Genomic DNA, 57,671 nt, shown 5'->3' with positions numbered 1-57,671 from the left:
TCAGAGACCTGAATGATTACGGTTATATAAATTATCTTCCAAAGAGAAATAGAAATCAGAAGAGCATAATTTATTTCACCGTTTAAGAGTTCACTAAAATTCTCAGTAAAAGATAGCAAAGCTGTTTTTATGAGGAACTTGAGTTTTTTATCTTATACAACAGAGACGAGCTTCATTAAAACTAATGCTAATACAAAACCAATTCCAAACCACAATAATCTTGCAACTCGATTATGTCTAATTATTTCTTCTCTGTCAAAATCTGTCATAACTTTTTTATTTTTTTTATTTATAAAATATAGGAAAATATCTGTACAAATATTAATAAAGAAGTCGAATCATGAAATTTATTGTAAGAATTAATTCATTCTAAGAGTAGCTTTAAAAAAATATCTAGAATTTTTTGTGGCTCTTACGGAAACCCGTAATCAGGTGAGGATATTTTTTACTTACCTTTGCAATCTCAATCCTAAGAAAATATGTTAATATTTTTTTAGGATTGGCGAAATTGGTAGACGCGATCGTCTTGAAAACGATTATCGAAAGATGTGTGGGTTCGAATCCCATATCCAGCACATAATACCTAAGGGGGCCTTAATCGGCCCTCTTTTCATTTAATTTAAACCAACAGAGGTGAGTCTTAACAAATACCTATTTCTGATGAAAACCCGTTAGCGCAGATTTGCAATCTGTGCCCATATTGACGATACAGTGAAACTTATTGAAAAAAACAGGGGATTGCGCATCAATATCCGCGATACATCATTATCAAAAAACGAGCAGTCAGCCAACAAGTTTCTGGAAGAAGGAAAGACAATAGGATGCTTTTATATTGAAAGCCAGGCTATGCATGGACTGCTTCGACGTTTGACTGCTGGGGTTCCATTGATGGGAATTTCTTATCTATGGCTAAGGTACTAATATTAGGCCGGAATCTCAAAATCTTCGGAACACCGAAATTACATCGCGTATTGAAAAAAACCTGCGAGCATAATAATTCAAATACTATTTATAGCAGAAAAAGTCTGAATTTAAATCTCCTTCACAAATACGGCAATCAAAGCAATCTTCTTACTTCTAATGCCAATAAGTAATCATTTAACAAAACCTGAAAGTCCCCTGCCAGTGCAATATCCTTTAAATAGACACCGAGTGTTTTATAACAATGATCTTCCAGAATTGAAATATCTGTGAGTACTAATTGATATTTTCTGCTCAAATGAATAAAATCATCACTATTAAAAAAGTGATAATTAATTGTATTGCTTAATACATAATTCCAGTTTGTATCTTTAAACTCATTATTAAACCTGTCATTGTATTTATGCTGCAAATTATAACTATCTTTTACTATTTTCTGGGGCAGTTTGCCAGTTCTGGCTCGTAATCGGGTTAATAGAAATGCGAATTTTTCATTCAGTAGGCGATCCTTTATCAACATAGTATTGTAATTTTCCTGACATATTTCAATGGCGAGCTGATATTCTCCATTATATTCATGATTTTGAGCTTTTAAAAAACAAAGCTGATAGTACGTCATTACAAAATTTTGACTGCTATTTCGTAAGTCATCTTTCACTTTGATAAATCGCTCTATTAAATCGTTCGATTGTGAAATCTTGTTTAACCGCTGTTTTAATAAAACATCATAAATTAAGAAATCGGGATCAATTATTTGCATATCATAATCTCGACTACTTATTTCTTGATCAAGCTTTTTCAAAAAGTCCAAGTTTGAATTTAATCCTTCCTTCATTTGAGGAATAAAATAATTTGACCAATTATAATCTTTTGAGTTATTTACTATATTGGTTTCTGCTTGCGAGCCCAAAAGAGTTCGAAGGTACAATTTCGAAGCATCTGGCAATTCAACCAAAGCAGATTCTAATTTTGTGCGTAGTCGCAGATAATCTGGTTTTGTAAGTCTTTCAATATCTTCTTCCTCTTTTAAAATATGAAAATAGAATTCCGCTTCGTATTTCTCACCCTCTTCTTTCATACGATCATAATACGCTATGGCGTTACGAATTATATGTTGTGATGCCGTTGGATAGCTTGATTTGACAGTATCTTCACATGCCATACGTAAATCCTGACGAAAAATAATTTCATCAGCCTCAGAAGATCTGGAAATAAGGGCAACTTCTTTTTTGAGTTCATCAAATAATTCAGTGGCTCTCTCTATGGAAATATTACCCAAACGACATGGCGGTGCCAAAACATGTTTTATCACATCGAGAGTGATTCTTCTAACGAGTAATCCGGGAACTGCCATTTCGCGTACTTCCGGATCATGAATATGTTCCAAAATACGATTTACAAGGTATTTCTCCTTCTTCTCTGTTATTTTACTTAAGTTCTCCAGTGCTGAGGGATCTTTTTCAACTAAATCAGCAGCAAGTGAAAGCAGCAATGGATTTCCTCCAAAATCATTAAAAATTTTAATTCTATCGGCTTTATTTGTAATCTTATACTTCTCCAGTAATGACAAAGCTGAATCCTCATCAAATTCTGCCAAAACAATTTTATCAAATTTAAAATCTGCCAAACTTTCATCAATTTCAGATCTGCCCACAAATACTATTCGAATGCGGGGCAGTTTTTCAGAAATTTCCCGTATGAAACTAAAAAAATTAGAGAGTTCTGTTCGGGATGCCTTATACTGAATTTCCTCAAAAGAATCAAACACCACCAAGATCGGGTCTTTGATTTGATTTAATACAAGCTCATATTGGTACAATAAATTATCTATAGAATTATATATATTTCCTCTATGGGATTGTGTTGAATGATTCGCTTCATATTCAAAAGATGTTTTACTTGAAATCTCCCTGGCAACTTTTGAAAAAATATCTTTATTTTTAGGAAATTGAAATGACAATTGACGAATTGCCTCGAGCAATAAACCCATCGGCTCTACAAGTGAAAATCCTGGCACATCAAAATCGATATAAACAAAAGGCAGTTTCCCCACTTTTCTCAACTCATTATTATCTATAATTATTTTTGATATTAATGATGACTTGCCGATTCCTCCGATTCCCTGAATTAAAATGGGCAATTTATCATGCCAGTTAATGGCATTTCTAACAAATCCCAAGGTTTTATTAACCAGACCTTGTTTTGGGAGCCAATCTATATAGTCATTTATAGCTGCAAGTTCCTTTTTTCTTCCTGCAAAATTTTTGGTAATTTCTCTAAAAGGAACAAAATAATTCCTCCTTAAAAGGTCATTTTTGAGCACTTCCAAATCTAGTTTATCAGGGAAGAGGTCAGCTAATTTTAAAAGATAATATATTTCATCATCCCTAAAATTATCGTATTGAATTTTTTTACTATTCAAAAGTAAAATTAGCAATCGGGCATAATCTCCCCCAATATTATATTTTTCTATCTCCTTTTGTATGTTTCCAATACCTATTGTTTCGGTGAGAATTTTAGCTCTGATTGGGTCCTTTAAAAAATACCTGCCATCCTTTTTTAAACAGGATTCAATTTTCAATAATTCGAGATCATCTTTGTTGCAATTCGGAAAATCGGATTCAATACTAAACTCAAACAATAAAGAGGCTCTGATAAAAACTTCCTTATTGAAGTCTTTGGCTTCTTTTTGTTCAAGGTTGCTGAACAACTTATCAAAATTAAATGCTGACTGCTGCATATCTTTCAAAATTTAATTGTTTAATTGCATTAAATGATCTGAAATCATATAGCCAACACTGGCAAGATTGATATTGTTTTCATCTGGAATTAGGCGACTAATCATTCCGTTAACATATTCCGTCTTAGTTATAGAACTATCTCCTAAGGCCAGTATTTTTGGCTGATAATAATCAAAAATCCCGTCTAGACATACTTCCACATTTACCCTGTCAATAGTTTCAATGTGGTAAACCGAGCAATGCATTCTCAAACTCGACTCCCAATTTGGTAACTTTTCATAGTCCATCCCGGCAATTAGAAAAATCACTTTGGGAAAATCCTGGCGGAACACATCTGCAAGTTTTAAAATAAATTTAGCGATGTCCGGAGTGGCTTGCAGGTGATGAAAATCGTGAATAAATATCAATGGAATTGTATCATTTGCAAGCAATTTTTCTTTTAATTTAATACCAAATCTAGTAAACTTAAATTGATCTAGTTCATCAGTGTCCAGATTTAAATCGAGTCCCAATTCTATACCAAGCAATTTGGCCAGACTGACTCCTTTAAATGGTTCAGGTCCATTTAAATCAACAGCAGCATTAATTCGCACTACTGAAAACAAACTGTTGAGAGTACTCAAATGGATCAAATAATTCTCCAGATAAGACATCCCTGATTTTGATGGCCCATTAATGAAAATCATTTTGGCTCCATTTCCATGAATCTGCCTCTTCAGAAATTCCCTGAATTGGATACGATCTATAAAGGGATAACATTTATTATTTAAAAGATGATCGGCTGAGGTTGCTACAACTTGACCTGATACAGTAGGAAAGCCCATTAGTGTTTGGGTTAATCCCAGAGTCGCGTATCTTATTCTATCGCGTTCTAGTGGATCAGATACGTTACTAACTTTATCATTGTTATCTTTTGATAGCCTGCCATTAAGTTGCATCGTTTGAATATGAAATCCAGATGAAAATTTTGGCGATTCTAAGATCAACAATTTCAATGCATCTTCCAACTTATCCTGCGTTAAAAGATGTTGTATCGTTTCAAGAGGGGTCATAATTCCTTTTTTTATTGGTGAAAATGTGTTTGAATTAACCTTTGTGCGAAATGTTTCAAAATTAAAGCCAGATAGCACCGGGATAGAATTGGCGAAATTCCGCCAACTAGAACAAAACTTACCTTGTTAAACTATCATATGTCCAGGTCTGCAATATATTCACTTGTGTCGCCCAGCTTTTTTTTAAGACTATCTCTTCCTGTGGCAAACTGCGCCTCATTAAGTATGGCTTTTATATCACAATACTTAAATTCGACATTTTCTTTCTCTGTACTAAAAAATAAAATTCTGGAAAACTTTTTGCTCGCTTTGACAACAAAGGCGGTGGAAGAAATAGACAAAACATTATTCTGCTCTGTAGCAATTCCTATCTGAAAATTACCCTTATTGAGCGAGTGTGTATTCTTTTCAAAGGCAACAAAGCGTTTATCCTCGCTGCTCAGTGATTTCAGAGCCTGTATCGATTTGACTATTATTGCCAATTGATTTCCGGTCAGGACAGTTCCCAGCACTTCGAGTAAATTTTTTTCAATTCCAAATAAATTGCTTTGACTCTCATAGGAGTCAAATCCGGTATTTGCAAATACCCATCCGAGTCTTTCTAAAACTTCAAAGTACCTCTTATGCCAATCCATCAATTGCTCATCGTCTGGAAAAGCTTTTGTTGCTACTCTTTGGGCCAGTAAAAGTGAATTTAAAACATCTTCCTGGCGTTCAGCAGATACTCCTGCCTCAAAAGACTGTACACTCTTAAAATTAATAGTTGCACTTTCCTCTTCGGTACCTTCATAAAGATCATCTGTAACTTTTCGTACCGTGAATGGTAGTTTATTTTCTGAATCGTACAGTTCAAGTCCCGTTATATAAGCTTCTAATTCGTTCATATTTATAAATTTTAGCAGTTATATCTTAAGTATAAAATCTAATGGCGCAGTACTGATCATTCTATCACTATAGTCCGTTAATTGATCCAAAAATTCACCTTGTGTATTCAGAAGATCTCCTGCAGGTAAAACCACCCAATAATCAGTTCCAAACATTACTTTGCTCTGAATCTCAGCATTGGCATCAAGTTCTTTTTTAAAAGTTTCAAAAAGCTCACTTTCTACTAAATTAAAGGAAAAATCTGTGTACACATTCCAATTAGGATTCTTTAGCATTGCAATTATTTTTTTCACTCTTACATCTCCCAAATTAGTTTTACTGTGATTTAACCAAAAATCATCTCCGCCAAAATGTGCCAGATTTAATTTTAGTTTTGGATATTTCTCAAGCACTGGTATCCAGGCTTCGGGATTATTTAAATACCGCGCTCTTTCAGGTCTTGAATTACCGGGAATCACGAAGTTATGCACCCCGGTCTGATCTTCTACCACAATACTTTTCTCAAATGTAGATACCGACTCGCCCCCACAATGCGAAACAACAGGTATGTTTTTCTCAGCACAAATTTTAAAAATTGGATCCAACCTTACATCAGTTGGCAAATAGCCCATCGACGGGTAGCATTTTACACCAAAAAAAGGTGCCTGACGATCGTTAAATGCTTTTATAAATAGATCATAAATGTTTTCTTCTTTGTCATTTAATGATACTCTTCTGGGATCGATGGCCAAAAAAGGTAAGATCGGTCGATCGGCCATGATGGCTTTAATTTCGTCAATCTGTGCGCTTAAACATTTACGTGGTTTCATATCCCACCCTGTTGCTAAATCCATCATTAAAACCCCTGTTAAAAAAGGCCTGTTCTTATACGATGGTAGCTGTACAACCGAAAAATTATCAACGTAATGATCCAGAACTTCTCTCATACTTCCTTTTTTCAATACTCTTAAGGCTTCCCTTATATCAAGTCCTAAAAACTCTATTTCAGATGTAAGCTCAGCAACTGTTTCCAGGTCGGATTCTAATTTCTCCCAGTCTGCTTCCGAGTTTAAATCATTGGCTTTAATTTCCTCATAAATTTCCTCTTCTGTTTTAATGAGAAGACTATCTACCTCAAAAGATTCTAAACCAAGTAAATCTTTTAATTTGCTCTTAAGCATTCGAAGCAAAACATAACCGGTACTCAAGCATCTTCTGTCAAAAATATGAGTATGAATATCAATTATACACTCTTTATCAGTAATGGCCTGCTTTGCCTTTGCAGAGAGTCGTGTTTTAGGATCATCACTAATGACCTGTCGGGCTGTGGTTATAAATTCATTTACTGTCATATTTTTATAATTTAGTTGGTAGAAAATATTTGATGAAAATTAAATCAATCGTTAAGATGGAATATTGGGCCAGAGCATCTCAGCAATATATTTAATCAAGATCCCTTCATTTGCTCCCCGACTTTCGCCAGTTTGTGAATTAATTAGTAATCCCCCTTCATCTTCTGTTTTTCCGGCATGGTGCAAGGCAATCACTTTCCAATCATTATTAAAAACCGGAGACCCACTCGATCCTTTTTCGGTATCTGTTTCATAGAAAATCTTTCTTCCATCAACATTGATTATTGAATTTGCGGTAAGGGCAATTTGCTTGGTTTGACCTAAAGGATGCTGTATTATCGTAACAGGAGAACCATTTTGTGGTTCTGTAAATGTGTCTAATTCAAGAAATCCCCACTTTGCAATCGGATTAGAAGGGTTGTCAATTATCTTAACATAGGCGTAATCCATTTCCTGAATTGGACTGCCTTTCCAATTGGTGGCGTCCAAAAGGAATTCTGAGGTACTTCTAGCATTTCCCAAAAAATCTTCTTCATAGTCAAATACTATTTTAGCATTCTTTATTTTTTCTTCAGAGGGAAGTATATGAAAATTAGTCATCAAATAGCCGCCTTCCAGTACGAATCCTGTTCCTTTTACACCATCGGTCCGCACTACCTGGCAAACACTCTTAGCACATTCAATAGCTTGCTGAAGCCACTTTATTTTTACCAGATTATTATATGGGCCAATAATCTTTTCTAAATGTGTCTCTTCACTTGCAACATAAATGCTTTTCATCTTTCCTAACAACTGCACTGTATGAATTTCAGATGGAACGTTATTATTAATTCTTAGAAGATTACTGGCAATACTCGCCCTTTCAACATCGGCATTTTCATTAGAAATGGTAGCTGCGATAATTTTATTCTCGAGTCTTTTTAATCTAGCTTTATTCATTATTATCGAGTTCTTTACATCCAGCGAGATATTTGAAAATTTCTCATCCATAAGCTCCAGGGCCTCTACAAGCTTATCCTCTTGAACTATTTGATTTACAACATTTAAAAGTGTTTCAATTGCCGGAATTAAATTTTCCTGAGTCATAAAAAATCAAAGTTTAATTTTTAACAAATTTTCGTGGATGAAGTAATCTAAAAGATTTTGTCTACAAAATTTAAATAGCCATAAATGTAAACAAATTACAAGAAAGCTATATAGGTATTTCCACCTGTATTTTACTGATTATCAAACTTAGAGAGCAATAATTGAAGTTTATCAAAAAGTAAAATTGTTGCGAAGTATTAAAAGTCTAATTAAACAGTTTATGAAGTGATGATTTCAACTCATTGTAACCGACAAAAACTCACCTGAAAACGATATTGTAAGTTCTGTGGTAAAATCGTGGCGTATGGTATTAAAAAAATGAGTATTGATTAGAAATACAACATTTTGCGCTCATATGCAGTTCTCCTAAACAAAACACGTCTCTCTGGCAGCCCTAGCCCCGATAGCAGTGAAAATCCTATGCGCCGGGGGTTCCGGCACATAGATTGAAACGGATAGCGGGAAAAGCTCCTGAAAAAATAACAAATCAAACCTAAAAACCCACTGATCAGCATGGTCATTGTATATAATACTGCACCTCCCCCCCCCCCGATAACCTGACCGCTGTTCTATGCAGGCTATGTTAATCCTATTAAAGCATATAGGCATGAAATTATGAAGATTGCTAAAATAAGCGGCCCTGTTACCTACCATAGATGTATCAGAGACCTGAATGATTACGGTTATATAAATTATCTTCCAAAGAGAAATAGAAATCAGAAGAGCATAATTTATTTCACCGTTTAAGAGTTTACTAAAAATCGCAGTATTGATTACAAGTACAACAATTGGGTTGCAATGTGCAGTTCTCCAAAACAAAAAAGGGTTCTCCGGTAGCCCTAGCCCCGATAGAAGTGAAAATCCTTTTGTGCCGGTGTTCACAAAAGATTACTTCACTATACTTTTATTTTATTGGAGTTCAGTGAACTTCGTTTGCAGCGTATAGCAGGAAGGGCTCCTAAAAAATAATATTAAATACACTCCGCTAATCAATCCAATTTTCAATATAGGCAAGTTTATAAAGGTCTCTTATGAGCTAAAAAAAACCGCATGGGTGGAGATTTTTGGCAAGACCTGAAAGGCCCGACCTTGCTTTGGCTTATGGACACGGACTACCTTTGCTCCTGAAATAAGACAAAAGCATACAGGGTCTTAGGTAAAAAGGAAGAAGGGAAGCAATTGGGATTCTATGGATAAAGAGCATTAAGGAAAAAAGCAGACAGCTTGAGGGTGAATTACAAAAGTTGGACACTGAACCTACGAAGTATTGTGAAGGATACGAGTCAAAAAAATACTTAGTGACAACTATTGTTTGACAACTAAAAAGATTTGGTATTTATTCTTATATTCGTTTAAAAATCTTACTAATGGCATAAAGCCAACTATAAAAGCCGTATTGGAGTCATTTCATGGCCGGTATAGATTAGCTGGCAGTAGCTTTAGAGAAAATCGTAGAAAAAGAAAATTGAAATAGAAAATGGCAAAATTTATTACCGGAGAAAATCTTGAAAATGCAGTTTATGAAATAATTTGGGAAGCAGAAAGCAGTCTTTTAATTGTTTCTCCATTTATTAAACTTGATGATTATTTCAAAAGACTTTTTGACAAGCATATGAATAATCCAAAACTACATATTTTAATTGTTTTTGGTAAAAACGAAAGAGAAGTAAGTAGAAGTTTAAGCAAAAATGATTTTGACTATTTCAAAAAATTTCTCAACATAAGCATAGTTTATATTCCAAATCTTCACGCAAAATATTATGGAAATGAAAAGAAAGGAGTAATTACTTCAATAAATTTATATGATTATTCATTTAAAAACAATGTTGAATTTGGTGTTTATTCTGAAATAAATATTTTATCAAAATTCACAAGAAATACAGACAATGAAGCATGGCAAACTTGTTATGAACTTGCAGAAAAAAGTGAAGCTATTTTCATAAAAAGACCTGTTTTTGAAAAGAAAATATTGAGTTCATTGCTTGGTAAAAATTATATAAAATCTGATACTTTACAAGACACAACTGAAAAGTTTTATTCTTCATCGATTAGAAATCGAGATAATCAAATAAAAACATTAGAGGATTTTCCTTTCGAACTGGAATTGGGTTCAGAACAAAATAGTAGACCAAACAGAGCGGAAATAGAAAATCCAATAAATGGTTTCTGCATAAGAACTGGAGAAAAAATAGAGTTTAATTTAAAAAAGCCATTTTCATATCAAGCATATAGAAGTTGGGCTTCTTTTAGAAACGATAACTATCCTGAAAACTTTTGTCACAAAACAGGAAATCCATCGAATGGAAAAACATCAATGCGTAAACCAATATTGTAAAAGAAAAAAAGTTACTGCCAATTGCTAGAGTTTCGTTAGGCTTGAAAAGCCTACAATGAAACTCCTGTTGAACGGAGCCGATTACATCTCTGGCAACTGTGGAGTTATCGTATAATGAGTTTTAGAATTTCAAGGGGACTTATAGTCCTCTTTTTTTTAGAGTGGTTTGGAGCTGCCCTAGCCCCGATTGCTTCGCCAGTACGCTTCGCTCGTGTGCAGTGGAAATCCTTTTGTGCCTGGGTTCGGCGCAAAAGATTGGAACGTATAGCGGGAAAAAGCTCCCAAAAAATAGTATTAAACCTAAATAATATTAAATACAATTGACTATACTAATCACTTCAATTAGATTCCACTAAAAATTCCTAATACCCGATTAATTCTACCTGCGGATCACCTGATCACTATTTTATAAATACAAATCATTATTCTGTAAAAAAAGTGCTGCCATCCTTTTTACATTTGACATAGCACAAAGAACAAAATACAAAGTACAAAGTAGAACAAACCCGGAACTACCGCCCAACCTGCCCCGCGACACCCCTTTAAAAAAAACCACAGTACTAATCTAATTTAAAAAGATAAAATACCAAATTCAGACGCGCCATAAAATTACCTTGGAGATGACCGTAATTCTCAAAACCTGGACGCAGACCCAAAAAAACACAGGTCCAAAGAGAAACCCTTATGATTCAGAGAACCTTGACCAGGAATCCGGCAGTACATCCAAAGATATAACCCAAGAGGATCTTATAGATAATGCCTCTTCTAAAGGGTTTGAAACTGCTAGGGATACTCAGGGAAGCGACAATCCTAAAGACACAGCCCTTCAAACCACCCAGCCCGAAAAGGATCATCCCGTTCATAAGGGAATTCGAAATAAGGGGACTAGGCTGTGAGGAGCTAAAGGAAGAGGAACGCACAAGGGGCGCGTCGCGTCATGGTGCAAAGCGTAATAGTTAGCGGTATTATTTATTTTTTTCCAGTAGGTAAACAAGCTTTTTGTTTTCATATACTTTCAAGTCACCCTCCTTAGTCACTTGGAATGATTTTCCTTTTTTAGGAATGCTAAAAATGGTATCATCGTTCATAATCTTTAATTCCATTTTTCTTTTGTCAACTTTTAAGTTTTCCAAATATTCATATTGAACTATCGAATTACCTTCTTTTTTAAACTCAATAATACTAAAATATCCAATCCAAGATCGTTCTTTAATTTCAAAGAAACTTTCCATATACCCTATTTGATTTGGATTTAATTTTGTTTGAATTGATGCAACTTTTTTTGTCGAATCGTCATTTAAATTATCCTTACTTTCTTTACAAGAAAATAAAAGAAGTGCTAAAAAAATAGAATCACTGTTTTGTTCATAGTAAGATTTTTTTTAAAATTCAATAAGGCAATTTTATCTAACCACATTTTTTTTGGCAATAGTACCGCTAAAGTTCTGGCCCTTGGCACGGTTGAGCAATAAAGAGGCGGGATTTTTCGGTTAAGTATAAATTTCCCAAATACAAAACCAACTTTCCATTAATACAATTGCCCAAATCCGTTGTAGTAGCTGCTGTAACTTTGTACTTCTGTGTCCTATCGTTTTCCTCTATTGAGTAATCAACTCAAACCAAAATACATTACTGTTTCCTTTCACAGCTTTTTTATCTTCTTGATCAAGACCATTTACAAAATTTTTATACTGTGCCATGTATGAAGCCGATGATTTGTCTGGACAATATGAGTTGAAAACGTTATAACTATAAGGTTTTGCCATAGTTGTTAGTTTGTTGACGCAAGGAAATACTTGATTCCAGTTAGTCATAACTTTAAATCTTACTTCATTCCAAATTGGACAGCTAATTTTTTGTCCTGCAATTAGCATTCTGTTACTTTCTGAAATTACTTGTTCGATATAAAGCTGGTTTTGTTTTTTATAGAACTCTGCTTTTTCTATATATAATTTTCTTGCATTTGCAAGTTCAGTTGTTGATTTGGACACTGACTGACTTGCATCTAATTTCTTTTGGTCATATATTTGTTTAATCTTTGCAATTTCTTGTGCCTGTTGTTTAGGTAAATTTGTATTTAATTGAAAGACTTCAGTTGTCAATTTTTTATTCTCACTCTCTAATGAGGTAATCTTATTTTTTACGTTTGTGTTGTAGTCAAGTATGTCTTTTTCAAGTGAAGTAATTTGCACAATTATTTGATTCAAGCTAGCCGTAAGTGTTGCTTTAATACTTTCAGTAATAGCCAATTTGATTAACTCTTTTTCAGTTTCATTCTTTTGCTCTTTTAATTTAATAAGATTAATTTCCAAAGGAGCTAGATAATTGGCTTGCTCAACTTGAATTTCTTTAATTTGTTGCTCATTAGTAACTATCTTGGCTTTTTTCTCATTTTGTGCTTCTAAATTTTCTTTTTTTATTTGCTCTTTTATTGCCACACTTTCCTTTTGAAATTCCTGCTCGTATCGGATTATTCTAGCTTTGAAAATTGTTATATTATCATCTGTAATAAGAATATTAGTAGCATAACCCATCAAATCGTTTACCCAATTATCATGTTTTGATTTAGCCTCTGAAAATACGTTTGTTTCATAGCTTTTACTATGGTTAGTTATTTCCTTACATAAATTCTCATTACCTTTCTCTAAATTACCAATGTCATTGAGTTTTCTGTTAACGGCATTATCACCTTTTTCCAAATTTTGAATTTGTACTTTTTTCAGTGCAATCTTTTCAGTGAACCTTTTTCTTGTTGCTTCCAGTTCTGCCGTTGTAGCAGGTATTGCATAACCTTTTACTTCTCCTAAATGTTGTTCAAAGCTTTTACCTTCTTTTTCAAATTCTGATTTGTATTTTCCACATTGACTACATTTAGCACCCACCTTCATATCAGCAATCAAATCATCTCTTTCTTTGTAAAGAGCAGATAATTCGCCTTTTAACTTCTGGACCTTATCCTTACGTAGGGCATCAAGACTTAACAGCTCTTCTTTATATTGAGCTATTTTTATTTTATTGTTTTCGTATGATAATGCTTTTGATTCAATACTTACTACATCACTAATGCCTACAGTTTGAGCATATGTATTTACAGAAGACATTACTGCTATCAACAGACAATATGTATAAAAACGTTTTATCATTTTATGTGTAATGTTTTAATTATTCTCCAAATGGATCATCTTCGGCTGAACATAAATCGCGCAGGTGTTCAAAAGCTTTTTTTAATTTATTGAAGTTGGTGGTATCGCTTCCTAAAAAATATAAAATTATAGAATCTGTGGACTCTACCTTATTATCTTTATTATCAACTATTACATAATAATTAGAATATCTATAATTCCCACCACCATCGCCGTAACCGAAACCCGCCCATTCCCTTTTTTCCCTAGTAGCATAATATTCATTCCAGTAGCTATATGTTCCGGATTTGCTTTTGAGTTTTATGGTTAACCATTTTATTGAACCAGATTCAGGAGATGTTTCTGTAACACTACTTATGAGCCTAGGATCAAAAGTATATACGCTATTGTAACTCTTATAGCTGGAATAAGTTGTAGTACTATATCCTAAATCTTCACCACTATTTTTAACTTTTCGAGTAACGGTAATTTTGCATTCAGATATACTAATGTCTATATTCTTCAATTCAAAATCTCCCCCTTTATGACCAATCCCTTCATTTAATTTTTTCTGTACATAGTTAATCGTTTCGTCTTTTGTCAATGTTGCCTTGTCTTGCGCATATGAAGATAAGGAGTACAAACCTAAAAGGTACATAAGTAATAATTTTCTCATTTTTGTTTAAGTTTTCATTCGCTTACTCTATTCAGTTTTCAGCTTCCCTGATATATCAAAGTTTTTTTTAACTGTCAATTTCAAGTCTATTCTGTCGATATTGGCGATTGCATGACACACAACTTTTTTATATATGTGTTATAAAACTACACAAACCCAAGCAAATTGGGGTAGATATATGTGATAATTAGTACACATTATTTATTTCAAATATATCTTTTTTTTTATTATAAATGATCAAAAAGATAGTATTGGGCTTATGAAATTATTATTAAAAAACTAAAAATCAAAACATTAAGAATGAATTCAACCCTTTAGCCCCGATAGCAGTGAAAATCCTTTTGTGCCGAGACTGGGCACAAAAGATTGTAACGTATAGCGGGAAAAAGCTCCTAAAAATAGCACTATATACAATTGACACGGGAATCGGTAAAAAAGATTGTAACGCATAGTGGGAAGAGCTCCTAAAAAAGAACATTAAGGAAGTAAAACATGCAGCACCGACATGAATTCCAAAAGGGGCGTCGCAAGACCAGGACCAGTAGAAAAAAGAGATTGCAAAAAGTAAAAATAAAATCGGAAAGGTAATTCTATGACTGCCAGTATCGTTGCAGAAAACAACCCCAAAACAGTAAAAATACTTAATCAGTACCCCCCCTCACCCCTTGCCCTATCTAGATTTTTTACCTAATTTTGCCCCATGACCCCAGAAGAAATAAAACGCTATTTTGAAGCCACTGCTCCGCCTCAGGAAGTGGATTGGAAACCCTGGGCAAAAATTACCGATTCTCAACTTTTTCTTAAAAGCTGTTACTCCACTATAAACAATTACAAAGGAAGCCTTGATATGTGCCCGGCATGGTGGCATCTGAAAGAGTTTTATATGCTTGTACGACGAGGTTCACAGCAAGACAAAAGCGAAAATCAATCGGAATAAACTTTAAATTTCAGCCCTGCTTTACCCATATCTTTATATCTACAAAATAGTCCCACAACAGCCCTAGCCCCGATTGCTTCGCCAGTTCGCTTTGCTCGTGTGCAGTGGAAATCCTTTTGTGTCGGGGCTGGGCACAAAGATTGCTTCGCCAGTTCGCTTGCGCTCGGGCAATGTCATTAAGTTAAGGGATTTTTATATTGCATCTTTTTGATTTTTAAGTACTAAAGGTCTTACTCTAGTTCTGTATTTACCTGCTTCACGTTTATTATTCCGATTTAATCGAATTGGAATTGTATTTTGAAGAAACAAATTTTCTAATTCTTTGAATACTTCTTCCAAAGGAGCTTCTTTAAAAAGTAATTCTAAAATTCGGTTTTTTAAAAAACCATAAGACAAATTCGTGTTTACTTTATAATCTAATTTTGTATTTTGATTTTTAGCCTTTAGTTCTTCTTCTAAATCGTTTACAATAATCGACTGCAGATTACTGATAAATACAGCACAGAAAAAATCCTGCTCAATACTCATTTTAGAATAACCGGTAAAATATTCTACTTTCAATTTGTTTTTTAATTCGTCGTAAAAGGTCTCAATTCCCCATCTTAAAAAGTATAATTCTTTAAATATACCTGATGGGTAAATTTGACTGTCCAATAAAGAAGTCATCAATATTTCAATTTCTCCGCTAGGTAAATCAACCCGTACCAAACGAACTTTTATACTGGTGGATTTGTCATAATCTTTTCCTGTAAATAAGTGCTTTTCCTGTGGAAAAACATCAACAATCAGTGTTCTTTTCTCACTTGATATAAATGAACTTACAATCTTGCTATGATTTTTCTGTACTCTTATCAAATAATTAATCCCTGCCTTAATATGCTCGTATTTAAAGTCGTAAGAAGGATATCCTCTATCATAAATTATTAAATCGCCTTCTTTCCAGTGTCCTTTATGGTTTAAGGCTAACTCTCGCTCTCCTGTTTTTATGTTTTCTAAAACTGAATCTAAAACTAATCGATTTAACACATCATATAATACCGAGGATCTTGCTTGAACTATTGATGTATTGGTCTGGTTTTTAGATTCCCCAAAAGACATTTTTAATTGCTCAGTAAATGGAAGAGTTATCTTTGAACCATCAACGGCTAAAACTCTAAAATCCTTAAATCGTTTAATATTTTGATTGCCCTGCACATAATAATTATCAGTAATGACTGATGATAAATGATTAAAAACCTCTGGTTTTATTTTTTTCCTTTTTTGCACAAAAGCACTCGATGTGAAACTCTCAATTTTCTGAAACTCTAATTTTGAATTTAAGTACTCTAGAAAATTATTAATTTCTATAGCCATACTTTTTCTTAATAGATCAACATAAACAGTAAAACCTGATCAAAAGACTGTTTTCGCTTTCTAGTAAAATCTTGTTCATTCACTTTATAATTGGATATTATATCTTTACTAAAAATCTCTTCTCTCAATTTTTTGATGATTAAAATTGAATTCTTCTGCATATTTAAAATCTGTAAAATTACAGATTAAATATAAGAAAATTAACACAAAATAACAAAATAAAAACACCTTAATTCATTTAAAATAAACAGATTAACATCTTAACTTAATGACATTGGCCGCTACCCCTCATTTGGCAAGATTGTTTTAGGCTGGATTTAAAATTGATCTTGTATTTGGAAAATCACCGTTAAAGCGAAAAATAAACCTTAATTTTGTCCAAAACCCGCTGTATTACTAGGACAAAGTAAGGAATTTTAGAAAAACCAAAATCAATCTGAATTTAATATGTTTAGCTTTTTAAAAAAGAAAAAAGATTTACCAGAATTTGACTTTATTAAATCATATTCTGATAAAGAGAAATACTTTGTGCGAATAAAAAAATGGAATTGGTTGAATCCTGAACAAATCACTTTATTGGAAAAAGGCGTTGACGGAAAAATAAAAATGACTACAATGAATTATTGGCTTCAAGAAATGTTTCTAGATGCTGACGGACAAAAAACAATTTTAGATTATTTAGACATTTTAATTAAGCAATTCAGAGATAATAAAATGGAAATCCCATCCGACTTGGATAAGTTTATGGTGGAAACACTTTTGAGTTTAAAAACTGAATTAAAAGCTATTGAGTTTAGTGATTCACCTACTGAAATTAAAAATGAATTTAGAAATCCAATAAAAGAATAAACTGCTGATTTTACAGTTTCGAAATACTAAGCTATTTATCTACCGAATTATAATATCGATAACTTCATTAGGCATCTTTGAAATTATAAAAAAGAAAAGAATTAAAGGTCAAATTTTTCTCAACGGCTTATTAATTATTATCTATATTATAATTAAAATTAAACCGATAAGTTATTATACTTTGATGACAGCAGAACAAAATATGGTCCTACCCTAGCCCCGATAGCAGTGGAAATCCTTTTGTGCCGGGGTTCGGCGCAAAAGATTGCAACGTATAGCGGGAAGAGCTCCTAAAAAAAATATTAAAATTAATGATGCTGATCACTCAAAAAAGAAAGAATAGAAAGAAAAAAGTTTATATAGAGATAGAAAATAAGCACTTAACGAATCATTAAAATAAATAAAACTAATGTTTTTCATGGAAACATATATAGCTTAAAATAAATAAGTTACATTTATTGTTGAAATACAAATTCCAGCGCTATTTGCCTCCAATTTGAAAATACATTTTTTTACGAGTATTAAAAAATTAAGCCCTATTCTTTAGTTCCAGCACCTCTCTTTTTATCTCAAGGATTAAATCTTTCATACTTTGGGTTTCTGATAACTCCTGCTTTTTATCGGTACGTCCGATATTGCACTCATATTCCCAGATTTCCAGAATATCCGAAGCCTTTACTTCGTAATTAGGATAGAAAGGATTATCAGATGCTAAAACAAGTGCATTTTTTTTGTTTTTATTCAGGCGTTTATACACCATGCCCTCGTTTTTAGTAATCAGAATATACGTTTTACCATCGAGCACCTCTCCCAGCCTTTCCACATAACGGCCAATGATAATTGAACCATCCTCATGCGGTGGCATTGAATCTCCTTCCACTGGAAAACCCCGGTGTTTCCCAGGTCCCAAAAAAGGCAACGCCATTTGTTGCAGACTCTCGATATATTCAGGATCGCCGTATCCATTCAAGTAGCCTGCTTTTGCTTTTTGGGTCACGATTTCAACAAAATCATTTCCTGCTGCATCAACGGTAATAGGTAACAATAGTCTGTTGTTTTCTAATTTTAGTAAATCATCCATCGGGATTTTTCGAACATCTACAGAGAGTAACAGATCAATACTGATTTGATAATAATGTGCTATTTTCTTTAGAATTTCATACGGCGCTTCAGAGGTACCCTCTTCGTATTTGGCATACCTCCCCCGTGTGATTAGAAGACTTTCAGCCACTTTTTCCTGAGAAATCTTCCTTTTTGCCCTAAGGCTTCTGATGTTGTCGGAAAATAAAGACATGTTGATTTTGTTACAATTTGTAGCAACAAAGGTAATTAATTTTGTTATAATCTGTACTAATTTTGTTCCGTATAAAAGGAAGAAGCTTATGGGAAGGTCAATTGTACATATCGATATGAATACGTTTTTTGTATCCTGCGAAAGGTTAACCAATTCTGAGTTAAACGGAGTGCCTCTTATTATTGGAGGTGGAGACCGTGGTGTCGTTGCTTCTTGCTCCTATGAAGCGCGTACTTTTGGCGTGCGATCCGCCATGCCGATCAAGATGGCACTTCGGCTTTGCCCTCAGGCAAAAGTAATGAAAGGCGATATGGAATTATATTCCACTTTATCACATACCATTACAGAAATAATTCAGGAAAAAGCTCCAATAGTCGAAAAAGCGAGTATTGATGAATTTTATTTGGACATAACCGGTATGGATAAATTCTATGGTAGTTATAAATGGACGAGTGAACTGGCTCAAACCATTACCAAAGAAACAGGATTGCCACTGACTTTTGCTTTATCAGTGAATAAAACAGTTTCTAAAATTGGCACTGGAGAGGGCAAACAAAAACAGAATTTGGAGATTCCTGAGCATATGGTACAACCCTTTTTAAATCCATTATCCATACAGAAAATCCCGATGGTAGGAGATAAAACCTTTCAGCTGCTCTCCCGAATTGGAATTCGAACCATTCAGACGCTCTCTGAAATGCCTTCAGAAGTCTTGCAGCAAATGATTGGAAAAAACGGCACGGAACTCTGGAAGAAAGCCAACGGTATAGATCATAATCCTGTAGAACCTTACACGGAGAGAAAGTCTATATCAACCGAACATACGTTCTCCCAGGATACCATTGACATTATAAAACTCAAACGCATCTTGGTTGGTATGGTCGAAAAATTGGCCTTTCAACTGCGTTCTGAACAGTGGCTTACCTCAACTGTAGTGATCAAAATCCGCTACGCTAATTTTGATACTGAGACCAAACAATGCCGTATCGCCTATACCTCTGCCGATCATACGCTGACCAAAAACGTAACCGATCTCTTTGATAAACTCTACCAGCGCCGGATGCGTCTGCGCCTGATTGGAATTCGGTTCAGTGGACTCGTTCGTGGTACCTATCAGATTAACCTCTTTGAGGATACCGAAGAAATGCTTTCCTTATATCAGGCTATAGACAAAATGAAAAGTCGCTATGGCTTCGATGCCGTTATGCGCTGCGCCGGAGCGAGTTTTAAACCCAATACCAAAAATGAAATTTTAAAACGTAAGGTCTAAAATTCAAAATATCCCTTTTAGTAAGTACTATTTTTTAAATACACTAGCTGATGTACCTCAATTGTCATTCTTTTCATTCCCTGCGCTACGGAACCATACCACTCGAAGAGTTGGTACAACAGGCTGTGGCTTGCAATGTAAAGGCAATGGCGCTCACCGATATCAATACCGTAACAGGAATTTATGATTTTGTAAAAGCCTGTAATGAAGTTGGTATAAAACCAATTGTGGGTATGGAATTACGCTTTGATGGTCAGCTTCGTTATATTGCCTTGGCCAAGAACCGAAACGGTCTGGGACAAATGAACCGTTTTCTTACCGATCATAATTTCGATGGAACACCCCTTCCCTTTTCTGCACCCCGATGGGAAGATGTGGTAGTTATCTATCCCCTGGAGAATATACCTGATGTTTTAAAAGAAAATGAATACATCGGCATACGTCCCGAGCAGCTTCCCAAACTTTTCCATGCCCAGTGGAAAGCCCTGTTGCATAAAATGGTCATCCTGCAACCTGTAGTTTTTCGAACCAAAAGAGAATTTAATTTACACCGTATCCTTCGGGCTATTGACATTAATGCCTTACTATCTAAACTTACCCAGGAGGATGTGTGTAAAACTTCAGATGTGATGATTCCCTTGGAGCAATTACTATTACCTTTTACAGAGTACCCCGAGATTATAGCCAACACTCAAAAAGTAATCGAAGACTGTAATTTTGAATTTGATTTCAAAACACCCAAAAATAAAAAATTTTATACCCAGAGTAGAGAAACCGATATTGCCTTGCTCACTCAATTGGCCTTTGAGGGGCTAGAGTGGCGTTATGGAGCCGATAACCTGGTGGCTAAGGCACGCGTGGAAAAAGAGCTAAAAGTCATCGATGAATTGCAGTTCAGTGGCTATTTTCTAATTACTTGGGACATCATCCAGTACAGCAATAGCTGCGGTTTTATGCATATCGGTAGAGGGAGCGGTGCCAACAGTATCGTAAGTTATTGTTTGGGCATAACCGACATCTGCCCAATTGAACTTGATTTGTATTTTGAACGTTTTCTGAACCTCAACCGTAAAACGCCTCCCGATTTTGATATCGACTGGTCGTGGAAAGAGCGCAATACCATCCTGGAATATATCTTCAAACGCTATGGCGCGGATCACGTTGCTTTTTGCGGCACCAATGTAGAATTCAAATACCGCTCGATATTTCGCGAAGTGGGTAAAGTATTTGGACTCCCAAAAGAAGAACTCGATATGCTGGCCAAGAATCCCATGGCACTACACGAGACCAATACTATCGTTAAATATGTTCAGCAGTATGGAATGTTACTCGAAAAATATCCCAACCAGCGCAGCATGCACTCCTGTGGAATCATCATCTCTGAAGAGCCTATCACCAATTATACCCCGCTGGAGATGCCGCCAAAAGGATTCCCTATTGTGCTCTTTGATATGCACATCGCCGAGGATATAGGTTTTGAAAAATTTGATATCCTGAGCCAGCGTGGCATTGGCCATATCGATGATAGTGTGAAACTCATCCAAAAGAACCGCGGGATTACGGTAGATATTCGCAATACAGCGCTTTCTAAAGACGAAGCCTTATGCAATACCTACTTGGCCACTGGCAAGACCATTGGGTGCTTTTATATCGAAAGTCCCGCCATGCGTGGGCTACTGCGCCGTTTGAATTGTGATAATTATAAAATACTCGTGGCGGCCTCTTCCATTATCCGCCCCGGAGTAGCACAGTCTGGTATGATGAAAGAATACATTTTTCGTCACAACCATCCCGATAAATTCGAATATTTTCACGAGGTTTTTAAAGAGCAACTCGGAGAAACCTATGGCATTATGGTCTATCAGGAAGATGTGATTAAAATTGCCTTGCATTATGGAGGATTACCCGCTGCCGATGGAGATATATTGCGTCGTGCCATGAGTGGTAAAGGCCGATCCAAAGCAGCCTTGCAAAAAGTAAAAGATAATTTCTTTGCTTCCTGTCTGCAGAAAGGGCATCCTGAGCTACTGAGTCAAGAAATATACCGCCAGATCGAATCCTTTGCTGGCTATTCCTTTTGCAAGGCACATTCTGCTTCCTACGCCGTGGAGAGCTATCAGAGTTTATATCTCAAGGTACATTATCCTGTGGAATTCATGGTAGCAGTAATTAATAATCAGGGAGGCTTTTATAGAACTGAAGTGTATGTGCATGAAGCGAAGATGTCAGGCGCTACCCTGCACAATCCGTGCGTCAACAAAAGCGATTATGAAACTACATTATATGGCACCGATGTCTATTTGGGCTTCATGCATCTTGAGGGTTTAGAAACCAAACTGGCGCAACTAATTATTACAGAGCGTGAAGCCCATGGTGCCTTCCTGTCTTTGGAAAACTTCATCAATCGTATTCCCATTGGTATTGAAGGCATCCAAATCTTGATTTTTATCGGTGCCTTCCGATTTACAGGACAATCCAAAAATCAATTATTGGTAATCGCCCGACTCATACTAGTGAATTTCAAACCTGAAAACAGAAATCTGATGTTACTGCAAGAGCCGGTTAAAGCTTATAAATTGCCTGTACTGGAACGCTCTGCTTTTGAAGATGCTTTCGATGAAATTGAACTGCTGAGTTTCCCCGTATCCTGTACCCCATTCGATTTGTTACAGACCAAATACAGAGGATCTGTACTAGTTAAGGATCTAATTAGTCATCATAAAAAAACAATAAAAATGCTCGCCTACCTCATCTCCAGAAAACACGTACCCACCAAAAGAGGCACCATGTATTTTGGAACCTGGATAGATAACAAAGGGGATTATTTCGATACGGTGCATTTTCCTGATAGCCTGGGGCAGTATCCGTTTTTGGGCGGTGGTTGTTACCTGCTCTTAGGTACCGTGGAAGTCGATTATCATTTTCCAACGGTGACTATAACTAAAATGGCAAAGATGCCCTTTATTGCTGATCCTCGCTATTCTAATGCTTCAGAGAAACAGTACACTGCTCATCAGCAGTTACGAGAAGATGTGAGTATGACCCATCGGGCTCCTTATCCACAGGAGCATGAGATTAATATTCCAAGGCAGAAAATGACTCCATGAAAAATCAAAATAAACCTAACTTGTTTTCTAAAGAAAAGAACATACGGTTCAGGTGTCAAAACCTGTTAGAAAGTAAATCAATAATAAAATTAGGTAATAGGGTGTTACTTGTAAGAACAAGAATCGTTTTTACGTTATAGAACTAAAGATGAAAAAAGTACAATATGCCATCGTAGATATCGAAACCACAGGCGGTAATGCCAGTGGCAGTTGCATTACGGAGATTGCCATTATCATCCATGACGGTAAAAAGGCAATCGATCGTTATCAAACACTTGTCAACCCTCAGAAGGAAATTCCACTTCCTATTTTTGCTTTAACAGGCATCAACAATGAAATGGTACGTGATGCGCCTCTATTTGATGATATAGCAAACAAGGTGCTAGAGCTGCTTACAGATCGGATCTTTGTGGCACACAATGTCAATTTTGATTACTCCTTCGTCCGTCATGAATTGGAAAAATCAGGATTCAAGTGGACAGCCAGAAAGCTATGTACTGTTCGTGCCGCAAGAAAAATTAGACCTGGACTTGGTTCTTATAGTTTAGGCAAACTCTGCTCCTCCCTTGATATACCCATAGAGAACCGCCACCGCGCTGGGGGAGATGCCGATGCTACGGCTATATTGTTTGCTAGATTACTGCAATGGGATCACGAAGGAGAAATCGTAAAGATGATTAAAAATACAGCCCAGGATCAACGCTTGCCACCCAACCTACCTCCTTGTGACTTTGAACAATTGCCAGAAAAGCCTGGAGTATACTATTTTTATGACCAGCAAAAAAAAGTAATCTATGTAGGAAAGGCCATCAATATAAAAAAAAGAGTGGCTTCCCATTTCAGTGGGCACAACATCAATCCACAACGACAAAACTTCTTGCGTGATATTTACAGAATCTCTTTTGAAATTTGTGCCACTGAACTCATGGCATTACTTTTAGAATGTAGTGAGATTCAAAAGCTCTGGCCTAAATACAACAGAGCCTTAAAGCGTTTTGAACCCAAATATGGACTCTATAGTTATGAAGCCCGAAATGGATACTGTTATCTTGCCATTGGGAAAATGGGAAAGTTTCAGACTACCATTGAATCCTTCAATAGCCTATACGAAGGAATAAATGTACTACGTAGTTTGGCCCAGCAGTTTGAAATTGACCATCGTTTCTGTAAATACGGCACAACTGAAGATACTGTACCTTTTCAAAATAATGACCATACCAATTTTCCCGATGTTTTACAACACAACCACCAAGTTGAATCTGCCATTGATTTTTTGTTAACTAGCAGGAAAAGTTTTGCTATTATCGATAAAGGCCGCGTTGCAGAGGAACACAGCTGTATCTGGGTCGAAAAAGGACACTTTCATGGTATGGGCTATATTCCTTCTGATGCTGCCCTAACACAGGTTACTGAGCTAAAAGAGCATGTCGTATCCTATAGAAGCAACCACTACCTAATGCAGTTGATAACTGCCTATGCAGCAAAATACCCCAAGAAAGTTTTTCTTTCGAAATGATTTCTACAAATTTAATCTATTATTAATTCCACTGTTACCATAATACTATTGTACCCAAAACGTTTTGAAAGACTAGTGGAATCCTAATAAAATAAATTGATCCATTAGCTTATTTTATCGGGATGGTTTTTACCTAGCCAGTCTTCCATAAGCTGCAAAACCAAGACTTCTTTTAGATCCCCTGTAGGGTCAAATAACCCTTTTATTTTCGAGCTGTTATGAAATTTTCTATTTTCAAAAGTACAGGTGAATTTTGGAAATTCATAATGGCTAACTACCCATTTATTTTCTCCTGCTTTTTTGATTCCAAATTTTTTCATGCCATCCTTTTTTCAATAACTATACCACTTTTATAGTTTTATTCCATAATACCACTCCTAATTCAGGTGATTACGCGGACTAATAGCCTCTTGAAATTGAAAAAATCAATGTAGAATTTCAGACATTTAAAACAGAATCTGACGCTCTAACTTTATAGAAGTTTTACCAATGCTTGTTCTTACCGTTTTGTTTCAAATCCCTTTCTTCAAATCCCTTTTTGCTGTTTTAATAAAAGCTTCTTTGTCTTTTTTTACCTCTTTCAGCATTAATTTTTGCTCACTTGGGATAGTAAAATACTTTTCTGCCCATAAATTTATTTCAATCATTATAGGCACCAAATCAATTCCTTTTGGAGTGAGTTTGTATAAAACTTTTGCCTTACTCTCGGGGTGGTCAGATTTGCTTATTATTCCGTTTGCTTCAAGCGTTTGTAGACGTGAAGCTAAAATGTTGGTTGCAATTTTTTCATCCGATTTCAGAAAGTCGCCGTAGGTGCACTGTTTACTGAACATTAAATCCCGTACAATTAACAAGGACCACTTGTCTCCCCAAACATCAAGAGAACAACTAACAGGGCAATCCGACCTTTTTTTAGTATCTGTCATAAAATTTTTCTTAAAATCACTTGCGAAATGAAAGTTGTTTATTAGATTTGCACTTGCAATTCGCAAGCAAATATACAAATTTTACAAACAAAGAAAAAATATGGACTTAAAGAACAAAACAATATTGATAACAGGTGGTGGTGCCGGTATTGGACTTGAAGCCGCTAAACAGTTTCTTGAAAATAATGCAAATGTTATCATTACAGGTAGAAATCAGGAAAAATTAGATGCCGCAAAAAAAAGGTATCCTAATATAATTGCTATAAAAAGTGATGTTGCCAGTGGAGAAGATGCAATTTCTCTTTTGCGTCAGGTTAAAGAATTAGGTGGAATTGATATTCTTTATAACAATGCAGGTGTGGGTGTAATGCCATTAAATTTAGGAATTGCCAATGACAAGCATTTGGAAAACGCAACATACGAAATGAATATTAATTATTTGGGGGTTGTTCGTCTGAACAATCTTTTTTTGGATATGCTGCAATCAAGAAAAGAAAGTGCCATTATTAATACTACATCTATATTGAGTTATGTGCCTTCGTTACTTGAACCTACATATTCAGCATCGAAAACCGCTTTGGCATTTTATACAAAATCGCTTAGAGAACATTTACGTATCGCTAACAGCAATGTAAAAGTTTTCGAACTCTTGCCTCCATTGGTAGCAACAGAAATGACCGCAAGCCGAAATGATAAGAAAATTAGCCCCGAAGCTCTGGTAAAAGAATTGATTGCAGGGCTTAAAAAAGACCGATACACCATTCGTGTAGGAGATACAAAAGTAGTTTATATCCTCAACCGTCTTTTTCCTAAATTCGCTTTTAGATTAGTTAATCCAAAGAAAGCAGATAAATTTTTAGAATAGTACCTTTAATAAAAAACGCTAAAAAATGAAAGCATTTATTATAAATCGTTATAGCAAAAAAGAGCAGCTTCAACTCGTTGAATTGCCAGAACCCGTGGCTAACGACAATGAAGTATTAATACAAATACATGCGGCAAGTATTAATCAATTGGATGTAAAACTAAAAAGTGGTGAGTTCAAATTGTTACTTCCTTACAAATTCCCTTTGGTTTTAGGTCACGATGTTGCCGGGATTGTAACAAAAGTAGGCTCAAAAGTCAGTCGTTTCAAAGTTGGTGATGAAGTTTTTGCTCGTTCAGCTGATTTTAAGATTGGTACATTTGCAGAATATATTGCAGTCAATGAAAACGATCTCGCGTTGAAACCTAAAAATATAACAATGGAACAGGCCGCTTCCATTCCATTGGTTGCCTTAACGGTTTGGCAGGCGTTTGTTGAAAAAGCAAAGTTAGAGAAAGGTCAGAAAGTATTTATTCAAGCTGGTTCGGGTGGTGTGGGAACAATTGCAATACAGTTGGCAAAATATTTTGGGGCAACAGTAGCCACAACTACAAGTGCTGATAATTTTGATTTGGTTAAAGGTTTAGGTGCTGATATTGTGATAGATTACAAAACGCAAGATTTTGAAACAATACTCAATGAGTACGATGTAGTATTGAACAGTCAGGACGAAAAAACATTGGAAAAGTCGCTACGGATATTAAAATCTGGCGGAAAACTAATTTCAATTTCAGGACCGCCCGATGTGTCTTTTGCAAAAGAAATTGGTCTGTCGTGGTTTATGAAAACAGCCATTTCTTTTTTGAGTAGAAAAGTCAGAAAACAAGCCAGACAACTTGGTGTTGATTATTCGTTTCTGTTTATGCAAGCCAATGGAAAACAGTTGTCTGAAATTAGTGCCTTAATTCAAACAGATATCATTCGTCCTGTCATAGATAAGGTTTTTCCATTTGAGCAACTAAATCAGGCTATGCTCTATGTTAGCAGTGGTCATGCCAAAGGAAAAGTTGTTATCAAATTCAAGTAAAGTTTTTTTAATAAGTTGTGTTAGTGACTAACTTTTCCAATATACATGCAATAATCAATTCTTAATTAAACCGATATACAGTCCTGTTTAATTGACTCCATGCTTTATTTTTAGATTGTATTCTATTTTTTAGTAATCTTCAAAAAAAAACTTTAGTTATGAAGGATTCTCCATTTGGGCAATAATTTTGTTTACTTCAGTTTCTGTTGATTTGAGTTTGGTCTGGCAGAAAGTAATAAGCTCGGAAGCCCTCTTGACTTTTGTAGCCAGTACATCAACCGAAATGGTTTCATTTTCTATTTCCTTTGCAATTGCTGTAAGTTCCGCATAAGCAGCTTCATAAGTCAGTGTCTCTTTCATTGTATTTTGTTTTTTCTTTAACCGTAGTTTTAAAAATCGAATCTGCCAGTATCACATCAATGGTATCGCCCACTGCTATAGTATCAGCATTACTGGTTATTTTATCATTGACCTTGACAATAGCATAACCCTTTTTGAGGATATTCTCAGGGGACATCATCCTGATACTCGAACTGTAATGCGCCAGATATCCTTTTTGATTGCGAAGATACTGATTTGTGAATGTTTTTAAATTACTGATCGTATTGCTAATATCATTAATCCTATTGTAAAGGATAATCCGCGGTTTACCTGAAATTTGATGGGATAGATTCATCAAAAGACGGTGTTCCTGATACAGAATTGATTTGGAGTTATTAATCGTGTTTTGATTAATAGCCATTAAAGCATCTTTGTGTCCAGAAATAAGCTCCCTGGCACTATTGGAAAGGCTGCTCTTAAGTTGGGAAAGGTTCTGATAATGCAGCAGAAAAAGCTGCTGCGATTTAATGACAATATTTTGTTGCAACGAAAGGATATGCAGCTCAAAACTGCGGTTATGGGCAATGATAAACTCAGCGGCTTTAGTTGGAGTCTTAGTCTGGGTATGCGCCATGAGATCCACGATGCTAACATTTTTCTGATGTCCTATTCCTGTGATAATCGCAATGGGAAATTTAGCTACGGCGCGCCCAATGTTATAATTGTCAAAGATCAAAAAATCGGACTGCGCACCTCCTCCTCTTGTTATAACAACGGCGTCATACAATTTGCCACTTCGATACACTTGAATTAGTTTGTCCAAAAACAACTTGGCATTATTATCCCCTTGAACAATGGTAGGATAATCATCTATCTCAAAAACATAGCCGAAATCATTATTCTCAAGGGTGTGTCTGAAATCTTCAAGACCAGCGGAATTACTCCCTGATATCACCGCTACTTTTTGGATTACTGCCCTGAGCTTTATTTGATTGTTTCGAGTTATGTATTGTTCTGCTTCTTTAACAATAAAAGCATTCTCTTCCACAAGCCTTTTCAGGGTGGCGTTGCGTTGCTGCTCCAAGATTCCAAGTGTAAAATTGGTGTCAATATCAAGTACATTCAGTGACAAACCAAACAAAGGGTGGTAATCCACACTGACCAAAACAAGTACATTAATATTATTGGTAAAACGCTGTCCTGTATTTTTTTCAAAATCGGAAAGATGCATCGATCCTGTTCCCCAGGCTTTCCCAAGAATTCTCGCAACAATACTGTTGGATGTCGTTCCTTTTTCTACCAGTTCAAAGTAATGGATTTTCTTATCCGCCTTATAGGAATGATTGGTAATATCAGCCACAACCCAAAAGGTCTGCCCTTTAAAACGGTCTGCTAAGGCATCGCTAATTTTATTGTTTAGCTCGGAGAGTTTAATATGCTTTTCTGGTTCCATAAAAAGTGAGGAACTCAGCGTTCCTTTTTAGATCATCCTAAATTCAATAGAAAATGCAATAGTTCTTTAAAAAAAATGACTGAATTTGCTTTAAAAAAATTATGTGTTCGGTACTTATCGCTCCGTGCCCAAAAGTGTAACGGTAGAGGTAAGATCATGACTAGAAATATAGTCCAGTACAAAATCTTCTGCCTCTTTTCTATGATCAGCAGCCGTCGAAAACGAATTGAGATAAAAATCTTCGTTCTCATCGGCAATATGGATAATCTCGGTATACCCTTTGGTAATCAAACTCCCTTTTAGTTGTAACACCTTAAGCTCATTCCTATTGTCAATCTCCTTCTTCACTCTAAGCTTTATCGTTTTATCCATGCTATTGGTATTTAGTTTTGTGTTATCTTGTAAAATAATACACTTAAAAGTCAAAAAACATAAGGTAGTTCTTTTGTTTTCTCTCTCGATTAAGTCCCTCACTTCCTGCTTATCTCAAGAACCCAGGCAAGTAACTTCTCTAAAGAGGCTTTTCGTCTATTCCTATTTTACATCCCTAAAAATACTAAAAATCAAAACAGCATGATTTGATAAAAGCATAAAAATATGAACAATTAAAATTTAATTCCATTTCGATTCAAAACAGACTAAAAGGGTTGCCAAATTGCTATTCATCTAGGCTCTATCAACGAAAAAAAAATACCAAGCATCGATACAACATATCAACTTATAATTAATGTTTTACACTTCATTTAACTTACTAACCAAATAAATCTTCTTATCAAAGAACTTAAATTATGATAGCAGCTCTGTAAAAGGGGCAACAGAAATATATGACCATACCCATTATAAAATTACAGTGATAAATTATCGGGGTGATACTAAATTGCAGGTATATTTTAAGTCTCCTTATCATTTCGAAAAGCTATAATGCTGATTCTCACCCCTCCAAAGATCTCCCCATTTTCAGATTGAAATAAATGAGTTGATTATCGTTAAACTCCTGATCGGGAAATTCAATATTCAGATGTCCCACAGAGAGCAACTGGATTTGAGTTTTTACCTCCGAAATGGTAATTAATTCCTGCATATAGGCAGAAACTTCCACATCAAAATTCTCCAGGGAGGGATTGCCAGCCGTTAGTTTTTTTCCCATCAGTCCACGTAAGAAATCATAATTCACAATCGTGACTCCACTCTCCCATACTGATTCTTGACCTGCTGAGGAACGTACCAACAAAACGTCTCCAACTTTATTTAAATTCAATGTTGTATTGAAAGCATTTTCTATTATTTTTTTCTGTTTGCTGAGTCCAAGTTGCTGCCATCGTTTTATTTGTCTTATACCTTCTTCACTTCTCCCTTGAACCCGGGAAACACCCCTTGTGGATGCGGCCGCAATAGTAGCCTTAATCTGAAATGCTAGACAAACCTCACTTACAGTATCCAATACCAATAGGTCAACTTCCCCTCCATCATAATTAACATTTGATGCACATTGTATATTGCCAAAATAACTAAAAAGCTGCTCCACCTGTCTAATGAGCGTGGGTTCAAGATGGCAGGAAATCTGCTGGTCAAAGACTCTCTGTTGCTTTTCCTTAACCGAAAATAAAATATTATTGAACGCATACATATACCTCAAGGCCAGTGGGCTAAAGATAACCGAATCACCAGCAAGGATTAGTGGCGGAAAATAACCATCCTTGGGAAGCGTTTTAGATTCTGTTACAGCAGTATTTGTGTTTTTTTCATAGTCCAAAATATAATAACAAAGCAAACGGTCAAAAACAACCTGATCCAGCTCAGTCAAAACTCTTAGGCTATCTAAAATTTTAATGTCCAATGTACAGACTGACCAGTCAAGATATTCTCTCATTAGCATCTCAGCTTCATCAAGGTCATTGGATGATTCGGCTGCTCTTTTAAAGGAACGTGACAGCTCCAGAAAAAACTCCGACATAGCAAGCAATCCAGCTGAAAATTGCTGATAATCCTTATTGGTAAACCCAAGTGATTCTTTGAGGTGGGCATCTTCCAAAACCAAAACCCTTCGAAAACTCTGTTTGTGGTGATTGAACAGTACCTTCAACATCCCCTCATCATAATTTGTTAAATCAAATATTTTCCGTGCGGCTTTCAGATCTGTATAGTCTCTCAAGTCTTGTAAATCAGAAAATGGTATTGTGATTTGCTGAGCAAGAGTACTAAGAATTTTATCTTTTATTTCCGCTTGCTCAAGTGCATCTGAACGATACCTCAAGCTATAAAAATTATTCGCCTTGAGCTCAACCTTGAATACATCCTTGTGCAACTGTGGCATCAGCATGCAAAAGTGTCCATAGGCATAAAGTTGATTAAGCTCTTTGAGATAGGATATGTCACCAGCAGTGGTCATTAAGGCTGTTGTTGTATCAGTTAATTTTTCCCTTCTAGACCTCTTTTCGATTATATCATATAGTGCACTAAGTCTTGAAATAAAATTATACGATTTATCACGAGAATTTGAATAATCTGATTGCTCGACAAGGAGAAAGGAATTGCAGATGTTAGTCTGAAAGCTCCTTTCCCATAACTTCAATTCTTCCAATTGTTTATCAATAAGTAACTCTTCTCTTTTAAGAGCCTCTATAAATCTTTTATTCTCTTCGGACATGTTGCGTGTATACTTTTTTATAAATCTTTTATTTTTCTAATAAAATAAAGAATAAATCTAACTTATCTTTTGTTTTAATCCAAAAGACTCGCTGCTGGTTCTGTCGCATCTGTCAGAAACAAATATAAGAATTCAAGTAATTTAAAAGTTAGCCTGCCTATTTACAGAATGATTTAAACATAGTTATCCCTGGACTAACCATCTGATTCTTTCTCAGCATATGCACCAATTCCACTCAAAGTTCGTTTGGCTGATTCAAAACTTTTAAAGCCTAATGCGTTTTGTATGCGCTAATTGATAAAACGATGATCCTGTTTAACAATATTATTGAGATATTTACACTGTCTGATTTTAATCTTTGAGAACGAGCGTTTGTTATATACTTTGATCGCTGCAGTATTAGAACCGCTTTTATCAATGTTTATTACTCTTGGTCTCCAGTTGTTACCAATTGCTTTAATTAGAAAAGACTGAGCGCTCATTCTTTGTCTTTTTCTGGTCAAAAGAAAGGCTACTGTATTGCCTAATTTATCTACTGCTCGATATAAATAACACCAAACACCTTTTACTTTGATATAGGTCTCATCCAATCTCCAACTAGCCCCCACTCTGCCTTTTCTCTTCTTCATCTTCGACTCAAGCAAAGGTGTAAACTTATAGACCCAACGCTGAATAGTAGCATAATCAACATGAACTCCTCTAATTTTCATTATTCCCTCAACATCACGGTAACTAAGTGTAAATCTTAGTTTGAAATATACTGTCTGAAGAATTATGTATTTTGGATAACAATGACCTTTAATATTCATTTTTTGATCGGTTTAAAATTCTAAAGATAAAAGTTATTCAAAGATGCGACAGAACCTTTTGAAGTCTCTTTGTAGTTTTAGAACAATATTTACAAGTGTGAAGTCATGAGACATTTATACAACTTTTTATAAGAACTCTTCAGAGAGTTGAGGGTACCCTTTTCTTTTTTGTTCGTCTGTACTTACAAGAACCTATAAATAGGCTGACTTCATATAATTAATGATAATTACATACTTAAATGCACAAACTATAAAAAGATTCAAAGTTTAGTTTCTAACTAGGATATCCAATGGAGCTATTGATATTGCGATATTCACAAACTTAAATTAATTAAGAAATTTGTTGGTACAATCAAATATATAGAAGCCTTAAATATTTATGTACCTTAGCAAGGCTAAAAAATACTTCTCAAGCATTTTTTATATACTTTTATATGGAAGCACTTTTAAAAGAAAATATAGCTAAACATATTTCTCTTTCAGAAAATGAAATAGAAAATTTCTGCAATTTATTTGAGCAAAAATTAATCCCTAAAAAAAACTTCTTACTCAGAGAAGGCGAGATTTGCAAATTTGAAGGTTTTGTTACCAAAGGACTTTTTCGGGTTTATCATATTGATAAAAATGGTTTTGAACAAATACTCTATTTTGCTATTGAAAATTGGTGGATTACTGATATTGATAGCTTTACTACTGAAAACCCATCACAACTTTTTATAGAAGCTCTCGAAGACAGCGAAGTACTTGTAATTTCTAAAAAAGATAAGGAGTTTGCCTATGCTAACTTGCCTAAAATCGAAAAGCTATTTCGGGTAATGACCCAAAAAACCCACGTTGCCCTTCAACGAAGAATGATAGATAATCTTAGTAAAACAGCAGAATCCCGTTATATAGAATTTACAGAAAAATATCCTCAGCTAACACAAAGGCTTTCTAACATACAAATAGCTGCCTATTTAGGCATTACCAATGTTTTTTTGAGTAATATTCGAAAGAAAATTGCTGTCAAAAAATAAGATTTTCCTTTATTTATTAAACTAGTTTAATGTTTTAAGATCGCATTTCATTTCATCTTTGCAGTATTAATTTAAACCAGCACACGAAATGAAACACACTATCTCGAGAGTATTTATAACAATTTTAATTTTATTGAATATGGAATCACAAGCACAAAGTTTCAAAACAATCGAAACTAAAGATTTAAAACTTCAGGTTTACAACGCATCAGAAAACAGCTTTGGTGTAGCATCGGTAATTGTATCGGGGAAAACAAACGCAGTTTTGATTGACGCGCAATTTACTTTGACGGATGCCGAAAAAGTAGCGCAGGAGATTAAAGCAAGTGGTAAAAAATTAACCGCAATTTTTGTTTCTCACGCAGACCCTGATTATTATTTTGGAATGGAAATATTTAAAAAATATTTCCCGGATGTAGTTGCTTATGCATCACCTGCTTCTGTAGAAGCAATTAAGGCTACAGCACAAAAAAAATTAGACGTTTGGGGCGAACGATTAGGTAAAGCTATTACGTCAAATGTTGTTTTGCCGCAGGTTTTAAAGGGAAACAGCATTGAATTGGAAGGTCAGAAATTAGAAATCATTGGTTTGGAAGAATTTCCGAATAAAACTTTTGTATGGATTCCTTCTATCAAAGCAGTTGTAGGCGGAATTAATGTTTTTGGAACTAGTTTCCATCTTTGGATGGCGGATGCTCAAACTACTGAAGCCCGTAAAAACTGGATTGCCGTTTTAGATAAAATCTCGGCTTTGAAACCTGAAATTGTAATTCCGGCTCATGCTAATTCCAATTCTCCATTTGATATCGCTGCTGTAAATCATACCAAAAGTTACATTCAATTCTACGAAGAAGCTTTGAAAATAAATAAAACATCAGAAGCTTTAATTTCTACTTTGAAAACAAAATATCCAACACTTACTTTTGAAACTGCCTTAATGATTGGTGCAAAAGTGAATACTGGAGAAATGAAATGGTAAAATCAATCATTTACAGCCTGATAGTACTCTTTGCATTGTCAGGTTGTTCTTTAAATAAAAAGACAATGACAAATCTTGAAATAGTTAAAAGTACTTACGAAGGAAAAGCTTCGGAAGAAAATGGTCAAAATTTGGCTAAATATGTTACCAAAGATATTTCCTGGACAGAAGCTAAAGGTTTTCCGTATGCAGGAACTTATATTGGTTTAGAAAATATAACCAAAAATGTCTTTAGCCGATTAGGAAGCGAATGGATTGATTATAAATTTACTCCCGAAGATTACGTTGCCAGCGATGACAAAGTAGTAGCTTACGGAACTTACACAGGCACTTATAAAATTACAGGCAAATCATTCACCGCCAGAGTAGTTCACCTTTGGAAATTGGAAAACCGAAAAATTATCAGTTTTGAACAGTTTGTAGATAGTCAAACGGTAAATGATGCTATGAAATAAAGCCCTATTTTTAGTTTTAAATATAGAAACCGTTGATGAATGTCAACGGTTTTTTTTATCTGGCTTTTACTTCAAATATTTTTTAAAAAAATCATCTAATTTATTAAACGGAATCACATCTACTTTGTCATACAAATCGACGTGAACTGCATTTGGGATAATTATTAACTCTTTTGGTTCATTTGCCTCTTTAAAAATATCTTCACTAAAATATCTTGAGTGCGCATTTTCTCCCGCAATTAAAAGCATTGGTCTTGGCGAAATTTCTTTTACATAAGTAAGTATTGGCATATTCATAAAAGATATCGGATTGGTTACCAGCCAGGCTCCATTTGAATTCACAGAATTAACTTGAAAACCACGCGGCGTTCTGTAATAATCAAAATATTCTTTTACAAATTGCGGTTCATCGCCTTTTAATTTTTCCTGCAAATTTCTTGGTCCATCTGCCGGTTTTCCCCTTTCGGCATCTTTCCAACGCTGCTCACCTAAAGCTTCCAATGTTTTGGTTCTTTGCTCTAATGTTACAGAATCATTGTAACCTTTTGATATTACTCTGGTCATATCGTATAAACTTGTCGCAACAACGGCTTTTACACGTTTATCAATAGCAGTCGCATTTAATGCAAAACCGCCAAAACCACAAATCCCAATGATACCAATTTTATTTCTATCAACGTTCTTTTGTAATCCTAAAAAATCAACCGCAGCGCTAAAATCTTCTGTATTGATTTCCGGAGAAGCCATGTTTCTTGGCTCCCCTCCGCTTTCACCTGTATAAGATGGATCAAAAGCCAAAGCTATAAAACCACGTTCTGCCATTTCATTGGCATATAATCCGGATGATTGTTGTTTCACCGCTCCAAAAGGTCCGCTAATAGCTAATGCAGACAATTTTTCGTTTCCTGCGTTTTTCGGAAAGTATAAATCTCCACTTAATGTAATGCCGTAACGGTTTTTGAAGCTCACTTTTTGACGTATTACTTTGTCACTAAGCTGAAATGTATAATGTTCTTTTGATGTGTTCATTTTTTCTAAATTTGATTGTAGTTTTTGTGCAGATACTTGTCCTGTTATCAGGAATACTATTGCGATTGCGAATGTTTTTTTCATTTTCTTCTGAATTGCTTTCAATTTTATATTTTTCATTTGATTTTAATTGTTTTAAAATTTCATAACTACATTTCAGTTTCATAATTATCTCTTTTATGGTTGAACATTTTTAATGAATTTTGCAGGAATTCCACCAACGATGGTATTATCAGAAACATCTTTAGAGACTACTGCTCCTGCTGCGACAACTGCATTCTCTCCAATTGTTACGCCGGATAAAATCGTAGCATTGGCACCAATCCATGCATTTTTTTTGATGAGAATTGGTTTAGCTGTTAGTCCTTTTCTTTCCTCAGGATGTAGCGGATGATTTTCGGTAATGAGGCTGACTTTCGGACCAATTAAAACATCGTCTTCAATGGTGATTCCGCCCAATGCCAAAAAAGTGCAGTCAAAATTGATAAATACATTTTTACCAATTGTAATATGTTTTCCGTAATTGATATAAAGAGGTGTAAATACGGCAACATCCTGAAGTTCTTTATCTAAGATCCTGCTTAGTATCTTCGTGATTTCTTCAGGATTTACAGCATTATTCATCTGATTAAGTAATGCTTTCACGGCAAAGGCTTCTTCTCTCAATCTGCCAATTTGCGAATCGTTGGGAAGTATGGTTTCACCTGCTAAAAGTCTCTTAAAAATATCTTTTTGAAATGGTGCAGCATCGGAAATAAGGTTTGAATCTGACATAATATTTGAATTAAATAACCAGATACAAAGATAAGACTGCCTTTAAGCAAGGCAGTAACGATTATCAAACCAAAGATTAAGAAATTCAAACTTCCGATTGACGAAATGCAGAAGGATTGGTGCCGGTATTCTTTTTGAAGAAATTATTAAAGTAAGTTGGATATTCAAACCCAAGCGCATAACCAATTTCAGAAACACTCCAATCAGTATGGAGCAATAGCGCTTTGGCTTCTGTTATAATCCGCTCGGTAATATGAGTTGTTGTCGATTTTCCTGTAACTTCTTTTACGGCTCGGTTTAAGTAATTGGCATGTACATTCAAATGTTGTGCATAATGTTGTGCTGTTCTTAATTGAAGTGGATTGGAAGTTGTTTCAATTGGAAATTGTCTTTCCAGTAATTCCAAAAATACTGATGACAATCTGGAAGATGCATTCTTATTTTGTTCGAAATTTTCAGAAGGTTCCATCTTTAGAGATTCGTGTATAATGAGACTGATATAATTGCGAATCAGCTCATCTTTAAAAACATAATCACTTTTTTGTTCCGAAATCATTTTATGAAAAATAGTATTAACAAAACCTCTTTGTTCTTCTGTTATTTTCAAAACTGGTGTTCCTCCAATTTTAAAAAAGAAGATTGCTGCAGACTTTCAGAACGCTCGGAGTTTTTAAAAAACTCTTCCGAAAATAAGATCGTATAACCAACATAAGTCGTAGAAATGGTTTCCCATGAATATGGAATGTGTGGATTTCCAAAAAAGAGAATAGTCCCCTCCTGCTCATAGGTCTTATCAGAATAATGAATCTTGCTTTTACCAGTTGTCAGGCAGATTTTATAAAACTCCTTTCTACTGTAAGTTCTGGTTTCGGCACCATCATCTTCTATCTGAAATGCTTTAAATCCTTGCAGTTTCAGTTCATTATTAAACTTGGAAACTTCTCTTATTATCTTCTCTTTCATTATGCAAAGTTAAGAAATTCAAACTTGTTTAAAACCCTCAAACCTTAATTCTTACTCTTTTTAAAAGCAAATAACTAAATTATTTAGAAGAAAACGAGAAACAAAAATGATCAAAAAGTAAGCTAATTCAAAATTATCACTTGCTTATTAGCTAGAGTTAACATAGTTATGTTCAAATTGTAAGCTGAGTTAAATGATTTACTGATTTTAGGTCCCCATTGTACCTAAAATTCTTGAGCTCCACAAAACAAGGACTTGCGAACTTCTAATTCCTTAAGTAAATTCTATTACAAACGAATATAACTTACAACGGAAACAATTTTAGCTCAAAAAACGATATTTCAACAATCACAAATAATAAGTATTAAATAATCTAAACAACTAAATATACAAACAAAAAAGACAATCAACTAAATCGTTTTATAATAGAATATAGTAAATCAAACTAACTATAATTTTTCATTTGCAGCATTAATTACAGAAAGCACTTCGGAAATATCTATGGGAGTATGATGAGAGTCATTTATATCCCTATTTTAAAAAAGTTAATAAATGGTAGTAAAAATATTTCTTATATTAGCTACAAAAAAAACTTTGATATCATTTTATAGATATTGTTCATGAAGTTTTGCCTAATGAAATACACTTAAATAGAAATAAAATAAATAACATGAAATTATCAGCCCTATTCTTTGCATTGTTACTTTTAGTTTGTACAACAGCTATTTCACAAGTAAAACCGACAAAAATACTTATCAATAATGTAGAAATTTTTAACGGTAAAGACAAAAAAACTATAAAGGGTAACGTTCTTATAGAAAACAATATTATTACAAAAATTTCTATCGATCGTATTCCTACTGATCAAAGTGGTGCAACTCAAATTATTGATGGACAAGGCAAATTTTTAATGCCTGGTCTAATCGATGCACATGTTCATTTATTACTTGAAAGTGTACCTCAAATGCTAGCAATGACGAGCGATTTTGCAATGCTGAATTTAATTGCAGCACAAGCAGCTGAAAAACAATTAATGAGGGGATTTACAACTGTGCGAGATTTGGGAGGTGGCTCATTACCCCTTGCTAAAGCAATTGAGATGGGATTGGTAAAAGGCCCTAGAGTATATTCAAGTGGAGCATTTATTTCCCAAACCGGTGGACACGGAGATTTTGGATTACCTACTGATGTCCCTCGCAAAATAGGAGAACTTTCGTATCCTGAAAGAAACGGAATGGTAGCCGTTGCTGATGGTGCAGACAACGTATTAATGCGAACCAGAGAACAATTACGCCAAGGAGCAACCCAAATAAAACTAATGGCTGGAGGCGGTGTAACATCAAACTATGATCCACTTGATGTAACACAATATACTGAAGCAGAATTTAAAGCAGCCGTATCTGCAGCCGAAAATTGGGGAACATATGTAACTGTGCATGCTTACACACCATTGGCAATTAAAACTGCAATCAACGCAGGTGTAAAATGCATTGACCACGGACAACTTGCCGATGATACCACTGCAAAACTAATGGCAGAAAAAGGCATTTGGTGGAGTCTACAACCATTTTTAGATGACGAAGAAGCAAATCCTTTACCTGAAGGTTCTAAAAACCGAATAAAACAAATTGAAATGACATTGGGAACTGATAAAGCATATGCTTTAGCAAAAAATACAATATTAAAACTGCTTGGGGAACAGATGTACTCTTTGATTCAAAGTTAGCATCCAAACAAGGTATACAGTTATCGAAAATGACACGTTGGTATACATCATATGAAATTTTAAAAATGGCTACTTCAACCAATGCAGAACTCTTAAGAATGAGTGGAAAAAGAGATCCATATCAAAATGGTAAATTAGGCGAAATTACAGAAGGTGCTTATGCTGATATAATTTTAGTTAATGGCAATCCATTAGAAAATATAAAATTAGTAGAAGATCCTGAAAATAATTTTTTAATCATTATAAAAGATGGAGTAATATATAAAAATACACTAAAAATATAAACCTACAGATATAATTTTAGTTTACAAGTTAATTAGATTAGAATAAACCTTTTTATTTATTTCCATCAATCCATTGATACTTATTGAGCTTTCACCACTCGCACAATTAAGTTGACTAAACCTTCATCATTTAACAATATTAAAGCATCTAATATTCTTGCATCGTTTTTTCTTTAAAAAAAAATGCATTAGCCGTTTCACAAAAATCAACAGAAAAAGGGAATGAAATTTTCGCAAGTTCTTCTAAGGAATAACTTTTTTTAGGATTTCTTGTAAGTACGTGAAGTATATTCTCAGAAAAATCAATCAAGCTTATATTCATAATAATTGTCTTTTAACTAAAGTTATAAATACTATAATAATTTAGCAAGATATCTAATTATTAAAACTTCGTTTTTAGCAGTAAAATTAAAAAATTAATAACTCAGAAAATAAAATTTGTTAATTGAAAATTGTAATGATGTCTGAAAGTTCTACTTTATCTATAAATGAGTTAATGAACTCATGAACTTCATTTCTATTTTTAATTAAAATAGAAAACGAATTGATATGAAATTCATCGTCGCAATCATCAATATAAATTATATCTATAAATCCATTTTGAAATTAAACTTCCTTTTAATTTTATTATATTAAGTTTGTTGCTGATTATTTCTCTTTTCTAATCTGAAGTGTGATGGCTTTTTTCATTTTAATTCTTTTTAATTTTGCACTCTTAGAACGTTAATATAAAAATTAAAATAAGACATTCTAAAAAGTATTTAACATCAAATCATGTTATTACCTACAAAATTTAAACATTTTAGTAACACATCTTAAAATTATGAGTTTTAACAAGATTCTCACTTATTATGTCGTAAAAAATATCCACTGTAAATATCAACAAAAGCCACTTTATTTTAATACAATACCACATAAAAATAATTCCAGTTGTTTTTATGTGGTAATTATAAAGTGTAAAAAATTACAATTCTATTGCTTATTATTCTATGATTCGTATTATTCCATAGCAATAATTATAAATTCACTTCTCCTATTTAATTGATGCTCAGACTCTGTACAATCGACTCCATCGGAACAGTTATTTCTAAGCTGACTCTCTCCATATCCTGTTCCGGTTAATCGGTTTGGTGCAATACCATTTTTAATTAACCATTGTATGGTTGCTTTGGCTCTTCTGTTAGATAAGGCAATGTTATATGCGGCAGTTTGACGGCTATCAGTATGCGAACGAACATCAATTTTTAACTTTGGATATTGTTTCATTACCGCTAGTATTTTCTCCAGTTCAAAAGCTGCATCTTTTCGAATATAGGATTTATCCAAATCAAAATAGATAATCGGAATATTAAGCGTTTTAGCCAGATCAGTTCCTACACCTATTGTTTTGATTCTTTTTTCTAGTACTATTGTTAGGCTTTTTTCACCTGTTTCAGCTTTTATTATTACTGGAATTTCTTTGGTTTCATAATCTTGCTTCGCAGCTCTTACATGGTAAGTTGCGTTACAATTTACTGTGAAGCTATAACTTCCATCTACTCCTGTTACAACTTCGTCTATGATTTTAAATTCTTCATCCAACAGGGTAATTTTGGCATTATCAAGTACCTTATTGTTTTCCTGGTCAACAACAATTGCTTTCAATTTTTGCTCACATAGTAATTTTCTTGTTTCAGTGAGCTTGTAAATATCATCGTTGCCTATACCGCCTTCTCTGTTTGACGAAAAGAATCCCTCTTTGGTTTCGTTGTTAATGATAAAAGCAAAATCATCCTTATTACTGTTTATCGGGGCACCAATATTTTGTACTTCAGGAAAACTATCATTATTATTAATTGTCACCACAAATACATCTAATCCACCCAAACCTGGTCGTCCGTCGCTGGCAAAATACAGCTCATTATCTGCGGATATAAAAGGAAAAGTTTCTCTTCCTTCGGTATTTATTGCGGCTCCCAAGTTTTTAGGCGTATCAAAACTTCCGTCACTATTAATAGTTACACTATACAAATCCGATTGACCAAGCGTTCCCGGCATATCTGATGCAAAATACAGTTTCTTTTCATCCACACTTAAAGCCGGATGAGCCGTGCTGTACCGATCGCTATTAAAAGGTAACTCAGTAATATTAATCCATTTTCCATTTAAAAATTCAGCCTTATACAGCTTTAATAATGTAATTTTCTGATCGTCCTTTCCTCTTTTTCCATCCAGATAATTGTTTCTTGTAAAGTACATTGTTTTTCCATCTTTTGTAAAAACGGGCGTAGATTCATTGAATTTTGAATTGATTTTCTTTTCAAATCGTTCCGGTTTTCCTAATGTTCCATCAGCTTTTAATTCGGCTGAGTACAGATTAGTAAAAGATTTATTAGTCCATTTAAATGTCTTTTTTGCTATACCTCCTGTATCTCTGGCTGATGCAAATATAACTTTATTGTTATAAAAAGTGCTTCCATAATCGGTTTGTGTAGAGTTAATTCCAGCATTAGCTATTTCGAATCTTCCTGAATTGGCTTTTATCTGCTCCAGATAATTTTTATTATTTTCGAATAATATACCTCTTTTATCAGTCTTTATTTTTTTGTTGAAAGTCTCTAGGGTTTTATCTGCTTTGGGATAATCTTCTGTTGCTTTCAAAGTTTGTGCATAACGATAATAGTACTCAGGTTCCTGCTCAGCATTCATTGCAAAAAGGGCATCATACCATTTGGCAGCCTTGATTAATTCTCCGTTAAAATAATAAGCATTACCTAATCTCTGAAACATTTCCTCGTTCTTATATCCTTTTTCGGCAACTTTTTCGTAGGTTTCAATTGCATCAATATAAGCATATTGGGTATATTCTTTATCTGCTTTATTCTGACTTGCTTTTTGCGCACTTCCTTTTAGAACCACAAGTACTAAAATGGCGGAAAGTATATATTTTATTTTCATCTTTTGAAGAATTTAGAAGAATCTTGGTGAGGTTATTCGGCTATAATTATTTAAAAATTCGAATCGCAGGAATATCTCATGTGAACCTGAATTATAATTATTCAATCTTGTCGTTTCACGGTCATAAGCATAACCTATGAATAGTCCATCAGTAACCTGAAATCCCGCCATCGCACTTAACGCCGCACTCCATCTATAGGCTAATCCTATTGTAAATTTATCATTAAACATAAAGTTTGCCGAAAGATCAACCTGCAAAGGGGCACCTTCAACCATTTTAGTAAGTACTGCAGGTTTGAATTTGATATAAGGATCTAAATCGAATACATAACCAGCTATCAGATAGTAATTGATCTTATCCTTTAAAATAGCATAATCATTATCACTGTACCTTGTCGTTTCGATGAAATTAGGTACTGATAACCCGATGTAAGCTTTATCTGAATGCCAGTACACTCCCGCTCCAATATTTGGTGAGAATTTATTCCTCAAGTCTTGAAATTGTGGGTCCCCCTTATGTTCTGGATTCAGTTTATTTATATCCAGATTGAATAAATTTGCTGTTCCTTTGATTCCAAAGGAAAGTTTGAATGTTTCGGATGTTGGTACTGTATAAGATAAATCAGCAGAGAAAGTGTTCTCATTAGTAGGCCCTATTTTATCGTTTACAAGTGAAACTCCAAGTCCAAGATTGCTATTGTTTATTGGTGTATTTAACGAGAAACTGCTCGTTTCTGGCGCTCCATCAAGTCCGACCCATTGGGTTCGATACAAACCAAAAATACTCATGGCTCCTCTTGACCCCGCATATGCTGGGTTTATATTAATGGTGTTATACATGTATTGTGTATACTGTGCGTCTTGTTGCGCAAATCCCACAGCGGAAAAAAACGTAAAAACTAAAACTAATTTTCTCATCTATTTTTCTTTTATAATGGCTTAGCTCTTTAGACTAAGCCATTTCAATTTGTTTTAACTATTATTTGGTAAGGTATAAATATCCTGCTTGCTGATAAGGATTGGAATCAGTGTCTTTATATTTTAGAATATAATAATACGTACCATCTGGTAATCCATCCGATTGCTTCACTGTTGTGCGTCCTTCAGATATCCCTCTAAAGGCACGCTCTTCGTTATTATAATTTTCGCGATCGAATACTAATATTCCCCAACGATTGTAAATCTCAACAGTATTGTCCGGATAACATTCGATGCCCTGGATGTAAAATCGTTCATTCTTAGAATCTCCATTTGCAGACATCGCATTAAAAATTGTTATTGTGCAGCCTGATAATGTTAAAATTGTTGGATTATCTCCTAGGTTGTCAGTATCATCAGAAGCATCAGTTACAATAACTCTTAAAGGATTCTCTCCAGTTACAAAAGCCTGATTGGAAACTTTTCCCGCATTGATATCACTTTGTTTTATTACATAAACACCTCTAAAAGATGTACTATCACTTTCTCCGGGAGCTAGAGATATTGGGCCACCATTTATAACAATTCCAGGAAGAGGATCCTTAATGGTAATATTTTGCAATCTTACATTTCCTGTATTTGTTACTACAAAATTATAAGAGATAGTTTCACCTGCTTCAGCATTTCCGTTTTTATTTTCATCATTAAACACGGCTGTTTTAATTAAGGCAATAGCTGATTTTTGTTTTAAAGCAGTAACTGTACATTTTGGACAGCTTAATATATACAATATATCATTTGGAGATAATGGCGATTCATCTTCAGAATCATTGTCAACATCTTTTCCATTTGGAGCTATTCCATTAACAAAAGCCAAATTATATACAGCACCCAGATCAATATCATCCTGCGTAAGTGAATACCTAGCCGTGAAAGTTTTTGAATCAAAAGCTAAAGGATCAAGTGATGAAATTGGCCCACCTAAAACTGTAACCATAGGATCCGATACTGTAATGTCTTTAATCGTAACATTTCCTGTATTTATAACTCTGAAAATATAATTAATACGATCTCCTACATTTACAACACCATCATTATTAGCATCCTCATATATTCCTTTTTTCAATAATTTCAACTCCGGTCTTTGAGGTAGTTTCGTTATTGTTGGATCGTTCTTTCCTGATAATGTCGGATCATCACTATCTGATAAATTGTCAATAATAGTTCCTTTTGATGTCTGAGAACTTACTAAAGCCTGGTTTTCTACTAATCCTGAATTAATATCTTCAAGAGTTAAAACATAAAAGCCTGCATAGTTGGTATCATTTGATTCACCAGCTTTTAAGATTACAATTGGGTTGCCTGTTATAATCGCCTTTGGATCTGTAACAATTACATTGCTCAAATCAATTCCCCCTGTGTTTGTAATCAAAAATGAATATTTAATTAACTCACCAGGCTGCGCATAGCCATCTCCATTTGTATCCGAAAAAATACCACGTTTTACCAAAGTAATTGACGGTTCTAATACTGTGACTTTAACAGTTGCACGATCACAATTTGCTACATTGAGATTTTCACAAATTTCATATACTATGGTATAAACTCCTGATGAAGTGCCTGCTGGAACACTTACTAATCCTGTAACAGGATCCAAAACCGGCACTTCTTGAGATTCTATGATTTCTGCTGGTGTGATTACAGAAATTTTTACCTCTGATAAAGTAGGTTCACTATTTCCTAATACATCATTATTTAAAACATTTAAGATATCATCTGCTCCATCCAAACCATTAATAATATCGCTAATATCATCGTTAGCAATAATATCTGTTACAGTTACTTCAATTGTTTCCGTCGCAGTAGAACAATTCATCACATTTGTTTTCTCACAAATAGTATAAGTTAATGTGTAAAAACCAGCTGGTGTCCCAGGAGCGATACTTATTTTATTGGTCTGATTATCAAACATTAAATAGCTTGATTTAGAATCTACTGTGACTATCACATCCGCAGGATTCAAAATAATTCCATTTAGTAAATCTGAATCTAAAATAGTTTGTGTACCTGTACTTCCTCCCGTATTACCAGGTAAGGAAGCAAAAGTTTCGCTAATCGCACAAATCCTGTTATTCAAAAGGAATGAGGTACTTTCAGAAACACAATTATTTAATCCGGTTCGTCTAACATAAATTTGTTTATTTCCTGGCGTTAGACTAGCAAAAACATTACTGGTTTGAAAAATAAGTCCATCTATGCTATATTCGTATCCTGATCCCAAAGAAGGGTTAGAAATTGTAATAGTCCCAAATTCAGAGTCACAAGAAATCATTTTGGTTATTTGTCCTACTGGAACAACAGGAAAGTCAACAACACTTAAAATAATCTGATCAGAAATCATTTGACATCCTGATTGTGACTGCGAAATCAAAACTCTAAAGTAACGATCTCCAGATGTGGTATAAACGGGCGTAGTATAAGATGCTGTTTCACTTCCTGAACCATCAACTACATCAGAGAAAGGTCCAGCTAAAGCTGCTGCTGTCTGCCACTGATACAATAAAACACCCGATGGAATGTTTCCCGAAGCATTTACAGACAAGGTAGAGGTTTGAGTTGTACATATAGTAGCGTCTATTGGTTGTACATTAATAGAAGGAGATTCATAAACAGCCACTTTCACAGCGTTAGAATTCAATATGTTACAATCAGTACCTGAATTACTAATCTGAAGTCTATAAAAGAAACTTTCTGCAAGAATTCCAGTTCTATAAGTTTTGGTAAGCCCTCCTGTACCATCAGTAACATTAGCCCATGAACTTCCGTCCATAGATCTTTGCCACTGATAGCTATAATTTCCAGATCCATTTGTAACACTAGATGTCATTTCAAAAGTTCCTCCTTCGCAAATATCACTGCCAATTGGCTGAAGAGTTATTACAGGATCAGGAATTACATTTGCCGTAACCGCATTCGAAATCAATGTACAATTTGTGGCAGATGAAGTAACTATACATCTGAATTGTGTCGATCCAGCTAAAGCATCTGATATAAAATTAGCAGTTGAAGCTGTAGCATTAGTTTCATCTACGAATCCAGAACCTGAATCACTTTGCCATTGATAACTAAGTGTTCCTGTTCCTGAATTTAATGAAGCTGTTACACTTATATTTACTGTTCCTCCAACACAAATAGCTGCAGGAGTTACAGGCTGTGTTGTAATTGTAGTAACAAATATTGAAGCATTGCTTGAAATTGTTGCCACTCCGCAGCTTTGAGTAGCATCTGAAACAGCTACCTGATAGTATGTATTTTGAGACAATCCCACGGTTGCATAACTCGACGAATTAGCTCCTGCTATATCAGTATAAGGACCAGCCAAAACTGCAGCACTCCTCCATTGGTAGCTATAATCTCCTGATCCACCTGTAGCAGATACACTTAATGCAGTTGTCGAACCATTACAAATAGTAGCATCAACCGGTTGAGTTGTAATTACAATAGCTGGCAATACTGTTACAGTAGCTGTTGCTGAAGTAATAGTATTACAACCATTGCCACTGGAAGCAACTTCAACTTTATAATAAGTTGTCTGTGTTAAAGCTGTCGTTGTATAAGTAGCCAAAGTGGCTCCTGCAATTGAAGTAAATGTGCTATTATCAGTACTGCTTAACCATTGATAAGTTAAACCTGGTGTACCGTTTGAAGCCGTTACCGATAAGTCATGAGTAGTTCCTGGACAAATAGTTGCTCCTGTTGGCTGTACTGTTATACTTGGATCTGCAACTACAGTTGCGGTAACCGAATTAGAAGTTAAAGTACAACTGGTGGCAGATGAAGTAACTATACATCTGAATTGTGTCGATCCAGCTAAAGCATCTGATATAAAATTAGCAGTTGAAGCTGTAGCATTAGTTTCATCTACGAATCCAGAACCTGAATCACTTTGCCATTGATAACTAAGCGTTCCTGTTCCTGAATTTAATGAAGCTGTTACACTTATATTTACTCTTCCTCCAACACAAATAGCTGCAGGAGTTACAGGCTGTGTTGTAATTGTAGTAACAAATATTGAAGCATTGCTTGAAATTGTTGCCACTCCGCAGCTTTGAGTAGCATCTGAAACAGCTACCTGATAGTATGTATTTTGAGACAATCCCACGGTTGTATAACTCGACGAATTAGCTCCTGCTATATCAGTATAAGGACCAGCCAAAACTGCAGCACTCCTCCATTGGTAGTTATAATCTCCTGATCCACCTGTAGCAGATACACTTAATGCAGTTGTCGAACCATTACAAATAGTAGCATCAACCGGTTGGGTTGCAATTACAATAGCTGGCAATACTGTTACAGTAGCTGTTGCAGAAGTAATGGTATTACAGCCATTTCCACTGGCAGCAACTTCAACTTTATAATAAGTGGTCTGAGTTAAAGCATTCGTTGTATAAGTAGCCAAAGTGGCTCCTGCAATTGAAGTAAATGTGCTATTATCAGTACTGCTTAACCATTGATAAGTTAAACCTGGTGTACCGTTTGAAGCCGTTACCAATAAGTCATGAGTAGTTCCTGGACAAATAGTTGCTCCTATTGGCTGTACTGTTATACTTGGATCTGCAACTACAGTTGCGGTAACCGAATTAGAAGTTAAAGTACAACTGGTGGCAGATGAAGTAACTATACATCTGAATTGTGTCGATCCAGCTAAAGCATCTGATATAAAATTAGCAGTTGAAGCTGTAGCATTAGTTTCATCTACGAATCCAGAACCTGAATCACTTTGCCATTGATAACTAAGAGTTCCTGCACCTGTATTTAATGAAGCCGTTACACTTATATTTACTGTTCCCCCAACACAAATAGCTGCAGGAGTTACAGGCTGTGTTGTAATTGTAGTAACAAATACTGATGCATTACTTGAAATTGTTGCTACTCCGCAGCTTTGAGTAGCATCTGAAACAGCTACCTGATAGTATGTATTTTGAGACAATCCCACGGTTGTATAACTCGACGAATTAGCTCCTGCTATATCAGTATAAGGACCAGCCAAAACTGTAGCACTCCTCCATTGGTAGTTATAATCTCCTGATCCACCTGTAGCAGATACACTTAATGCAGTTGTCGAACCATTACAAATAGTAGCATCAACCGGTTGGGTTGCAATTACAATAGCTGGCAATACTGTTACAGTAGCTGTTGCAGAAGTAATGGTATTACAGCCATTTCCACTGGCAGCAACTTCAACTTTATAATAAGTGGTCTGAGTTAAAGCATTCGTTGTATAAGTAGCCAAAGTGGCTCCTGCAATTGAAGTAAATGTGCTATTATCAGTACTGCTTAACCATTGATAAGTTAAACCTGGTGTACCGTTTGAAGCCGTTACCAATAAGTCATGAGTAGTTCCTGGACAAATAGTTGCTCCTGTTGGCTGTACTGTTATACTTGGATCTGCAACTACAGTTGCGGTAACCGAATTAGAAGTTAAAGTACAACTGGTGGCAGATGAAGTAACTATACATCTGAATTGTGTCGATCCAGCTAAAGCATCTGATATAAAATTAGCAGTTGAAGCTGTAGCATTAGTTTCATCTACGAATCCAGAACCTGAATCACTTTGCCATTGATAACTAAGAGTTCCTGCACCTGTATTTAATGAAGCCGTTACACTTATATTTACTGTTCCCCCAACACAAATAGCTGCAGGAGTTACAGGCTGTGTTGTAATTGTAGTAACAAATACTGATGCATTACTTGAAATTGTTGCTACTCCGCAGCTTTGAGTAGCATCTGAAACAGCTACCTGATAGTATGTATTTTGAGACAATCCCACGGTTGTATAACTCGACGAATTAGCTCCTGCTATATCAGTATAAGGACCAGCCAAAACTGCAGCACTCCTCCATTGGTAGTTATAATCTCCTGATCCACCTGTAGCAGATACACTTAATGCAGTTGTCGAACCATTGCAAATAGTAGCATCAACCGGTTGGGTTGCAATTACAATAGCTGGCAATACTGTTACAGTAGCTGTTGCTGAAGTAATAGTATTACAACCATTGCCACTGGAAGCAACTTCAACTTTATAATAAGTAGTCTGAGTTAAAGCTGTCGTTGTATAAGTAGCAGAAGTGGCTCCTGCAATTGAAGTAAATGTGCTATTATCAGTACTGCTTAACCATTGATAAGTTAAACCTGGTGTACCGTTTGAAGCCGTTACCGATAAGTCATGAGTAGTTCCTGGACAAATAGTTGCTCCTGTTGGCTGTACTGTTATACTTGGATCTGCAACTACAGTTGCGGTAACCGAATTAGAAGTTAAAGTACAACTGGTGGCAGATGAAGTAACTACACATCTGAATTGTGTCGATCCAGCTAAAGCATCTGATATAAAATTAGCAGTTGAAGCTGTAGCATTAGTTTCATCTACGAATCCAGAACCTGAATCACTTTGCCATTGATAACTAAGTGTTCCTGCACCTGTATTTAATGAAGCCGTTACACTCATATTTACTGTACCTCCAACGCAAATAGCTGCAGGAGTTACAGGCTGTGTTGTAATTGTAGTAACAAATACTCTCGCTGAATTTGAAAAAGTTTCACAGCCACTTGTTGATTGAAATATTCTAACTCTGTAATATAAATTTGACATTAATGCCCCAGTTGTATAACTAGCTGTATTTGATCCCGTTCCTCCTGAAACATTAGCCCATGAAGTCCCATTAACAGAACTTTGCCACTGATAACTAAGTGTTCCTACTGACAAATCTGTGGTTGTTGCAGCGACGCTCATCGTATGTGTTGCACCTGAACAAATTGTATTTCCAACAGGTTGGGTATTAATTAGTGGATCTGGTATTACCAAAACTTCAACGCTATTTGAAGTAACTAAACCACAGCCATTTCCACTAGCACCAACATCAACTCTGTAATAAGTAGTTTGTGTTAAAACAGGCGTCGTATATGTAGCAGAAGTAGCTCCTACAATTAGTGTAAATGCGTTATTATCTGTGCTTGTGAACCATTGATAGTTTAAACCTGGCGTACCACCAGTTGCAGTTACAGACAATAAGCGTGTCCCACCTGTACAAATTACTGCACCTGTTGGCTGTACTGTAATATTTGGATCTACAACTACATTTGCCGTAACCACATTCGAAGTCAAAGTACAATTTGTGGTTGAAGAAGTAACTACACATCTGAATTGTGTCGATCTGGCTAAAGCATCTGATATAAAATTAGCCGTTGTAGCAGTAGCATTGGTTTCATTTACAAATCCAGAACCTGAATCACTTTGCCATTGATAACTAAGTGTTCCTGCACCTGTATTTAATGAAGCCGTTACACTCATATTTACTGTACCTCCAACGCAAATAGCTGCAGGAGTTACAGGCTGTGTTGTAATTGTAGTAACAAATACTCTCGCTGAATTTGAAAAAGTTTCACAGCCACTTGTTGATTGAAATATTCTAACTCTGTAATATAAATTTGATATTAATGCCCCAGTTGTATAACTAGCTGTATTTGATCCCGTTCCTCCTGAAACATTAGCCCATGAAGTCCCATTAACAGAACTTTGCCACTGATAACTAAGTGTTCCTGCTGACAAATCTGTGGTTGTTGCAGCAACGCTCATCGTATGTGTTGCACCTGAACAAATTGTATTTCCAACAGGTTGGGTATTAATTAGTGGATCTGGTATTACCAAAACTTCAACGCTATTTGAAGTAACTAAACCACAGCCATTTCCACTAGCACCAACATCAACTCTGTAATAAGTAGTTTGTGTTAAAACAGGCGTCGTATATGTAGCAGAAGTAGCTCCTACAATTAGTGTAAATGCGTTATTATCTGTGCTTGTGAACCATTGATAGTTTAAACCTGGCGTACCACCAGTTGCAGTTACAGACAATAAGCGTGTCCCACCTGTACAAATCACTGCACCTGTTGGCTGTACTGTAATATTTGGATCTACAACTACATTTGCCGTAACCATATTCGAAGTCAAAGTACAATTTGTGGTTGAAGAAGTAACGATACATCTGAATTGTGTAGACGCAAGTAGAGCGTCAGATATAAAATTAGTCGTTGTAGCAGTAGCATTGGTTTCATTTACAAATCCAGAACCTGAATCACTTTGCCATTGATAAGTAAGCGATCCGCTACCTCCGTTTAGTGAAGCCGTTACGCTCATACTTACTGTACCTCCAACGCAAATAGCTGCAGGTGCAGTTGGCTGAGCTGTTATGGTTGTTACAAATACTCTCGCTGAATCTGAAAAAATTTCACAGCCGCTTGCTGATTGAAATATTCTAACTCTGTAATATAAATTTGATGTTAATACCCTAGTTGTATAACTAGCTGTATTTGCTCCGATTCCTCCTGAAACATTAGCCCATGAAGTCCCATTAACAGAACTTTGCCATTGATAACTAAGTGTTCCTGCTGATGGATTTGTAGTTATTGCAGCAACGCTCATCGTATGTGTTGCACCTGAACAAATTGTATTTCCAACAGGTTGAAGGGTAACTACAGGATCTGAAATAATCGTTAATTTGGCGGTATTACTTGTAACTTGAGTACATGAATTAGAAACATTTACTCTGTAAAAATATTCACCAATAGGTAAACTGCTACCAGTTGTATAGGACGAATTTGATTGACCAGGGAGATCAGACCATCCTGAAATTCCATTTGCTGAAACCTGCCATTGATAACTATAAGGCGTTAGACTTCCCGAAGGAGTTGTATTTAGAACCAAAGTTCCTCCCTGACAAATAATACTTTCTGAAACTAAATCAGAAATTGTTAAATCCAATGGTTTATTAATATTTACTTCATCTGAATATGGCGTACATGAACCACTTATGATGGTCCATTTTAATCGAGTTATACCAGTAGAAATATTGCTTACCGTCGTATTATAGTCATTTGGATTTGCTATGACAGCAGTATTCCCCGCATTTATTACAAAAGACCACGAACCTGTTCCTGTTGAAGGACTATTTCCATTTAATACTGCCGTTGAAGCATTACAAATTGTTTGATCCAGTCCTGCAACTGCTAAGCTAGGCAGTTCATCTATTGTTACAGCAACAGTACTTGAACTTGAAGCACAAGTTCCGTTTGATATTGTCCATTCAAAAACATAAATGCCAGATTCTGTACCTAGCACAGACGTTGATGGTGAAGTCGCATCTTTAAAAACTGCTTGTGTCGGTCCTGAAAACTGTGTCCATAATCCTGTACCAACAGTTGGTACATTTGCATTTAAATTTAAGGCTTCAAACTGACATACTGAAAATGGTGTTCCTGCATTAGAAGCTGATGGCAAAGAATTTACTATTAATGTCATGTCATCGAAAAAAGTACAACTAAGATTTCTCGATGTCCAGCGCAATATATAAGTTCCCGCGACATCAGGCGTAAAGGTCGAAGAAGGACTTGCAGTATTTGAAAAAGAACCTGTTTGTCCACTGATTATAGACCATTCGCCAGTTCCTACTGTAATAATATTTGCAGCCAATAAGGCTGTATCTGCTATACAAATTGTTTGATCCGGACCTGCAATAGGCGTCGTTAAATCAGCCGTTACTGTGATGGTAACATTATTTGTTTTAGAAGCACAGATAGGTCCATTACTAACTGTCCAGCTAAATACATAAACACCGCCCGTTTGAGTTAAATTAGAAACTGTCGTATTTGGTGAAATTTGAGAGCTAAAAATTGCTGTTGTTGGTCCTGAAACCTGAGCCCATTTTCCTGTTCCCGATAAAGGAGGTGTTGCAGTCAGTTCTGTAGTCGAACCACAAATTGCATTGTTTGCTTCCGGAATAGCTGGCGAAGGTTCTGCCCAATATTCTACACGAACCTGATCTGAACTGCTGCAGGTTCCTGCACTCACTGTCCAGTTAAAAACATAAACTCCAAAACCCGGATTCATGTAAACAGCATTAGGATTTGTATCATCAGAAAATGATCCGCCTGAAGGACCTGCCAACACAGTCCATTTTCCGATTGTACCTGTTTGTGGTGCATCTGCTGCAAGCTGAATTTGTTGCACTGTCAGATCAGCACTACAAATTGACTGATCTACTCCTGCGTTGGGAGGAATTGTTACATCACCACTGATCTTTACACTTACATCATCAAAAGATTCTGGACATAATCCCTGAGCAGCAATTGTATATCTAAAAACATAAGTACCTATAGATAATGTAGTAACTGATGCGCTGTTACTACCCGTTTGAGTTACTACTGGCGGAGTACTTCCTCCTGAAACATAATTCCATGTTCCGATACTTCCGTTGTTTCCTACTAACGGTAGTGAGCCTTGCAAACAAGTAGAATAATCTGAACCTGCATCGGCTACTTCAGTTACTTTTATTTTTACCTGAGCTTTATTTGAAGGGCAACTAAAACCATTTGAAGTTTTCCATTGTAAGATATATTCACCCGATATTAGTCCCGATAAATTTGAGGTTGCTGATTTTAAATCAGAAAAAACAGGTGAATTAGGCCCGCTTATTAAAGACCATATTCCAGTTCCAACAGCAGGAGCTGTCGCCGCTAATGTTATAGTTGTCTGATTACATATTGTCTGATCCGGTCCTGCAACAGCCGGCGAAGGAGCTTCATCAACATTAAATTTTACTAAATCAGATGAAGCTGTACAAGCACCCCTGGAAATAGTCCATTTATAAACCCATGAGCCTGAAGTAAAACCAGTTATTGTAGTAGTAGGACTTGATGGATTGATAATAACCGGACCATCACCTCCACTTACAAATTCCCATAAACCAGTTTCTCCTGGTGCCGGAGTATTACCAGTTACTGTTACACTTGTACCACATACATTTTGATCATTACCTGCCTGAGCTACTGTAATGGCCGGAGCAATTGTTATTGCAACTGTATCTTCCGTTGTTTTACAACCAGCGTTACTTACAGTCCATTTAAACTCATAGTCACCATTGTTTAAACCTGTAACCGTAGTATTGTATAAACTTGGGTTTGTTATCACAGCAGCAGGACCAGAAATTTTTGTCCAAAGGCCAGTACCTGAAGAAGGATTATCTGCTGACAGGCTGGTAGATATCGTTCCAACTTCAAGACATTGATCTAATCCAGCATTGGCATTTGATCCCTGAGTATTATTTGTAACAATATCTACAGTATCTGAAGAACTACCACATCCGTTTGCAATTGTCCATGTAAAAGTGTAGGTTGTACCTTGTGCTAAACCAGTTGCAATAGCATTTGGATCGTTTAGATTACTAATATTTACCTCAGCATCTGGAGATACAGTCCATATTCCTGTTTCAGTACTGATTGTAGGATTTCCCTGTAACTGAACTGGAGTTCCATAACATGTTGATTGATTATTTCCAGCATTTGCGGTAGTTGGTAAATCGCTTGCTACAACAACATCAACAGTACTTTGCGTAATATCACAATCTGCACCACCAGAAATAGTCCATCTAAATTTATAACGACCATTTACTAATGATGAAACTATTGTTTCAGCATCATTAGCATCTGCAAAAACAACTGTTGAGGGCCCAGAAACCTGAGACCATTTACCTTTACCAACGCTTGGTATATTTCCCGCCAGACTGGTAGTGGTTAAATTACAAGCAAGATTTTGTAATGTTCCCGCATTTGAACCAAGGGTAGGTTGTGATATTACTATTGCAATATCATCAGTAACTGTTACACACTGACTACCTGAATTCGGAACCTTTACAATTCTTACTACATAAGTTCCTGCTATCTCTAAATTACTAACGGTAAGACTGTTTGTACTAAGATCTATAGAAGGCGTTGGATAAATTGGATATGCAGGATTTGAAGGTCCGTCAATTATACTCCAACTCATTTTTCCGCTGCCCGTTGTAGTAATAGGTATTATAGCAGTAGAAATATTACAGGCTAAACGTTGATCTACTCCGCCAGATAAAGATATGCCTTGTTCTAAATTAACTTTATATATACCTGTTTGCACACAGCTAGTTGTATTATTAGTCAAAGTATAAGCAAAAGTATACAGTCCAAAGGATGACATACCAGAAATTGGTGTTGAAGATGCCGTTGGGTTTCCAATCACTGCTGACGGCCCGCCAATTTGGCTCCATTGTACTGTTTCATTAACATACAAGGGAACTGTTCCCTGCAAAACTATAGAGGTTCTTCCGTCACAGAAGTATAAATCTTCATTCTTTAAATTAGTAACATCTGCAGTGGGAGGCGGAACAGTAATAGTTATTTCGTCAGCACCATTTGCACATTTTCCAGCAACAGTCCATCGAAGTACATAAGTTCCTTCACTTAAACCGTTGACTGTTGTTTTATTATTATTTGCATTTTCAAAAGAAGGTATATTTGGTCCGGAAACTACTGTCCAGGTTCCCTGCTGTTGTCCCGGGCTATTTCCTCCAAAACTGCCATTTAGATTTGCGCTTTGAGTAGCAGAGTAACAGTTTGAAAGGTTTATATCTGATCCGGCAGTAACTGGCTGTATACCTCCTAATGTAGAAATTATGACATCATCAAAAGTCGCACAATCCCCGGATGAATTTGTAATCGTCCATCTTAGAGTTGTCGAACCTGTACTATTTCCTGACACAGTAATTGAACTATTATTAGATCCAGGATTAATAATGTTGATTCCTGCCCCGTTACCTCCTACTATACCCCATATACCCGTTTCACCAGATTTCAAAGTATTTCCTGCCAAGTTGTATGTGCCCTGACAATACGTTTTATCTTCCCCAGCATTTGCAACTGTTATGGGTAAAATTCTGACAGAAACATCATCAAAAACAGTATATCCATCTGCACACTTTGCAGATAACCTGAAACGATATGTATTTCCGGGTACACCACCTCTTACAATAGTCTGTAATGCATTAGGATCTACAATTTGAACAGCAGAACCACCAATTTGTGTCCACTTTGGAGGAGACAAATAAGTTCCTACACTTGCATTAGCAGTCCCAACCAGCATAAAATCACCTATCGGTAAGTTATTATTATTACCAGGACATACATCAGTATCCACATTTGCATTTACAGTACAGTTTTGTGAAAACGACAAATTAGGCAAAAACAAAAAGAATACTAAAACAAATTTTAAAATTCTAAAATTTAAAAAAGAGTAAAATAGTTTCATAAGCAAGCGGCATTAAATTAAAAAAAAGGTTTATTTATAAATATGAGAGAACACTACTTTTAGATTTGAATTATTTATTATTTGTAATCATTTTAAACCCCCTATCAACAAGATAAAAGTCACTCATTATCAATGACATAATAAGAGTTTAATTTTTTTTTACAAAAAAAGTTTCATCTATACGACAGGATTAAAAATTACTATTCTGAATATTATTAAAATTGTAGAAATTAAGTACTAAAACCCCTAATCACTTCATAAAAAAGACTACATAAATCTCTAGGAAAAAAGTAATTTTTGCTACATGAATAGATTACATAATTATTAATTAATTTGAAATTAAATAGTATATAGCTTTCAACAGATTTAAAAAACACTTCTTAAAATTGGATAGAGAATAAGATAGTATTTTAAAATAAATTCTATTATTATTATTTTTTAACAAATACTATAGCTATCGATGAATAAAATTTATCTAAAGTGAATTTTATTTTTGCATTATTTTAAAAGCAAAAAAATTAGCGAAGATGTAGGTTGGTAAAATTTGTCTGGAGGCTTTCGCAAATCAAAGCGAAAGTAGAATAAATCTTTTTTTTAACTTTCTTTTTAAAAGCTCATTTTGCCTGTTTTTATCATTTCGGGCAAATAAAAAGACAAAACAAAAGCTTAAAAAAGCAAAAAAATCATCAAAAAAAGAATATTCAAAATATAAACAGATCCATATCAAAAACACAAATTTTCAATGCTTTAACGATAAAATGCGGGAATTAAGAAATAATGAATATCAAATTTGAACAAGATACTTTTCTTTAAAAAATAGAAGCAAATCTATATTCATATTATATTATAGATTTCATCTGCCCTGAATGATAAAAACAGGCAAAATGAGAATAAAAAAA

General features: G+C 35.2%; 39 protein-coding genes, 1 tRNA gene and 2 pseudogenes (1 of these 42 running past the window's edge). 17 read left to right on the top strand and 25 right to left on the bottom strand.

The window, feature by feature from the left end:
- The 3 genes and pseudogenes from EAG11_RS04760 to EAG11_RS04750 all read left to right on the top strand — a co-directional run.
- Positions 1 to 86, top strand: partial view of a hypothetical protein gene (locus EAG11_RS04760; protein WP_129538139.1) — the 3' portion only. It extends 199 nt beyond the left edge of the window; only the last 86 of its 285 coding nucleotides appear in the window; its start codon lies off the left edge, out of view; the stop codon is at positions 84 to 86.
- 410 nt (positions 87 to 496) lie between these two features.
- A tRNA-Ser gene (locus EAG11_RS04755) sits at positions 497 to 572 on the top strand.
- A gap of 124 nt (positions 573 to 696) precedes the next feature.
- Positions 697 to 870: pseudogene (locus EAG11_RS04750) on the top strand (hypothetical protein); the annotation flags it as partial.
- Between the two features lie 187 nt (positions 871 to 1,057).
- Here EAG11_RS04750 and EAG11_RS04745 read toward each other — a convergent pair.
- The 5 genes from EAG11_RS04745 to EAG11_RS04725 form a co-directional block, all read right to left on the bottom strand.
- Positions 1,058 to 3,670 carry a hypothetical protein gene (locus EAG11_RS04745; protein WP_129538138.1) on the bottom strand — a complete coding sequence of 871 codons (2,613 nt, stop codon included), beginning with the start codon at positions 3,668 to 3,670 and terminating at the stop codon, positions 1,058 to 1,060.
- A gap of 3 nt (positions 3,671 to 3,673) precedes the next feature.
- Entirely contained in the window at positions 3,674 to 4,714 is a 1,041-nt protein-coding gene (locus EAG11_RS04740) for a hypothetical protein (RefSeq protein WP_129538137.1), read from the bottom strand.
- A 134-nt stretch (positions 4,715 to 4,848) separates the two neighbouring features.
- A complete protein-coding gene (locus EAG11_RS04735) occupies positions 4,849 to 5,598 on the bottom strand; it encodes a hypothetical protein (protein WP_129538136.1) in 750 nt (249 codons plus the stop codon).
- An 18-nt stretch (positions 5,599 to 5,616) separates the two neighbouring features.
- The gene (locus EAG11_RS04730) at positions 5,617 to 6,930 is read right to left on the bottom strand and encodes an amidohydrolase family protein (protein WP_129538135.1); all 1,314 of its coding nucleotides are present in this window, start codon (positions 6,928 to 6,930) and stop codon (positions 5,617 to 5,619) included.
- A gap of 51 nt (positions 6,931 to 6,981) precedes the next feature.
- Positions 6,982 to 8,016 (bottom strand): trypsin-like peptidase domain-containing protein, encoded by a 1,035-nt coding sequence (locus EAG11_RS04725; protein ID WP_129538134.1) that lies wholly within the window; start codon positions 8,014 to 8,016, stop codon positions 6,982 to 6,984.
- 1,477 nt (positions 8,017 to 9,493) lie between these two features.
- On the opposite strand from EAG11_RS04725, the gene EAG11_RS04720 reads away from it, so the two are divergent.
- On the top strand, positions 9,494 to 10,351 hold the full coding sequence (locus tag EAG11_RS04720) for a phospholipase D family protein (RefSeq protein WP_129538133.1): 858 nt from the start codon (positions 9,494 to 9,496) through the stop codon (positions 10,349 to 10,351).
- A 620-nt stretch (positions 10,352 to 10,971) separates the two neighbouring features.
- Positions 10,972 to 11,247, top strand: a complete 276-nt coding sequence (locus tag EAG11_RS04715; protein ID WP_129538132.1) for a hypothetical protein — start codon at positions 10,972 to 10,974, stop codon at positions 11,245 to 11,247.
- Positions 11,248 to 11,316: 69 nt separating this feature from the next.
- On the opposite strand, the gene EAG11_RS04710 is transcribed toward EAG11_RS04715, so the two are convergent.
- The 3 genes from EAG11_RS04710 to EAG11_RS04700 form a co-directional block, all read right to left on the bottom strand.
- The gene (locus tag EAG11_RS04710; protein WP_129538131.1) at positions 11,317 to 11,583 is read right to left on the bottom strand and encodes a hypothetical protein; all 267 of its coding nucleotides are present in this window, start codon (positions 11,581 to 11,583) and stop codon (positions 11,317 to 11,319) included.
- 366 nt (positions 11,584 to 11,949) lie between these two features.
- On the bottom strand, positions 11,950 to 13,494 hold the full coding sequence (locus EAG11_RS04705; protein ID WP_129538130.1) for a hypothetical protein: 1,545 nt from the start codon (positions 13,492 to 13,494) through the stop codon (positions 11,950 to 11,952).
- Positions 13,495 to 13,513: 19 nt separating this feature from the next.
- Positions 13,514 to 14,149, bottom strand: coding sequence for a hypothetical protein (locus EAG11_RS04700; RefSeq protein WP_129538129.1), 636 nt, complete (start codon positions 14,147 to 14,149; stop codon positions 13,514 to 13,516).
- 700 nt (positions 14,150 to 14,849) lie between these two features.
- Here EAG11_RS04700 and EAG11_RS04695 point away from each other — a divergent pair.
- Positions 14,850 to 15,086: a hypothetical protein gene (locus EAG11_RS04695; protein ID WP_129538128.1), complete on the top strand. Its 237-nt coding sequence runs from the start codon at positions 14,850 to 14,852 to the stop codon at positions 15,084 to 15,086.
- Positions 15,087 to 15,278: 192 nt separating this feature from the next.
- Here the strand turns inward: EAG11_RS04695 and EAG11_RS04690 are convergent, their stop codons facing one another.
- Positions 15,279 to 16,439, bottom strand: a complete 1,161-nt coding sequence (locus tag EAG11_RS04690) for an IS4 family transposase (RefSeq protein WP_129538127.1) — start codon at positions 16,437 to 16,439, stop codon at positions 15,279 to 15,281.
- A gap of 447 nt (positions 16,440 to 16,886) precedes the next feature.
- Here EAG11_RS04690 and EAG11_RS04685 point away from each other — a divergent pair, with 447 nt between their 5' ends.
- Positions 16,887 to 17,288 carry a hypothetical protein gene (locus tag EAG11_RS04685; protein ID WP_129538126.1) on the top strand — a complete coding sequence of 134 codons (402 nt, stop codon included), beginning with the start codon at positions 16,887 to 16,889 and terminating at the stop codon, positions 17,286 to 17,288.
- Between the two features lie 529 nt (positions 17,289 to 17,817).
- Here EAG11_RS04685 and EAG11_RS04680 read toward each other — a convergent pair.
- On the bottom strand, positions 17,818 to 18,582 hold the full coding sequence (locus EAG11_RS04680; RefSeq protein ID WP_129538125.1) for a helix-turn-helix domain-containing protein: 765 nt from the start codon (positions 18,580 to 18,582) through the stop codon (positions 17,818 to 17,820).
- 88 nt (positions 18,583 to 18,670) lie between these two features.
- On the opposite strand from EAG11_RS04680, the gene dinB reads away from it, so the two are divergent.
- The 3 genes from dinB (at position 18,671) to EAG11_RS04665 (ending at position 24,475) form a co-directional block, all read left to right on the top strand.
- A complete protein-coding gene (dinB, locus tag EAG11_RS04675; protein WP_129538124.1) occupies positions 18,671 to 19,852 on the top strand; it encodes a DNA polymerase IV in 1,182 nt (393 codons plus the stop codon).
- Positions 19,853 to 19,902: 50 nt separating this feature from the next.
- Positions 19,903 to 22,959, top strand: coding sequence for a DNA polymerase III subunit alpha (locus tag EAG11_RS04670; RefSeq protein WP_129538123.1), 3,057 nt, complete (start codon positions 19,903 to 19,905; stop codon positions 22,957 to 22,959).
- 148 nt (positions 22,960 to 23,107) lie between these two features.
- Positions 23,108 to 24,475 carry an exonuclease domain-containing protein gene (locus tag EAG11_RS04665; RefSeq protein WP_129538122.1) on the top strand — a complete coding sequence of 456 codons (1,368 nt, stop codon included), beginning with the start codon at positions 23,108 to 23,110 and terminating at the stop codon, positions 24,473 to 24,475.
- Positions 24,476 to 24,579: 104 nt separating this feature from the next.
- Here the strand turns inward: EAG11_RS04665 and EAG11_RS04660 are convergent, their stop codons facing one another.
- Complete coding sequence (locus EAG11_RS04660) at positions 24,580 to 24,795, bottom strand: hypothetical protein (RefSeq protein WP_129538121.1); 216 nt, start codon at positions 24,793 to 24,795, stop codon at positions 24,580 to 24,582.
- A gap of 192 nt (positions 24,796 to 24,987) precedes the next feature.
- Positions 24,988 to 25,401 (bottom strand): helix-turn-helix domain-containing protein, encoded by a 414-nt coding sequence (locus EAG11_RS04655; protein WP_129538120.1) that lies wholly within the window; start codon positions 25,399 to 25,401, stop codon positions 24,988 to 24,990.
- A gap of 100 nt (positions 25,402 to 25,501) precedes the next feature.
- Between EAG11_RS04655 and EAG11_RS04650 the strand changes: the two genes are divergently transcribed.
- Together EAG11_RS04650 and EAG11_RS04645 are read left to right on the top strand one after the other, a co-directional pair.
- A complete protein-coding gene (locus EAG11_RS04650; protein WP_129538119.1) occupies positions 25,502 to 26,266 on the top strand; it encodes an SDR family oxidoreductase in 765 nt (254 codons plus the stop codon).
- Between the two features lie 25 nt (positions 26,267 to 26,291).
- Positions 26,292 to 27,293: an NADP-dependent oxidoreductase gene (locus EAG11_RS04645; RefSeq protein ID WP_129538118.1), complete on the top strand. Its 1,002-nt coding sequence runs from the start codon at positions 26,292 to 26,294 to the stop codon at positions 27,291 to 27,293.
- Positions 27,294 to 27,449: 156 nt separating this feature from the next.
- On the opposite strand, the gene xseB is transcribed toward EAG11_RS04645, so the two are convergent.
- The 5 genes and pseudogenes from xseB to EAG11_RS04620 all read right to left on the bottom strand — a co-directional run bounded on the left by xseB (position 27,450) and on the right by EAG11_RS04620 (position 32,523).
- The gene (gene xseB / locus EAG11_RS04640; RefSeq protein ID WP_129538117.1) at positions 27,450 to 27,653 is read right to left on the bottom strand and encodes an exodeoxyribonuclease VII small subunit; all 204 of its coding nucleotides are present in this window, start codon (positions 27,651 to 27,653) and stop codon (positions 27,450 to 27,452) included.
- The gene (gene xseA, locus EAG11_RS04635) at positions 27,631 to 29,067 is read right to left on the bottom strand and encodes an exodeoxyribonuclease VII large subunit (RefSeq protein WP_129538116.1); all 1,437 of its coding nucleotides are present in this window, start codon (positions 29,065 to 29,067) and stop codon (positions 27,631 to 27,633) included. Before xseA ends, xseB begins: the two co-directional genes overlap by 23 nt.
- Positions 29,068 to 29,181: 114 nt before the next feature.
- A complete protein-coding gene (locus EAG11_RS04630) occupies positions 29,182 to 29,415 on the bottom strand; it encodes a hypothetical protein (protein WP_242499269.1) in 234 nt (77 codons plus the stop codon).
- Between the two features lie 583 nt (positions 29,416 to 29,998).
- Entirely contained in the window at positions 29,999 to 31,714 is a 1,716-nt protein-coding gene (locus EAG11_RS04625; RefSeq protein ID WP_129538115.1) for a hypothetical protein, read from the bottom strand.
- A 194-nt stretch (positions 31,715 to 31,908) separates the two neighbouring features.
- Positions 31,909 to 32,523 (bottom strand): annotated as a pseudogene (locus EAG11_RS04620) (IS6 family transposase).
- Positions 32,524 to 32,957: 434 nt separating this feature from the next.
- Here EAG11_RS04620 and EAG11_RS04615 point away from each other — a divergent pair.
- From EAG11_RS04615 to EAG11_RS04605, 3 genes are all read left to right on the top strand, one after another.
- Positions 32,958 to 33,539, top strand: coding sequence for a Crp/Fnr family transcriptional regulator (locus EAG11_RS04615; protein ID WP_129538114.1), 582 nt, complete (start codon positions 32,958 to 32,960; stop codon positions 33,537 to 33,539).
- A gap of 88 nt (positions 33,540 to 33,627) precedes the next feature.
- Entirely contained in the window at positions 33,628 to 34,518 is an 891-nt protein-coding gene (locus EAG11_RS04610) for an MBL fold metallo-hydrolase (protein ID WP_129538113.1), read from the top strand.
- A gap of 65 nt (positions 34,519 to 34,583) precedes the next feature.
- Positions 34,584 to 34,973 carry a nuclear transport factor 2 family protein gene (locus tag EAG11_RS04605; protein WP_129538112.1) on the top strand — a complete coding sequence of 130 codons (390 nt, stop codon included), beginning with the start codon at positions 34,584 to 34,586 and terminating at the stop codon, positions 34,971 to 34,973.
- A gap of 66 nt (positions 34,974 to 35,039) precedes the next feature.
- On the opposite strand, the gene EAG11_RS04600 is transcribed toward EAG11_RS04605, so the two are convergent.
- The 4 genes from EAG11_RS04600 to EAG11_RS22740 form a co-directional block, all read right to left on the bottom strand.
- Positions 35,040 to 36,086: an alpha/beta hydrolase gene (locus EAG11_RS04600; protein ID WP_129541025.1), complete on the bottom strand. Its 1,047-nt coding sequence runs from the start codon at positions 36,084 to 36,086 to the stop codon at positions 35,040 to 35,042.
- A 93-nt stretch (positions 36,087 to 36,179) separates the two neighbouring features.
- Positions 36,180 to 36,776, bottom strand: a complete 597-nt coding sequence (locus EAG11_RS04595; RefSeq protein ID WP_129538111.1) for a DapH/DapD/GlmU-related protein — start codon at positions 36,774 to 36,776, stop codon at positions 36,180 to 36,182.
- Between the two features lie 85 nt (positions 36,777 to 36,861).
- Positions 36,862 to 37,383: a helix-turn-helix domain-containing protein gene (locus tag EAG11_RS22745; RefSeq protein WP_371414624.1), complete on the bottom strand. Its 522-nt coding sequence runs from the start codon at positions 37,381 to 37,383 to the stop codon at positions 36,862 to 36,864.
- Positions 37,380 to 37,739 (bottom strand): hypothetical protein, encoded by a 360-nt coding sequence (locus EAG11_RS22740; RefSeq protein WP_371414623.1) that lies wholly within the window; start codon positions 37,737 to 37,739, stop codon positions 37,380 to 37,382. Before EAG11_RS22740 ends, EAG11_RS22745 begins: the two co-directional genes overlap by 4 nt.
- 670 nt (positions 37,740 to 38,409) lie before the next feature.
- On the opposite strand from EAG11_RS22740, the gene EAG11_RS04585 reads away from it, so the two are divergent.
- A complete protein-coding gene (locus EAG11_RS04585; protein ID WP_242499268.1) occupies positions 38,410 to 39,465 on the top strand; it encodes an amidohydrolase family protein in 1,056 nt (351 codons plus the stop codon).
- A gap of 29 nt (positions 39,466 to 39,494) precedes the next feature.
- The gene (locus EAG11_RS22090) at positions 39,495 to 39,749 is read left to right on the top strand and encodes a hypothetical protein (protein WP_242499267.1); all 255 of its coding nucleotides are present in this window, start codon (positions 39,495 to 39,497) and stop codon (positions 39,747 to 39,749) included.
- Between the two features lie 148 nt (positions 39,750 to 39,897).
- On the opposite strand, the gene EAG11_RS21640 is transcribed toward EAG11_RS22090, so the two are convergent.
- The 4 genes from EAG11_RS21640 to EAG11_RS04565 form a co-directional block, all read right to left on the bottom strand.
- Complete coding sequence (locus tag EAG11_RS21640) at positions 39,898 to 40,071, bottom strand: hypothetical protein (RefSeq protein WP_164998655.1); 174 nt, start codon at positions 40,069 to 40,071, stop codon at positions 39,898 to 39,900.
- A 677-nt stretch (positions 40,072 to 40,748) separates the two neighbouring features.
- Positions 40,749 to 42,686, bottom strand: a complete 1,938-nt coding sequence (locus tag EAG11_RS04575; protein WP_129538110.1) for an OmpA family protein — start codon at positions 42,684 to 42,686, stop codon at positions 40,749 to 40,751.
- 12 nt (positions 42,687 to 42,698) lie between these two features.
- Positions 42,699 to 43,604 (bottom strand): type IX secretion system membrane protein PorP/SprF, encoded by a 906-nt coding sequence (locus EAG11_RS04570; protein WP_129538109.1) that lies wholly within the window; start codon positions 43,602 to 43,604, stop codon positions 42,699 to 42,701.
- A 61-nt stretch (positions 43,605 to 43,665) separates the two neighbouring features.
- Entirely contained in the window at positions 43,666 to 56,772 is a 13,107-nt protein-coding gene (locus EAG11_RS04565) for a gliding motility-associated C-terminal domain-containing protein (RefSeq protein WP_129538108.1), read from the bottom strand.
- Positions 56,773 to 57,671 lie beyond the last annotated feature (899 nt).

The organism is Flavobacterium sp. 140616W15 (assembly GCF_003668995.1).
Classification (GTDB): domain Bacteria; phylum Bacteroidota; class Bacteroidia; order Flavobacteriales; family Flavobacteriaceae; genus Flavobacterium.
Note: the sequence above shows the minus strand (reverse complement) of the source record. Positions and strands in the feature narration are given on the sequence as shown.

Excerpts from the sequence above, each read along its gene's own strand:
- xseA (WP_129538116.1), bottom strand. The coding sequence starts at position 29,067 with ATGGAACCAGAAAAGCATATTAAACTCTCCGAGCTAAACAATAAAATT.
- EAG11_RS04595 (WP_129538111.1), bottom strand. The coding sequence starts at position 36,776 with ATGTCAGATTCAAACCTTATTTCCGATGCTGCACCATTTCAAAAAGAT.
- EAG11_RS04645 (WP_129538118.1), top strand. The coding sequence starts at position 26,292 with ATGAAAGCATTTATTATAAATCGTTATAGCAAAAAAGAGCAGCTTCAA.
- EAG11_RS22090 (WP_242499267.1), top strand. The coding sequence starts at position 39,495 with ATGACACGTTGGTATACATCATATGAAATTTTAAAAATGGCTACTTCA.
- EAG11_RS04690 (WP_129538127.1), bottom strand. The coding sequence starts at position 16,439 with ATGGCTATAGAAATTAATAATTTTCTAGAGTACTTAAATTCAAAATTA.
- EAG11_RS04720 (WP_129538133.1), top strand. The coding sequence starts at position 9,494 with ATGGCAAAATTTATTACCGGAGAAAATCTTGAAAATGCAGTTTATGAA.
- EAG11_RS04685 (WP_129538126.1), top strand. The coding sequence starts at position 16,887 with ATGTTTAGCTTTTTAAAAAAGAAAAAAGATTTACCAGAATTTGACTTT.
- EAG11_RS04570 (WP_129538109.1), bottom strand. The coding sequence starts at position 43,604 with ATGAGAAAATTAGTTTTAGTTTTTACGTTTTTTTCCGCTGTGGGATTT.
- EAG11_RS04650 (WP_129538119.1), top strand. The coding sequence starts at position 25,502 with ATGGACTTAAAGAACAAAACAATATTGATAACAGGTGGTGGTGCCGGT.
- EAG11_RS04615 (WP_129538114.1), top strand. The coding sequence starts at position 32,958 with ATGGAAGCACTTTTAAAAGAAAATATAGCTAAACATATTTCTCTTTCA.
- EAG11_RS04680 (WP_129538125.1), bottom strand. The coding sequence starts at position 18,582 with ATGTCTTTATTTTCCGACAACATCAGAAGCCTTAGGGCAAAAAGGAAG.
- EAG11_RS04725 (WP_129538134.1), bottom strand. The coding sequence starts at position 8,016 with ATGACTCAGGAAAATTTAATTCCGGCAATTGAAACACTTTTAAATGTT.
- EAG11_RS04670 (WP_129538123.1), top strand. The coding sequence starts at position 19,903 with ATGTACCTCAATTGTCATTCTTTTCATTCCCTGCGCTACGGAACCATA.
- EAG11_RS04585 (WP_242499268.1), top strand. The coding sequence starts at position 38,410 with ATGAAATTATCAGCCCTATTCTTTGCATTGTTACTTTTAGTTTGTACA.
- EAG11_RS04575 (WP_129538110.1), bottom strand. The coding sequence starts at position 42,686 with ATGAAAATAAAATATATACTTTCCGCCATTTTAGTACTTGTGGTTCTA.
- EAG11_RS04700 (WP_129538129.1), bottom strand. The coding sequence starts at position 14,149 with ATGAGAAAATTATTACTTATGTACCTTTTAGGTTTGTACTCCTTATCT.
- EAG11_RS04730 (WP_129538135.1), bottom strand. The coding sequence starts at position 6,930 with ATGACAGTAAATGAATTTATAACCACAGCCCGACAGGTCATTAGTGAT.
- EAG11_RS04710 (WP_129538131.1), bottom strand. The coding sequence starts at position 11,583 with ATGGAAAGTTTCTTTGAAATTAAAGAACGATCTTGGATTGGATATTTT.
- EAG11_RS04660 (WP_129538121.1), bottom strand. The coding sequence starts at position 24,795 with ATGAAAAAATTTGGAATCAAAAAAGCAGGAGAAAATAAATGGGTAGTT.
- EAG11_RS04610 (WP_129538113.1), top strand. The coding sequence starts at position 33,628 with ATGAAACACACTATCTCGAGAGTATTTATAACAATTTTAATTTTATTG.
- EAG11_RS04740 (WP_129538137.1), bottom strand. The coding sequence starts at position 4,714 with ATGACCCCTCTTGAAACGATACAACATCTTTTAACGCAGGATAAGTTG.
- EAG11_RS04600 (WP_129541025.1), bottom strand. The coding sequence starts at position 36,086 with ATGAAAAAAACATTCGCAATCGCAATAGTATTCCTGATAACAGGACAA.
- EAG11_RS04715 (WP_129538132.1), top strand. The coding sequence starts at position 10,972 with ATGACCGTAATTCTCAAAACCTGGACGCAGACCCAAAAAAACACAGGT.
- EAG11_RS04625 (WP_129538115.1), bottom strand. The coding sequence starts at position 31,714 with ATGTCCGAAGAGAATAAAAGATTTATAGAGGCTCTTAAAAGAGAAGAG.
- EAG11_RS22740 (WP_371414623.1), bottom strand. The coding sequence starts at position 37,739 with ATGAAAGAGAAGATAATAAGAGAAGTTTCCAAGTTTAATAATGAACTG.
- xseB (WP_129538117.1), bottom strand. The coding sequence starts at position 27,653 with ATGAAAGAGACACTGACTTATGAAGCTGCTTATGCGGAACTTACAGCA.
- EAG11_RS04565 (WP_129538108.1), bottom strand. The coding sequence starts at position 56,772 with ATGAAACTATTTTACTCTTTTTTAAATTTTAGAATTTTAAAATTTGTT.
- EAG11_RS04605 (WP_129538112.1), top strand. The coding sequence starts at position 34,584 with ATGACAAATCTTGAAATAGTTAAAAGTACTTACGAAGGAAAAGCTTCG.
- EAG11_RS04655 (WP_129538120.1), bottom strand. The coding sequence starts at position 25,401 with ATGACAGATACTAAAAAAAGGTCGGATTGCCCTGTTAGTTGTTCTCTT.
- EAG11_RS04665 (WP_129538122.1), top strand. The coding sequence starts at position 23,108 with ATGAAAAAAGTACAATATGCCATCGTAGATATCGAAACCACAGGCGGT.
- EAG11_RS04735 (WP_129538136.1), bottom strand. The coding sequence starts at position 5,598 with ATGAACGAATTAGAAGCTTATATAACGGGACTTGAACTGTACGATTCA.
- dinB (WP_129538124.1), top strand. The coding sequence starts at position 18,671 with ATGGGAAGGTCAATTGTACATATCGATATGAATACGTTTTTTGTATCC.
- EAG11_RS04705 (WP_129538130.1), bottom strand. The coding sequence starts at position 13,494 with ATGATAAAACGTTTTTATACATATTGTCTGTTGATAGCAGTAATGTCT.
- EAG11_RS04695 (WP_129538128.1), top strand. The coding sequence starts at position 14,850 with ATGACCCCAGAAGAAATAAAACGCTATTTTGAAGCCACTGCTCCGCCT.
- EAG11_RS21640 (WP_164998655.1), bottom strand. The coding sequence starts at position 40,071 with ATGAATATAAGCTTGATTGATTTTTCTGAGAATATACTTCACGTACTT.